Here is a 56,371-nt window from a genome sequence, read left to right on the forward strand (position 1 = left end):
CCTGCTCGAAGTTCCGCACGAAGCTCCGGTAGATCCCGTCGTTGTCCAGGACCCGGATGACGTTCTCGTCGTTCTCGTGCAGGGACGGGTTGTTGAAGTTCTGGCTGCCGGTGAAGACGACCTTGGTGCCCGGCTTCAGGTAGTCACCCTCGATCATCATGTTCTTCTCGTGGATGCCCGCCTCGTTGCCCTTCTTGAAACCACGAAGCCGCACACGGTCCGGCTGCCCCTTCATCAGCGCTTCGCAGGAGCCTTTGGCCATCCGCAAGGCCACGATGTCCACGGAGCAGCCCCGGGCGGCCAGGACCCGCAGCCGTTCGATGATCTTCATCCGGGTGAGTGACCACACCCCGATGCGGATCTTGGACTTCTCCGCCGAACACCCGACCTCCTTCAGGGTGTTTTCGACGGTGTCGTTCCCCGCCTCCTTGAGCCTCGGGTAGAAGTAGCTCTTGGTGTTCCCGGTGATCACGGGCGGGTTGGCTTCGTAGTAGCCGGGGTTGGCCGTGCCCCCGTCCGCGACCCGGCGGAGGTCGCCGAAGTAGTCGTTGTACCTGGCGAACAGGGCGGCGTTCCCGACGTCGGTGTAGTAGCTGTTCCAGCCACCCGTGCCGCCCGTGGTGTTCCCGCTGAAGTTCGCCGATCCGGTCGCGACCACCGTCGACGCGTCGAGCGTCCGGTCGAAAAGGAAGAACTTGTTGTGCATCGCGTTCCCGCCGTTGCACCCTCGGCCGTTCTCGCAGTTCTTCGCCCACGAGTTCTTGTCGCCGGTCTTCTCGAGCCGGTTCTTCAGGTCCTTGTAGTTCGGATGGTCCGTCGTCCGCCCGTCGACCAGCACCTGGACGTGCACCCCGCGCTCCGCGGCGTCCGCGAGCGCATCGGTGATCGGCTTGTCCCGCATCAGGAACTGTGCGGTCTCGATGGTCGAGTTCTCCGGTGCGCCACGGATCAGCTTTTCGAGGTATTCGACGATCTGGCCGCCGCCCGGTGTGTTGAAGTCCGCGCGCGTGGTCAGCCGCGGCGTCGCGGCGGCGGCCGGGACGCTGGTCGCCGCCACCAGCAGCGCGGTTGCCAGTGCTCCTCGAAGCAAGTTCTTCCTGTGCGGTTTCATTCCGATTCCCTCCCCATGGCCGGATCTGCCGGCGGGTCCACGCTCCCCAGCGCTGGACGGCGTGGCAAGCGCAACCACGCGGAATGGGACGCTGGGACGAAAACTCGCCTCTGACCTGCGGCGACGCCGGTCCGGGAGACGTGATCTCGCGAATTCGCGCGGCGAAAGGCCCGCGATGGGACACTGATAGCCGTCCGGGACATGGCGCGGAGGGGGCGCAGCGGGATGGCGAGTGAGGCGGCTGCCACGCTGGCGGCACTTCTCACCGAGTACAAGGAGCGGAGCGGCCTGAGCTACGAACAGCTCGGGCGCAAGGTGCATTCGAGCCGGTCGACCGTGCACCGCTATTGCACCGGAAGGAACGTTCCCGCCACGTTCGCGCCGATCGAGGCGATCGCGACGGTATGCGGCGCGAGCCGCGAGGATCTCGCGAAACTGTACCGGGTGTGGGAGCGCGCGGACCTGGGCGAAACCCCCGTGCCCGAACCGCTGGTCATCCGTGACGCCGACGCGGTGGAGCCCGCTCGCAGGCGGCCGCTGACGCATGTCGCGCTCGTCGTCGTCCTCGCGGCGGTCCTGCTCGCCGGAGGTGCCGTGGCGACCCCGCCGGACCGGCAGGCGCAGGTCACGGCACCCGCGGTCCAGGCGGCGATGTGGACGAACGCGCCACGCACGCTCGATCCGGAGTTCGTCGGGGTGACGACGAACTCCAACACCGGGTTGATGCCGACGTTCCGCGTGGGCTCCGTCCGGTTGTGGAACACGCGCACCCGGTGGCAGAACCTGGAGCCCGCCCGCGGCCAGTACGACTGGAAAACCCTCGAACGGCTGGTGGCCGGTGCCCGTGGTGCCGGTTTCCCGGTGGTCCTGACCTTCGGCGGCACCCCGTCATGGGCGAGCCCGAACAGCCCGAAGTCCGTCTACACCGACGATTCCCGCACCGGCCCGCCCGACGACCTCGTCGACTGGGAACGGTTCGTGCGGGCAGTCGTCGAGCAGTATCGAGGCCGGATCGACGCCTACGAACTGTGGGACATCGCCAATCACCAGGACTTCTTCTCCGGTTCGATGGCCGGCCTGGTGGAGATGACGCGCCGGGCGAGCCAGGTGATCAAGTCCGCCGACTCCGCCGCCACCGTGGTCTGCCCGTCCATGGGCGAGCTCTGGGATCCCGTGGCGTTCGACGGGTTCCGGCGGTTCGCGACGCTCGGCGGCTACGACCATTGCGACGCCGCCGCGATGAAACTGGCTCCCCGCAACGATTCCGACCCACCGGAGACGATGCTGCCGCTAGCACAGGAAATCGAAAAGGTCCTGCATGAAGCCGGCGCCGGTATCAGGCTGTGGAGCACCGGCTCGGCCTACGATGTGAACAGGCAGCGGCCCGTCGACGAGGATCGGGGTGCGCAGCACGCTGTCCGGTTCTTCCTTTCCGGTCTCTACGCGCAATACCGCCGCATGTACTTCTACAACTGGGGCAGCGCCAAGATCCCCATCGTGCTGCAGCCCGCGGGCGGTCCGCACACGAAGGCGGCGCGACACGTGGAACGCCTGCACACCTGGCTGGCCGGCAGCCGGATCCATTCCTGCGGGCAAGGGCGCGCGGCCGGATTGCCCGATCACCTGTGGCAATGCCGCTTCGATCAGGGCGGGAAGGACTTCCTGATCTGGTGGGCCATCGACCGGTCCGAGCGGATCCCGGCTGCTCAGGGCGCCACGTCGGCCGAAGACCTCGACGGGAGGAGCACGCCGGTGGGACCCGGTGCGGATGTCACCGTCACCGGCAGCCCGATCATGCTGAAACTGGGCTGAGACTTCAGCCGCCGTTCAAAGTGGACACGACCGCCGCCACGGTCACCGTGTTGAACACGAACGCGATGACCGCGTGCGTGGTCACGGTCCTGCGCATCTCCCGCGAGACGACGTCCACGTCGGTCGTCCCGAAGGTCGTCATCACGGACACCGCGAAGTAGATGTAGTCGGACCACTCGGCGGGTCCGTCGCCGGGGAACCGCAGGGCGTCGCCCTGTTCGACCACGTCGTCCGCGTGGTAGGCGATCGCGAACGAGACCAGGACGCAGATCCACGCGACGACGACCAGCGCCACCGCGACGCCGACGCGCGCGCCCGCCGGCAGGCTCTCGCCGCCGAGCCCCGGCATCCACACCACCGCCACCGCCAGCGCGGCCGCCGCGATGACGATCGACACCCCCGGCCCCGGCGCGGTCCCGAAGATGTACCGCTGCGCGAACGTGCCGCGGCTTTCCCGGCTCGCCCAGTCGTGGATCTGCTCCGAGGTCGCTACGCCGAACGCGGCCACCGTCACGACGAGGTAGCCGACGAGATACGCGAGAAGGACCAGAACACCCGCGTCGACCAACGAGATCGACAGCACGTCCTCGCGGAACACGATCGTCAACGCGGCGACGACCAGCGCGAACGCGGCGCTCAAGCCGCTCCTGCGGCGCTCGGACAGCCAGGCCCGAGCCGTTTGGTGAGACAGCGTGATCTCCTTTCGCCGATGATCGGGCCAGTTTCGCACGCGGTACTCCATTCCAGTGATGTGACATTTCGCGGCAACCTGTCAGACTTCGGGAGCGTCGAAGAGACGCTTCCGGAGTACGAGGGGGACGAATGGGGCAGGGGTTCTCGGTCGAGCCGGCCGCGGTGCGCCCGCTCGGCGACCTGGTCCTGCGGGCGAGCGCGGGCGCGGACTCCTATCGGCTTTGGTTCGAACGGCTGGTCGGGGCCGGGTTCGACACCGAACGCGGCGAAGGTTTCCTGGCGGCCGCCTGGTCGAAGCTGGACGAGTGGCAGCGGACGGCGCTGAGCCAGTCGCGGTTCGCGGCCGATCTCGCGGCGGGCGGCGGGCACGAACTGCGGTGCGTCGCGCACTGGTACGGCGTGGTGGACGCACGCGCGGCCGAGTTGCTGGACCGGCTCAACCCGGAGCCGGACGCCGCGCGGATCCCGGCGGACGAAGTGCGCGACCCGGCAGGGGCCGCGGCGTTCCGCGACGCGGTCCTGGTCGGGTACGGCGGACCCGACCCGGCGGCCATCACCGATCCGTCCTGGTGGCCGGTGAAGGCCGAGCAGGAACGCGAGAAACTGCTCGATCTCGGCGGGTCGCTGGGCGACGTCGCCGAGGTGATCAAGATGCTCACCGGGTCCGACAAGGACTTCATCACCATGCTCGCCGACCTGCTCGTCGGCGACTGGACCGTGCTGCAGGAGCAGGCGGTGCTCTACCACGACGCCGCGATCGGGCTGGAGAACATCGCGGCCAACATCAACCAGGGCCGGTTCGGGATCCAGGGGGTGTGGGCGGGGGAGGCCGCCGACCGCGCGAAGAACTGGCTGGCCGACTACCGCGCCTGCGTGCTGCAGCTGGCTCAGTACTTCCACGGCGCGTGCCGGGCGATCCAGGCGCTGGCGAAGCTCGCGTACCACATGATGCAGGAGATCAGGCACGGGTACAGTTCGGCGATCGACATCGCGCTGCTGATCCTCACCAAGGGCAAGAAACTCGGGCTGGAGCGCGGGGTCCGGGTGGCGGAGATCATCAGCGAAGCACTGTCCGAGCTCGGACGCCGCGGCAAGCTCGTCAACATCTTCCAGGATCCCGAGCTGCGCGACATCATCCACCTGGTGCTGTCGTTCAACGAGATCGTCGGGATCATCCAGAGCTGGATCAGCGCCGCACTCGGGCTGGCACACGCTTTCGCGGGGGAGAAGACGCTCGACGAACTGCTGGAAGCCACCATCGCGATGGGCGAACCGCCGCAGTGGCCGCAGGACTACGAACACCGGGACGCCGAGTGCCCGGCCAAGGGCAGGCGGGTGAAGCTGTGACGGGGCACGAGCTCTTCGGCTCCGAGCAGGGCGAGCGGGCACGGCAGACGGCCATGCGGCTGCTGGCGGCGACCGGCGGGGCCGCCGGGGACTTCGCGGGGGAGGTGCTCGCCGGGCGACGGCGGCCGCACGAACTGTTGGCCCACGGCCCGGTCCTGGACGAATTCGTCCAGGAGGCGCGAGGCTGGTGGCGGATCATCGACGCGCTGCCCGCCGAGGAACGTCAGCGGCTCGCCGGCGAAGCCTGGTCGTCCTTGGAACGGCAGGTCGGCGAACTGGCCACTTTGGACGTCGACGACGCCGTCGCGGAGCTGGAAAAGCTGTCCGCGCCGGAACCGCCCGCGCGGAAACCCCGTCCCCGGGACGACGAGGACGACGACTGGTCCGAGCGGTCCTATCTGGAGCCGCTCTGAGCCGGGGTGTCGTCCGCCATCGCGTTGGCCTCGTCGATCCGGGCCATATGCTCTTCGGCCCAGTTCCGGAGCGCCGCCAGCGGCACGTCGAGCGACCGGCCGAGGTCGGTCAGCCGGTAGTGCACGCGGGGCGGCACGGTGGGCTCCACCCGGCGGTCGACGAGCCCGTCGCGGACCAGGCTGTGCAAGGTCACCGAGAGCATTTTCTGGGACACGCCGGGGATCCTGCGCCGTAACTCGGCGAACCGAACCTCGTCCGGAGCCGCCTCCGCGAGAACCTTGACCGCCATCGACGTCCATTTCGTGCCGATGCGGTCCAGCAGACGGCGAGTGGGGCATTCGGGGTCGAACAGATCGCCGCGCCGTGTCCGCTCGGAGGTCACCTGGAGCTCACCACCTGTGGGGAAAGTGCCGCCTTGGCGGCACGCCGGAAGTTACCTACGGTTTTCTGGTAACCAATGGTAACCACAGTGGAGGCGACGTGCCCGAGGTACGACGGATCGGCATCAACGGCATCGAGGCCGGCGTGGCCGTCGCGGGAAGTGGGCCCGCGGTCCTGCTGCTGCACGGCTTCCCGCACACCTGGCGGCTCTGGAGCGAGGTCATCGGCCCGCTGGCAGGGAACCACCGGGTCATCGCCCCGGATCTGCGCGGGCTCGGCGGCAGCACCCGCGCCGCGGACGGTTACGACGCGGGCACGCTGGTCGCCGACGCCGAAGGCATTCTCGACGCCCTCGGCGAATCCAAGGCGGACGTCGTCGCCATCGACGCCGGCACGCCGGTCGCCCTCCTGCTCGCCCTGCGGCGGCCGGATCTGGTGCGGCGGCTCGTCGTGATGGAGTCGCTGGCAGGTGCGCTGCCCGGCGCCGAGGACTTCCTGGCGGGCGGCCCGCCGTGGTGGTTCGGCTTCCACGCCGTCCCCGGCCTCGCCGAAAGGGTCCTGATCGGGCACGAGGCGGAGTACATCGACTGGTTCCTCGCGGCGGGCACGCTCGGCCGCGGCGTGCCGCCCGAGATCCGCGACGCCTTCGTCGACGCCTACACCGGGCAGGACGCCCTGCGCTGCGCCTTCTCCTACTATCGCGCCATGCCGGACACCGCGCGCCAGATCGGCGAAGCGGTGGCGGGCGGTCGCCTCACCATGCCCACGATGACGATCGGCGCCCACCCGGTCGGCCGTGCGCTGGAACGGCAATTGCGTCCCGTCGCCGACGACCTCACCGGTCACCTCATCGAGGACTGCGGCCACATCATCCCGCTGGACCGGCCCGCGGAACTGCTCCGCCTGCTGACCCCGTTCCTCGCCGTTCCTTGAGCCCCAGGCACGATCAAGCGCATGACGCGTGAGACAGAGGACGGTTCGCTGTACGGCACGATCTTCCGGCGACGGGACACCAGGGCCGAGTTCACCGGCGAGCCGATTCCGGAAGAGGTGCTGCGCCGAGTGCTGAGCGCGGCCCACGCCGCGCCGAGTGTGGGCCTGTCACAGCCTTGGGATTTCGTCCTGGTGTCCGATGTGGACCTTCGAAAGCGGTTTCGCGAGCACGTGCTGGCCGAACGGGAAGTGTTCGAAGACCGGTTGGACGCCGAACGGGCCGGTGTCTTCGCGAACATCAAGATCGAGGGGATCGTCGAATCCTCGATGGGGATCGTGGTCGGTTACGACCCGGCACGCGGCGCGCCCGACGTGCTGGGAAGGCACGCGATCGCCGACGCCGGCCTGTACTCGGTGTGCCTGGCCATTCAGAACCTTTGGCTGGCGGCGACCGCCGAAGGGCTCGGCGTCGGCTGGGTCAGCTTCTATCGCGAGGAGTTCCTGCGCGAATTGGTCGGTTTCCCCGGAAACGTCCGTCCGGTGGCGTGGTTGTGCGTCGGCCAGGTGCGGGACCTGCCCACCGCCCCCGATCTGGAGCGGCACGGCTGGCGGGAACGGCTTCCGCTCGACGCCGTGCTGCATCACGAACGGTACGAGCCGCGTGGATGAGCAAGCGCCCGATTCAGGCGATTGGCGCGGGGTAAGGCAAAGGTGGCGTGTTGCGAAAGTGGCTTTCGCGACGTCGTTTCGCCGCTCGGGTGTTCCCAATGTCGCATTTGGGACGCTGAGTGTCTCTAATGCGACATTGGGAACACCCGAACCCCAGCGTGCCGCCGCAAGCGCCGCGTGAGCCGAGTTTGTCCCGAAAGCCGGCGGGGCCACGAGCGGACCCCATGAAGTGTCCCTTGTGGACGAACAAGGCCGCTTATCCCTCACCAGGCCGGTCCCGGCCGGCCAGGGCGGACGCGATCAGTGCGACAGCCGGATCGGCGTCCCCGGCGAGCCGCCCCAGCAGGTCGCCCGCCTTGGCCCCCGGAATCTCCGCCAGGGCTTGGACCACGCGGATCCGGACCGCGGAATCCTCGGTGAGCGCGTCGGCCAAGGCGTCCACGATCCGTTCCTCCGACCGAGGGTTCTCCACCAGCGCGCCCAGGACCTCCGCGGCTTCGACGTCGTTCGTGCCGTCGGCGATCATGCGGACCAGGACGGGGATGGCCGCGGTCGTACCTCTCCCGCCCAGGGCGAGCGCGGCGGGCCCGCGCACCCTCGCGTCGGAGTCCCCGAGCGCCTCCGTGAGCGCCTTGTCCGCTTCCTCGCCGGTGATCTCGGTCAGCGCCAGCACCGCGCGCTGCCGGACGTCGGCGTCGTCCTCACGCAGTCCCGCCGCCACCTCGGCCACTCCGTCGCCGCCCGCTCGTGCGAGAGCCCAGCGCAGGGCTCCGGCGACGTTCGGGTCGGCCTCGGTCAGGATCGCGCCGGCGATCCGGTCGGCGGGAACCGGCAGGTCTTCGGCCGGATTCAGGACGGCCTGCTGGCGGCGTGCCGCGTGAGGCGAAGTGAGCCCTCGCAGGAGTTCCACGATGCGGAGGGCGTCCTGCCAGTCCGAGGGCGCGGACGCGTCGACCGTGCGCAGCCGCGCGAGCAGCTCCTGTTCCCGGTTCAGCCGGTCTTCCGCCTGGCGGATGAGGTCGCCGACCAGCGTCGACGGCGTGAAGGTCGGGTCCTCCAGCGCGCGCGAGATCTGGCGCAGCGACAACCCCAGCGAGCGCAGGCTCTCCACGTGGAAGATCCGGCGGATGTCCTCGTCCTGGTACTCCCGGTAGCCGCCGACGGTGCGTCCCGTCGGCCGCACCAGCCCGAGGGAGTCGTAGTGGCGCAGCATCCGGGAGCTCACTCCCGAACGCCGCGCCACCTCGCCGATCAGCACGCCGATCCTCCGGCCTGCGGACCGAGCGCCACGATCCGTTTCGCTTCGTCCGCGGTCACGTCGAAACCCGCTTCCGGGTCGCGGCGGAGCCGCTCCGTGGCGAAGGCGTGTGCGCGCACCGCGTCGTCGCGGCTCTCCAAGGCCTTCCGCAGGGCAGGCTCGCAGGCGTCCCCGAGCGCGACGAGCGCCCGGCTGAGGCTCAGCCGCCTGTTCCGGTCACCTCGGCCGAGCTCGATGGCCAGTTCCGCGGCCAGCCCGGCCCGTGCGTCCTCCGGCACGAGGATGACGGCCGCACGCCAGGCGCTCCGCGCGACCTCGTCGTCGGTGTCGTGCAACAGGGACTCGGTGATCGCGGGCCAGGCGGTGCGGTCCCCGATCTTCGACAGGGTGTGCAACGCCTGGCTCCGGGCCTGCGCCCGCTCGGACCGGAGCTCCGTCAAGAGCCTGGGCACCGTGCTCGCCGGCGGGAGCCGGGTCAACGCCCAGGTGAGCATGTCGCGGACGAAGAAGTCCGGCTCGACAGCGCAGCGCGCGACGAGGGCGTCGGTGAAGCGCGCGTCGGGCCGGGTGCCCGCGGCCATGGCGGCCTTGAGCCGCGTCGACGAGTCCTCGGCGCCGAGCGCGTCGAGCAGCGGTGTGTCCGTGGTCGGGTTCATGGGGAACCACCTCCTGCGCTTCAGTGAAGACCTTGTCACGATGTCAAGGTCAACCCCGGAGCGCCGGAACCCGGCGTGTCGGCCTCAGCGCAGCTTGTCGACCTCGGCGATCCGCTCCCAGCGGGCACCGAGCGCGTTGAGCAACGCCGCCATGTCGACGTCGTCGTCGCCGTCGAGGAGCGCCTTGTCCAGGCGGCGGGCGCGGCGGTTCACCTGGCTCAGGACCGACTTGCCCTCGTCGGTGAGCGAAAGCAGTTTGCGGCGCGCGTCGTGCGGGGATTCGACGCGCTGGATGAGACCCCGCCGTTCGAGCCTGCGGCACAGGTCGGCCATCGTCGAGGTGTCGAGCGCGACGGCTCCCGCGAGGGAACTCTGGTCGCTGCCGGGATAGGCGCGGACCGCCGACAGGACCGCGAACTGGGGACCGGTCAGCACCGGATCCACGTGGCGGTTCCACGCGGCGAGGTACGCCTGGTACAGCCTGCGCGCGCCGTAGCCGGGAGCCGCCAGCAGGTCCGACGGCGTCGCGGGTGTGACGGCCGGCGTGTCGTCCCTGCGCCGGCCCGTGCGCGCCGATTCACCCATCGTTGCTCCTTGTCGGCTCCAACCCGCTGTCCGGGCCCCCGCGGTGATCCTACGTGTCCGGACGGTCGCTCACGGGCAGGCCGCCGAGATCTGTCCGCGGTCACCTCTTGCGTATCCGGATAGTACGTGTTCGTATGAAGGCCGGTCTTCCGTACCCGGATAGTACGTGCTCGGATCAATATGGAGGTGGTCGGCGATGGACCGGAACCTGTTCAACGACATCTGTTTGCGCCAGTTGACGTTCTCGGGGGTGCACGAGGGCGAGACCGTGGTGGTGCTGACCCGCGGCGGGGAGCGCGCGGAGTACGCCGACGCCTTCCTGTGGGCCGCCCAGCAACTGGGCGCCTCGGCGTACCACATGCGGCTGCCGTCGCCGGTCAGCGCAGCGGGCGCGTGGGCGGTCGGCGACTCGGGGCTCGGGAACATCCCGCTGGCGGTCGAGGCGCTCAAGAGCGTGGACATGGTCGTCGACTGCACGTTCCTGTTGTTCAGCAAGGAACAGTTCGCCATCCAGGACGCGGGCACCCGGATCCTCACCGCCGTCGAACCGCCCGAGCTGCTGGCCAGGCTCATGCCGACGAAGGAACTGCGCGAGCGGGTGGAGATCGGCGCGGAACTCCTCGCCAAGGCGGGCACGATGCGGATCACCAGCCCGGCGGGCACCGACGTCACCTATCAGCTCGGCGTGTACCCGACGCTGTCCGAATACGGCTACACCGACACCCCCGGCCGCTGGGACCACTGGCCGGCGGCGTTCGTGTTCACCGGCGGCGCCGACGACGGCGTCGACGGGAAGATCGTGCTTTCGCCGGGGGATGTCCTGCTGCCGTTCAACACCTACGTACAGACCCCGGTGGAGATCACCATCGAGCAGGGATTCATCCGGGACATCCGCGGCGGCGCCGGATCGTCCGGGCTGGACGCGGATCTGCTGCGCTCGTACATCGAGAGCTTCGAGGATCCTCGCGGCTACGGCATGAGCCACGTGGGCTGGGGGCTCGACGAGCGCGCCCACTGGCACGGCCTGACCCAGTTCCCCGGCGGGATGGGCATGGAACTGCGGAGTTTCTACGGCAACGTCATGTTCTCCATCGGCCCGAACAACGAGCTCGGCGGCCCGAACGACACGCCCTGCCACTTCGACATCCCGATGCGCGGCAATTCCCTTTACCTCGACGACGAACTGATCGTCGACAACGGAGAGCTGACCGTCGCCGAGATGCGTCCGGCGGCCCGCCGATGAGCGACCACCACATCGGGATGATCGTCCCCAGCTCGAACCTCACGATGGAGACCGAGCTGCCGCGGATGCTGCGCGCCAGGGAGGAGGCCGAGCCGGGGGACCGGTTCGTCTTCCACTCCGCGCGGGCCAGGATGCGCCACGTCGAACCCGAACAGCTGCGGGCGATGAACGCCCAGGCCGGACGCGCGGCGGCCGAACTCGCCGACGCCAAGCCCGACGTGGTCGCCACCGCGTGCCTGGTGGCGATCATGGCCCAGGGACCCGGTTACCACTGCACCGCCGAGGACGACATCACGCGCGTACTGCGCGAGGAGGGTTGCGAAGCGCCGGTCGTCTCCAGCGCCGGTGCGCTGCTGTCCGGGCTCGGCGCGCTCGGCGCCCGCAAGGTCGCGATCATCACGCCGTACATGAAGCCGTTGACCAAGGCGGTGGCGGACTACATCGAGGACGCCGGGTTCGAGGTCGCCGACGCGCTTTCCCTCGAAGTGCCGGACAACCTCGCCGTCGCCCGGCTCGACCCGGCGGGACTGCGGGAGCATCACCGCAAACTGAATCTGTCCGATGTGGACGCACTCGTGCTTTCCGCCTGTGTCCAGATGCCTTCACTGCCCGCGATCCAGCCGGTGGAGGACGAGATCGGGATCCCGGTGCTCTCGGCGGCGACGGCGACGGCGTACCGGATCCTGTCGGAACTCGGTGTGGAGCCCCTGGTGCCCGGTGCCGGCAGTTTGCTCGATGGCGCGAAAGCAATGACGAAGACGGGAGGCGGGCATGGCCGCGAGTCAGTCGTTTGAGGTCGTTGTCGTCGGCGGCGGGCTCGGTGGGCTCTGTGCCGCGTTGTCCCTACGGCAACGGGGTCTGCGCGTCACCGTGGTCGAGGCCGCCCCTGCGCTGGGCGAGATCGGCGCGGGGATCCAGACCGCGCCGAACGCGAGCCGGATCCTCATCGGGCTCGGCCTGCGCGCCCGGCTCGAGCGGGTGCGGACCGAGCCGCAGGACCAGGTGCGCCGTCGCTGGGCCGACGGGAGCATCATCGCCCAGCTGGAGCTCGGCAGGCGCGTGACCGACCAGTACGGCGCGCCCTATTGGCACTATCACCGCGCCGACCTGCACGGAGTCCTGCTGGACGCCTGCCTCGATCCGGACGTCCCCGGCCCGGTGGTGCGGGTGGCGACCGGCGCGCGGGTGGTCGACCTCGACCGGACGGTCCCGGAGCGGCCCACCGTCATCACCGCCGACGGACGGCGGTTCACCGGTGACATCGTGGTCGGCGCGGACGGCATCCGGTCTTCGGTGCGCGATCTCGCCGGCTTCGACGACACCCTCGCGTTCTCCGGCGAGATGGCCTACCGGGCCCTGATCTCAGGCGATCTGATCGCGCAGGACCCCGCGACGCGGTTCCTCGCCGACCGGTACCACTCCACGATCTGGTACGGCCCCAACAAACACCTGGTGCACTACATGATCCGCGGCGGGGAGTACCTCAACGTGGTCGCGATCGTGCCGTGCACCGAAGCCGTGGCCAAGGACTGGAGCGGCCCGGCCACCGCCGCCGAACTCGCCGCCGAGTACCACGACTGGGACGATCGGGTACCGACGATGCTGGCGAAGGCGAAGGACGAGGACGTCTCGGTGTGGGCGATGTACCGCCGCCGCCGTGACCCGGTCTGGGTCGACGGCCGGGTCGCCCTACTCGGCGACGCGTGCCACGCGATGCTGCCGTACCAGGCCCAAGGCGCGTCGCAGGCGATGGAAGACGCCGCGGTGCTCGCCGAGGAGCTGGGGCGGGTGACCCGCGACGGGATCGACGGTGCTTTGATCCGCTACGTGGACCGGCGCGCCAAGCACGCGGGGATGGTGCAGGACGCCTCGCTGCAGAACATGGACTTCTACCACCTGCCCGACGGTCCCGAGCAGCGCGAACGGGACGAGAAGCTGCGGCGCTTCGACGGGGAATCCGACGTGTCCTACGACTGGCTGTGGAACGGCAGCCCGCTCACCGACCCCGACACCGAGTCCATCCACTACCAGTTCGCCCGCTGAGGCGCGCTGGCCGGCAATCGCAATGGAGCGGTTCATGCGTACTGGTGATCAGATCGTCCAGGACCTGCCCTGGCGTTGGAGCGTGCAGGGAAAGATCTTCCTCATCGGCGGGCTGGGCTACATGTTCGACGCCTGGGACGTCGCGCTGAACGGATTCCTCACCCCGCTCGTCGGGACGGAATTCGGCCTGTCCGCCGGCGGGAAAGGCCTGGTGGCCACCGCGAACCTGATCGGCATGGCCGTCGGCGCGGTCGTCTGGGGCACGATCGCGGACCGGATCGGCCGGAAGAAGGCGTTCAGCGTCACGCTGCTGCTGTTCGCGCTGTTCTCAGTGCTCGGGGCGTTCGCCCCCAACGTCGAGACGTTCCTGGCCCTGCGTTTCCTGGCGGGGATCGGCCTCGGCGGCTGTATCCCGGTGGACTACGCGATCGTCAGCGAGTTCTCCCCGCGTAAGCATCGCGGCCGGGTCCTGTCCGCGATGGACGGCTGGTGGCCGATCGGGACCACGCTGGCCGCCGTCACCGCGACGCTGCTGCTCCCGGTCGAGGGGAACTGGCGCTGGATGCTGGTGCTGATGATCCTGCCGGCGCTGCTGCTGTTCTGGGTGCGGCGTGGGGTCCCGGAATCACCGCTGTACCTGGTGCGCAAGGGCCGCGAGGCGGAGGCGCGGGCCGTGATCGACGATCTCGTGCGCCGCACGGGCGCGACACCGGAGCCGTACTCGGTCCCGCCCGCGGTGGTCGAGGACACCCGTGGTGGCGCGGTCGCGGCCGCGTTCGACCAGCTGCGCCGGGTGTGGGCGTTCAACCCGCGGATCACGGCGGTGGCGTGGTCGCTGTTCATCAGCGTCATGCTGGTCTACTACGCCGCGCTCAGCTGGATGCCGTCGATCCTGCGGGCTCAGGGATTCGGCGAGATCGCCGCCTTCGCGTCGACCGCGCTCATGAACGCGACCGGCATCGTCGGTGTCGCGGTGGCCGTGCTCCTGGTCGACAAGGTCGGCCGCAAGCGGATCATCATGGTCGCCGGCCCGCTCACCGCGCTGTCGCTCGTGGTGTTCTCCCTGCTGCTCGACACGCCTGCCGCGGCGGTCGTGGCGATCGGCGCGTTCGGCCTGTTCGCGCTGGTGGTCATCCCGGTGATGTACGCCTACGTGTCCGAGCTGTACCCGACGGAACTCCGGGCTTCGGGATTCGGCTGGGCGTCGTCGTCGAGCCGGGCGATCACCGGTTTCGCGCCGCTGCTGTTCGGGAGCGTGCTGTGGCCGGTGCTCGGCTTGCCCCTCACCTTCGCCGTGCTGGGTGTCCTCGTGGTGGCCGCGGTCCTGTTCATGATGACGGGCGCGCCGGAGACCCGCGGCCGCGAACTCGACCGGATCGTCGACCCGGTCGAGCCATCCGCCGAGACCAGGCCGGCTCTGTGAAGCCCGCCGCGTTCCGGTACCACCGGGCCCACGACGTCACCGACGCCGTCGGCCTGCTCGGCGAGCTCGCCGCGGCGGGCGAGGACCCGAAGCTCATCGCGGGCGGGCAGAGCCTGATGCCGATGATGAACTTCCGGCTCGCCCGGCCGACGGCGCTGGTGGATCTGGGCCCCCTGCGGCGGGAACCGGCGCTGAACTCGTTCCGGCGTAACGGTTCCAGCCTCACGATCGGCGCGCTGGTCACCCACCGGACGGTCGAGGTGGCCGAGTTCGGGCCGGATTTCGACGTGCTGTCCCGCGCGATGCGGTGGGTGGGGCATCTGCCGATCCGGTCCCGCGGAACGGTGGCGGGCAGCGTCGTCCACGGTGACGCGACCGCGGAATGGTGCCTGCTCGTCCTGTTGCTCGACGCGGTGATCGTCGCCGAAGGCCCGCGCGGGCCCAGGGAGATCCCGGCCGAGGAGATGTTCCACGGCTTCTACACCACGGCCGTCGAACCCGACGAGGTCGTGACCGCAGTGCGCTTCACCCGCCCGTCGCCCCGGGCCGCGTTGACCGAGTTCGCCCGCCGTCACGGCGATTTCGCGATCGTCGACGCCGCTGTGAGCATCGACGCGGAGCACGGGGGCCGGATCGTGCTCGGCGGTGTGGCCCCGGCGCCCGTCCGGGTGCCCGAGGCCGAGGCGCTGCTCGACGGCGGTGTCCCCGGGCCGGACCTGTTCGCCGAATGCGGGGAGGCCGCGGCGGCGGCCATCGATCCGCCGGACGACGCGGCGGGAAGTGCCGCCTACCGACGGCGGCTGGCGCGCACCCTCGTCACCCGGGCGCTGCACGAGGCCTGGGAGAAAGGAGAAACGCGATGACCGCGCGGTTCGACGGGCGCGACGGCCGCTGGGTCGGCGCGTCCGTCCCCCGGCGCGAAGACCCCCGGTTCCTCACCGGCCGGGGCCGGTTCGTCGACGACATCCAGCTGCCCGGGATGCTGCACGCGGCCTTCGTCCGCTCGACGGTCGCGCACGGCACGATCACCGGGATCGATCTGTCGGCCACTTTGGCGGTCGATGGCGTCGTCGCCGCCTACACGGCGCGGGATCTCGATCTCGGTGACATCGTCGCCCTGCTCGACCGTCCTCCCGAGGAGTTCTCGCCGACCGCGATGCCCATCCTCGCCAGGGAGAAGGTGCGGTTCACCGGCGAACCGGTGGCGCTGGTCGTCGCGCGAGATCCGTACAGCGCCGAGGACGGCGTCGAAGCCGCGGTGGTGGATTACGAGCCGCTCGGCGCGATCGTGTCGGAGGAGTCGGCGTTCGCCGCGGACGCGCCGCTCGTCCACGACGAGGCGCCCGGCAACGTGCTGGTCGACGTGTCGATGTTCGACACACCCGGTGTCGACGCGGCGTTCGAGGCAGCCCGCGCGGGCGGCGGCCGCGTGGTCGAAGTCGTCACGAAGAGCGGACGGCAGAACGCGCTCCCGCTCGAGACGCGGGGAGTGGTCGCCTCCTGGGACGATCATGACGACCAGTTGCTCGTCCAGATGTGCACGCAGGTGCCGCATCAGGTGCGCACGGCGATGGCCCGTTCGCTGCGGGTCCCCGAACGCACCGTACGAGTCACCGTCCCGGACATGGGCGGGGGTTTCGGGCAGAAATGCGTCGTCGGCCGTGAGGAGATCGCGGTCGCGGCGGCGGCCCGGCGGCTGAACCGGCCGGTGAAGTGGATCGAAGACCGCCGTGAGGCGCTGACGGCCGGATTCCTTGCCAGGGAACAGCGTTACCGCACGCTGGCGGCGTTCGACGAGGACGGGCGGATCACCGCGCTGGACGTCGACGTCGTCTGCGACATGGGCGCGTACTCCTGTTACCCGTTCACGGCGGGGATCGAGCCGCTGATGGCGTCGGCCGAGATGCCGAGCGTGTACCAGGTGCCCGAGTACCGCGTCCGCGCCCGCGCCATCGCGAGCAACAAGGCACCGACGGCGCCCTACCGCGGGGTCAGCCGGCCGCAGTACGTGATGGCGATCGAACGGGTCATGGAACGCGCGGCCAGGGAACTCGGCCTCGATCCGGTCGAGATCCGGCGGCGCAACGTGATCACGCAGTTCCCGTACACCGGCGTCAACGCCATCACCTACGACCCCGGCACCTACCGCGAATCGCTCGAACTCGCCGAAGCGGCGATCCGGGACGAGGGCTGGTACGAGTTCCGGGACCGTGCCGCCGCCGAGGGCAGGCATATCGGCATCGGCTACTGCTGCTTCTCCGAGCGGACCGGATACGGCTCGGGTGCCTTCGCCAAGCGGAAGATGGCGGTGGTCCCCGGTTTCGACATCTCCGAGATCCGGATGGACACCACCGGCTCCGTCGTGGTCACCAGCGGCACCATGAACCACGGCCAGTCCCACGAGACGACGCTGGCGCAGATCGTGGCCGACCGGCTGGGGCTGCACCTCGACCAGGTCAAGCTCCGCCAGGGCGACACCGAGCGCATCGCCTACGGGTGGGGGACTTTCGCGTCCCGCTCGGTGACGATCGGCGGCTCGGCGGTGTCACTCGCGGCAGACAAGCTCGGCGAACTGTTGTGCAGGATCGCCGCGCACCTGCTCGAGACGAGTCCCGACAACGTCCGGCTCGACGGCGACGGAGGTGTCGTCCAGATCGACGATCCGGAGCGGCGCGCGTCGTTCGAGGAGATCGCCGACGTGGCCTATCTGCGCAGTCACCTGCTGCCCAAGGACGTCGAACCGACGTTGACGGCCACGGCGAGCTTCGACGTGCCCGGCGACGGCACGTTCTCCAACGCCACGCACGCAGTGGTGGTCGAGGCCGATCCGGGCACCGGCCAGATCAAGATCCTGCGCTACGCCTGTGTCGAGGACTGCGGCGTGGTGATCCATCCGCAGGTCGTCGACGGCCAGTGCCGTGGCGGGATCGCGCAGGGCATCGCCGGCGCGCTGTTCGAGGAGGTCACCTACGCGGGCAACGGGGAACCGTCGGCAGCGAGCTTCATCGACTACCTCGTCCCGACCGCGACGGAGATCCCCGACATCACCGTCACCCACCTCGAAACCCTTTGCGCCTTCACGGAAAACGGTGCGAAGGGCGCGGGGGAGGGCGGCACCATCGGCGCGCCGGCCGCGGTGCTGAACGCGATCAACGACGCGCTGCGCCGCACCGGGGTCGAACTCGACACGACCCCGGTCCATCCGCAGACCGTGCTCGCCGCGCTCGACGCGGAGATCCACCAGGAAGTGAGCGTCCCATCATGAGCGACCGGCACCTGATCGTCCTGAACGTCAACGGCGAGGCGCACGAGGCTCTCGTCGAGCCGCGCAAGACCCTGCTCGACGTCCTGCGTCACGACCTCGGTCTCACCGGCACCCACGTCGGCTGCGAGCACGGCGTGTGCGGTGCCTGCACCGTTCTCGTCGACGAGGAACCGGTGCGGGCGTGCCTGATGTTCGCCGTCCAGGCGGAGTCGGCCGAGATCCGCACGGTCGAATCGCTGGGGCGCGACGGGGAACTTTCCGATCTGCAGCGGTCTTTCAGCGAGCATCACGGCCTGCAGTGCGGCTTCTGCACGCCCGGGTTCCTCATGCTGGCCGAAGGATTCCTCGCCCAGCGGCCGGACGCGGGCCGCGAGGAGATCCGCGAGGCCGTCTCGGCGAACCTGTGCCGCTGCACCGGTTACCAGACCATCGTGGACGCGATCGAGGCGACCGCGACCCGCCGATGCCACGCCAAGGAGAAGGAGGCGACAGCGTGATCCTGGAAAACCAGCTGTCCGTACCGGCCGGACCCGACGAGGTCTTCGCGTTGATCAACGACGTCGAGCGGGTGGCCGGTTGCCTGCCGGGCGCGACCCTCGACGGACGGCAGGACGACGCCTATCTCGGCCGCGTCAAGGTCAAGGTCGGCCCGATCACCGCCGCCTACTCGGGCACCGTGCGGTTCACCGACGTCACCGCCGCCGACCGCAGCCTGCGGCTCGTGGCCAGGGGAGCGGACGCCCACGGCAACGGCGACGCCGAGGCCGACGTGACGCTGACCGTGCGCGAGGCACCCGGCGGCGCCACCATCGAGTTGCGCACCGATCTGTCGATCCGCGGCAAGCTCGCCCAGTTCGGCAAGGGCGCGATCGGCGCCGTCTCCACCCGGCTGCTCGACCAGTTCGCCCGCAATCTCGCGGACCAATTGGAAGGCCGTCCCGCGCCGGCGGTGAAACCCGCTCCGGCCGACGGCGGCGAGGCCCTCGACGGTCTGGCGATGCTGGTGCCCGACAACGTCAAACGCTATGGCGTGATCGCGGCCGCCGCGGCCCTCGGCTTGTTCCAGGGCTGGCTGCTGGGCCGGATCCGTACTCAGGACAAACTGATCAAGGAGTTGCAGCGTGCCCGTCGATGAAGGCCTCGACAGCGTGTACGACCGAGCCGGTTTCGGCGCGAGCGTGCCGCGCGGATCGCGCCCGGCCCTGGTCGTGGTCGACCTGACCCGTGGGTTCACCGAGCCCGGCTTCCCGTCCGGAGCCGACCTCACCGCCGAGGTGGCCGCGACCGCCGCCCTCGTCGCCGAGGCGCGCCGGCAGGACGTACCGGTGATCTACACCGCGATCAGCTACACACCCGCCGAAGCGGACGGCGACGCCGTCGCGTGGCTCCGGAAAGCCCCCGGGATGCGGGCGCTGCGCGAAGGAAGCGAGGCGATCGCCCTCGACCCTCGGCTCGAACAGCGTGAAAGCGACCATCTCATCCTGAAGAAGGGCGCGTCGGCGTTCCACGGGACCTCGCTGGCGGCGCTCCTGACGAGTCTGGGCACGGACACCGTCGTCGTCTGCGGCGCGACGACTTCGGGATGCGTCCGAGCGACCGCGGTCGATGCCGTCCAGTCGGGCTTCAACACCCTGGTCGTCCGGGAAGCCTGCGGTGACCGCGCGCGGGGACCGCACGACGCCGCTTTGTTCGACCTGCAAGCGAAATACGCGGACGTCGTCGGCCTCGACGATGCCGTGGCGTACCTCGCGGATCAGGATCACCGCACGGTCGGTCGACCCGCGTTGGCGGATCTCGGCGACGTTCCGGCGACCAGCCGTTGGGTGCGCTCGGGATCGGTCCGGCTGCACGTGCTCGACTATGGGCCGTCCGACGGGGTTCCGGTGCTCGTGCTGCCGGGGATCACCAGCCCGGCGGTCACGATGGACTTCGTCGCGCGGGAGCTCACGGACCTCGTGCGCCCGCTCGTACTCGACGTCCGCGGACGCGGGCTTTCCGATGACGCGCCGGATTACGACCTGGCGAGCTACGCCGCGGACGTCGAGGCGGTCGTGGACGGACTCGGGCTGCGCGATCCGATCCTGTTCGGACACTCCATGGGCGCGCGGATCGCCGCACGGGCCGCCACCGGCCGGCCGTACCGGGGCACGGTGCTGGCCGACCCGCCGCTGAGCGGCCCCGGAAGGGCGCCGTACCCCACCACCCTCGACGCCTTCCTCGGGCAACTCGCGCAGGCCCGCCGGGGCACCGACGCCGATGAGGTCGCCCGGTCCTGGCCGCGATGGCCGCGCCGGGAACAGGAACTGCGTGCTCGCTGGCTGTCTTCGTGTTCCCGTTCCGCGATCGCCGCGACCCACGCCGGGTTCGAATCGGAGGACTTCTTCGACGACTGGCCGAAGGTGCCCGCTCCGACGTACTTCCTGTACGGCGGCGCGAGTCCGGTCGTCACCGCCGCCGGGGCGGCCGAAGCGGCTGAGCGCAATCCGTCGGCGGAACTCGTCGAGATCCCGGGGGCCGGGCACATGATCTTCTGGGACGAGCCCGAAGCCGCCCTCGGCGCTTTGCGGGACGCTTTGCGAAAGCTGCTGTGAGCGGGTTGCGAAAGCCACTTTCGCAACGGGACCGGGCCGACGGTGTCCGTGAAGGCCTCCTTGCCTACCCTGAGGGTAGTGAAGGGGCCCTTCACGGATGTCAGCGATGGTCGTGAGTGGCTCCCCGGCCGAGACGTGTCGCGAAAGCCACTTTCGCGACGTCTGATGTCTCGAAAGTGGCTTTCGCGACATGGCCGCCACGCGGTCGCGAGCCGAGCGGCGTCTCACGCCGCATGGGCCAGCGTCAGCGCACCACCCGCCGCCGAAAGCACCAGAACGGACCACCGGACAGAGCGTTCGCCGACCCGGCGGCTCAGCGCCCGTCCCAGCAGATCACCGGCGAGAGCCGCGCCCGCCACCGCGACGAGGACGCTCACGGGCACCTCCACCCAGCCGAGGCTGGGCAGTGCCACCAGGCCGAGCAGGAAGAAGTAGATCGACAGCGTCCCGCGAGTCTCGTCCGCGCCCCAGCCCGCACTCGCCCCGTACACGGCCACGGCGGGACCGGAGAGTCCGGCGACGGAGTTCATCGCCGCGCTCAGCACGCCCGCGCCGACGGCGCCCGTCCTGCCCGCCAGCCGTCTGCTGGTGACACCGCTCGCCAGCACGCCGACCGCGAGGACACAGCAGCCACCCGCGGCGAGCAGCAGAGGCCGCGCGGGAACGCCGCGCACCACGAACGCGACGAGCGGGGTGAAGACCACCGCGGGCACCGTCAGCCACGCGACCTGCTTCCACCTGATCGCCCGCCAATGGGTGATCGCGACCGCCAGGTAGACCGGGAAGCCGAGCAGCAGGGTGAGCCGGACGGCGTCGAGCGGGCCCAGCGCCAGCGCGAGAAACGGCACGCACAGCAGGGAAAGCCCCATACCCGACAGACGTTGGGCGACGACCCCGGCCGCCGCCGCGAGCGAGGTCATGGCCAGGGTTCCCACCGGTCCATTGTGGAGCCGGCGTTCGAACCCCGGTAGCCGGTATCCGGCGAGGACGTCATAGCCCATCGCTATGACCGCTGACTGGACCCGTCGATCGCGCGGGTTCTGGCACTTCTGGCCGTTCCAGCCGTGCCGCACGCTCAGCGTCATTGCCTTTGGAACAGACGGGAGCGTGAGATGAAGATCGGTGTCCCTCGTGAAGTCAAGAACCACGAGTACCGGGTCGCGGTGACGCCCGCGGGCGTGCACGAATTCACTTCGGCCGGGCATGAGGTGTTCGTCGAACGCGGAGCAGGCGAAGGGTCCTCCGTGCGCGACGAGGACTACGCCGCGGCCGGGGCGAAGGTGCTCGACAGCGCCGACGACGTCTGGGCGACCGGAGACCTCGTGCTCAAGGTCAAGGAGCCGATCGCGGAGGAGTACCACCGGCTGCGCCACGACCAGCTGCTGTTCACGTACCTGCACCTCGCCGCGAGCGAGCCGTGCACGAGGGCGCTGCTGGACGCGGGCACGACGTCGGTGGCCTACGAGACGGTGCAGCTGCCGAACGGTTCGCTGCCCCTGCTGTTCCCGATGAGCGAGGTCGCCGGACGGCTGGCCCCGCAGGTCGGCGCGCAGACGCTGATGCGCGCCAACGGCGGGCGGGGTGTGCTCATCGGCGGCGTCTCCGGCGTGGCCCCGGCGCGGGTGGTCGTCCTCGGCGCCGGTGTCGCGGGCATGAACGCGGTCGCCGGCGCGGCCGGGACCTGGGCCGACGTCGTCCTGTTCGACAAGAACGTCGACAAGCTCCGTGCCGCCGACCGGATGTACCAGGGCCGGATCCGCACCGCCGCGACCAACGCGTACTCGATCGAGGAGGCCGTACTCGAAGCCGATCTCGTGATCGGCGCGGTGCTCGTGCCGGGAGCCAAGGCGCCGAGCCTGGTATCGAACGAACTCGTGTCCCGGATGAAGCCGGGCAGCGTGCTCGTCGACATCTCCGTCGACCAGGGCGGCTGCTTCGAGGACACGCGGCCGACCACGCACGCGGAACCGACGTTCACCGTGCACGACTCGGTGTTCTACTGCGTCGCCAACATGCCCGGCGCCGTGCCGCACACCTCGACGTACGCGCTGACGAACGTGACGCTGCCGTACGCGCTGGAGCTGGCGAACAACGGTCTCTCCGGCGCCCTCGCGCGATGCCCGGAGCTGCGCGGCGGGGTCAGCACGGTGGACGGGCGGCTGACGTCCGCGCCGGTCGGTGAGGCGCTCGGGATCGACTCGGCCGCGCTGGACGACGTGCTCGGTTAGGTGGTGCGGGCCGGGATCTGGAGCTAGGTTCAGATCCCGGTCCCGTCGCCGAGAGGGAGGTGCCGTTGCCGCGAACGTTGATCGAAATCGACCGGACGTCCGCCGAGCCGCTCTACCGGCAGGTGCGGCGCGCCATCGAGCACGGCATCGCGATCGGCACCTTCGACCCGGCGCACCGGCTGCCGAGCTCGCGTGAGCTGGCCGCCGAACTGAGCGTTTCCCGCAACACCATCAACCTCGCCTACCAGGAGCTGGTCGCCGAAGGGTTCGTGGAGAGCCGGGAACGCAGCGGGCTGTTCATCAACGCGGAGATGCGGCCGCATTGCGCCGTGCAGGAGCGCGGCACCACCCCGGCCATCGACTGGAGCGCGCGGGTCCGCCGGTACCCGGATGCCGGGGTGCCGCATATCGAGAAACGCCCGGACTGGCACACGTATCCGTACCCGTTCCTCGCCGGCCAGGTCGACGTCACCGCGTTCCCGGCGCGGTCGTGGACCCGCTGCCTGCGCGACGCGCTGTACCGGCCGCACGTGTTCCCGAGCCTGCAGGACAGCGTCGGCTCGGACGACCCGATGCTGGTCGACCTGATCTGCCGCCAGCTGCTCACCGCGCGGGGGATCGAGGCCGACCCGTCCGAGGTGCTGATCACCGTCGGTTCGCAGCAAGGGCTCGACCTGCTCGGCCGCGCGCTGCTCGGCCCGGACAGCGTCGTGGCGATGGAGAACCCGGGCTACCTCGACGCCCGGCACATCTTCCTGCGCACCGGCGCCGGGCTGCGCGGCGTCGACGTCGACCAGAGCGGCCTGCGCCCACCGGAGACACTCGACGGCGTCGACCTGCTCTACCTCACCCCGAGCCACCACCATCCGACGAACGCGACGTTGAGCATCGGCCGCCGCCGTCGCCTGCTCGGCCTCGCCGCGAGTGCGGGCACGGTGCTGGTCGAGGACGACTACGACAGCGAATTCCGGTACCACGGCAGCCCCACACCCGCGCTCAAGGCGCTCGACGGCACCGGCGACGCGATCTACCTCGGCACCTTCTCCAAGTTCCTCTCACCCGGCCTGCGGCTGGGGTACCTGGTCGGGCCGCGCGAGCTGGTGCGGGAACTGCGGGAGATCCGGCGGTACGTGCTGCGGCATCCGCCCGGTCACCTCCAGCGGGCGCTGGCGCTGCTCATCGACAGCGGCGAGTACCACCGGTCCCTGCGCCGCTACCGCACGAAATTGATGCGGAAATGGGAGGCGACCTGCGCCGCGGTCACCGAACACCTGCCGTGGACGCAGACGGCGTACCCGCCGGGCGGGGTCAGCCTCTGGATGACCGGGCCGTCCGAACTGGACTGCCGGGCACTGATCGAACGCGCCGAGCGCGACGGCGTCCTGATCGAGCCCGGGGACATCTTCTTCGTCGGGGAAGACCCGCCGCGCAACCACTTCCGGATCGGCTTCGCGGCCGTACCGTTGCGCGACATCGACCCTGGTATCCGCCTGCTCGGCGAGGCCTGCCGCGACCTGCTCGGCGGCTGAGCGGCCAACTGGTACCTCCGCGCCGGAGCGTTCTGGACCTGTTCAGGCGGCCAGACGTGCCGCACTGTCTGGGGATCCCTCGTGAGCCCGGGAGGCCTGTGTGGAATTCCTTCGAGAAGATCCCCAGCGTGCAGCCGATTTCGTCGCGCTCGGCGGCACCGTCCTCACCCTCGACGCGGCGGGGAGACGGGTCCGCGCGCTGGCCGCGACCGGCGGGCGGATCACCGCGCTCGGTTCCGAACGGGAGGTCTCGCGGCTGATCGGCCCGGAGACCACCGTGCTCGACCTGGCGGAGCGCACGGTGATCCCCGGTTTCGTCGAGTCCCACAACCATCCGGCGTTCTTCGGGATGACGCTGGCCGCGCCGGTCGACGCCGGCAGCCCGCCCAACGACACCATCGCCGACATCGCCGGCCGGGTCGCGCAGGCGGCCAAGGATCTCGGGCCCGGGGAGTGGATCCGCGGGTTCCGTTACGACGACACGCTGCTCGCGGACGGCCGTCATCCGACACGCGCGGACCTCGATCCCGTCTCCGGTCGCAATCCCGTGGTCCTGACCCATGTTTCCGGGCATTTCTGCACCGCGAACTCGCTCGCCCTGCGCGAAGTCGGGATCACCGCCGAGACCCCGGACCCGCCCGGCGGCCTCATCGTGCGCGATGCCCGGGGCGAGCCGACCGGGGTGCTCGTCGAGACGGCGGCCTTCCTCGTCACGTCCCGGCTGCCCGGCCAGAGCGCGGGAGAACTGGCCGAAGCCCTGCTGCTGGCGGACGAGGAATACCTCGCCAACGGCGTGACCTCCGTGCACGACACCGGGATCGGTCTCATCGGCGGAGCGGCAGAGCTGGAGGCGTACGCGCTGCTGAGGCGAGCCGGGAAGCTACGCGTCCGAGTGCGTGGCTACCTGTTCGACGGCCTTCTGCCCGGCCTCGCCGAGGGCGAACCGGAAGCCCCGCAAGACGGCGCGGACGACAAGTTCGCGATGACCGGCGTCAAGATCGTCGCGGACGGGTCGATCCAGGGCAAGACCGGTTGTCTCGCGGAGGGCTACACCTGCGACCCGGACGAGCACGGCATGATGCTGCTCGAACCGGCCGACCTCGGCCGCCGGATCGCCGCGCTCGACGCGGCGGGCTGGCAGGTCGCCGTGCACGGCAACGGGGACGCGGCGATCGACGCGATCATCGACGGCTATTCGCGGCTGGGCTCGCCGCGCGGCACCGGCAGGCGGCACCGGATCGAGCACTGCCAGACGGTGCGCGAAGACCAGCTGGACCGGATGGCGGCCCACGACGTCCTCGCGTCGTTCTTCGTCAAACACGTCTACTACTGGGGAGACCGGCATCGTGACGTCTTCCTCGGCCCCGAGCGGGCCCGCCGGATCAGCCCGCTGGTCTCGGCCCGCTCGCGCGGGATCCACTTCGGACTGCATTCGGACACCCCGGTGACCCCGGTGCCACCGCTGGAGGGGATCTGGTGCGCGGTACGCCGGATCACCAGACAGGGCAAGGTACTCGGCCCGGAACAGGCCGTGGACGTCGACGCCGCGCTGCGTGGCTACACGATCGACGCCGCGTACCTGGCGGGCGAGGAGGACGTCAAGGGCAGCCTGGAGGTCGGAAAGCTCGCCGATCTCGCGGTTCTCTCCGGTGACCCCACCACGGTCGACCCGGACCGGATCCGCGAGCTGACCGTGGACGCCACCGTCAGCGGCGGCGAGGTCGTCTGGCGGCGCGAGACGACGGGAGCACGACGATGATCCGCAGCTGGCCGAGTGTCCTCATAGGACTGTTCCTCCCCGCTATCGCCCTCCTGGCTGGGATTCTGGTGCTCTCCGGATCGACGGCATCGGTGCTGGGCATCCCGGTGCTGTTCTTCTGGGTGTTCTGCTGCTGCCCGCTGACCACCCTGTGCCTGTGGATCAGCTGGCGTTTCTTCGACCGCGCCCACTACCCGGAGGACGACTGATGCTGATCGCGATCGTGGCGGTGGTGATGGCGGGTTCGATCGGGCTCGCGGTATGGGCGGGACGGTCGACACGCGGCGGCGGGATCTCGGAATTCCTCGTCGGCGGCCGGTCGTTCCCGGCGTGGCTGGTGTACTTCCTCGCGGTCGGCGAGGTGTACAGCATCGGGACGATGATCGGGTTCCCGAGCGGTATCTACGCGCATGGCGCGAGCTACGGGATCTGGTTCCTCGGTTACATCCTGCTCGCGTACTCACTGGGCTATTTCCTGGCGCCGCTGGTGTGGCGGGCGGCGAAACGGTACGACGCGATGACCGTGCCCGACGTGTTCGGGCGGCATTTCGGCAGCAGGCGGCTGGAGCTGATCACCTGTGTCACGATGCTGATCGCGCTGGTCCCGTGGGGGCAGTACCAGTTCATCGGCCTCCAGGTGGTGCTGAGCAATCTGGGGTTGCGGCTGGATCCCGTGCAGTGCGTGGTGCTGGCGGGCATCGTGGCGTTCGTCTACATCGCCGTCTCCGGGGTGCGATCGCCCGCGTTCGTTTCGATCCTCAAGGATTTCTTCATGCTGCTCGGCGTCGTGCTCGTCGGGGTGGCCGTCGTGATCGCCGCCGGCGGTACCGCGAAGGTCAGCGGACCCGAGGTGCTGAGCGCGGCGCAGACCACCATGGGTGGCTCGGAACTCACCTTCGCGATGACGACGATCCTGTTCCAGAGCATCGTGTTCTACCTCGGTTTCGGCGGCGCCTACGTGTTCCCGGCCCGTTCCGAACGCGCGGTGAAGAGCTCGACGGTGTGGATGCCGATGTACATGCTGATCTACCCGTTCCTGGTGCTGGCCGCCTACTACGGCGTGCGCGCGCATCCGGACCTGGAGAACCCGAACACGGTGTTCATGGTGACGGCCAAGGGTTTGCTGCCGGACTGGCTGCTGGGCCTCGTCGCCGCCGGCGCCGCGCTGTCGGGCGTGCTGGTGCTCGCCGCGACCGCGCTCACCATCGGCGGCATGGTCTGCCGCAACCTCGCGCCGAACGTCCCGGCCGCGGCGCAACGGCGGTGGACCGTCGTCGCGGTGGCGAGTTTCCTGGTACTGGCGGCGGTATTGACCCTCGTCGCGTCGACGCTGATGCTCACCATCCTGAACCTGACCTACAACCTGCTCGCCCAGGTCGTCCCCGGCTGGCTCGCGATCCTGTTCGTGCGGCGGGTGCGGACGGCCGCGGTGGCCGCCGGGATGGTCACCGGGGTGCTCACGGCGATCGCCCTGTACGTCACCGGTGCGACGTTCGGCGGTTTCAACGCGGGGCTGGTGTCGCTCGGGGTGAACCTGGCCGTGGTGGTGATCTGGAGCCTGGCGGCGCCGGGCAAGGCGCGGATCCCGGTGGCACGGTCGGCCGACAGTGCCCCGGACCTGGAGGCGGTCCCTTCGCTCAGCCGGTGACACAGCGATCATGCGTGATCAGAGCCGTAACTCGCGTGATCAGAGGCGTAACTCGCGTGATGGAAGGCGTAACTCGCGCATCGCGTGTCATCCGCCCTGAATCACGCGAGTTACGGCTCCAATCACGCGAGTTACGGCTTCAGACACGCATCATCCGGCTAACTCGACCGGGTCCGCCACGACCGCAGGGCGAGACGCCGCGCGGGCGGAGGTGCCGTGACTTCCTCGGGCACCTGCTCTCCGTACACCGCCTTCGCGACCGAGAGCTTCAACTCGCGGCACCGCCGGACGACATGAGGCGGGAAGCCGGTACCGGCCGGCCGGTCCGGCGTCCCGCCCGTCTCGGCGTCGAACGACGTCCAGCCCGAGCCGAGGTCGATCAGGCTGCGGTGTTTGGTCGTGTAGTACCCGCGCGTCACGCTCATCGCGAGGCCGGTCGCGCCCGCCGCCGCGGCGACGAGGTGCAGGTGGTACCGGCTGGAGATCCAGGTCTGCCCGGGCGCCATCGGCGGGCCGTGGCGCCAGATGTCACGGAACGGATGGAATTCCGCGCCTGCGAGTTCGTGCTCCAGCAGCGCCGGAACGGCGCGGTCGACTCGGGGGATCCCTTCGACGACGGCGAGTTGCTCGGGGTGGATTTCCCACGCCCGCACCAGACCCAGCACCTGGGCGGCCAGTTCGGACGGCTCGAAGGCGCCGATGTCGGACTGTACGCAGAGGACGAATTCGCGCGCCTGCGCGGCGGCTCTGGGCTCGGGCGGTTCCAGGAAGACGTCGTCGCAAGTCCGGGCGACCCCGGGAAGCAGTTCCGCCGATGGATCGTCGCGGACGTCGACGACGTCGAACCGGTCGGTGAGCGACCGGAGCAGGTCGGTGGCGCCGGGCGGGAACGGTGTCAGGCCCTGCCCGGTCATGGCCGTGCGGGCGCCCGATCGCCGCGCGGCGGCCGCGGCGCCCGCGATCAGCCCGATATGCCGTGGCCACAACGCGTTGAGGTAGCCACCGCCGATCAGGTGCACCACGTCGGTCCGGCCGAGGAGGTCGATACCGGCGTCCCACCGCGGCGCGAGCCCGGGGTCGTCCACCGCCGACTGCACCCAGCGCGCCACTTCCCACGGATCGTCCGATGGCGCCTCGCCGCACAGCCGCCACAGGGTGTCCGTGCAGCGGAGGCGCGGATGCAGCCCGTCCAAGAGCACTCGCGCGGGTCCCGGCGAGTGGGTGTCGAGCCAGACGTCGGCCTCCGGATCGATCCGCGCCAGATGGCGCAGCCACGTCGCCGCGATCAGTTCGTCGCCGTAGTTGGGAAATCCACTCGGGCCGATCAGATAGTGACAAGCGCGGGCGGGCGGATCGCTCCGCCCACCCGCGCTTCCGTCGAAGGTCACTGCGCGACGGTGATCTGCGTGTCCAACGCCTGATCGCCCTGCGCCTTCTCGTTGCCGGTCGCTTCGGTCTTGACGCGGTCCTTGGCCACACCCGCGCCTTCCAGGGCGGTGGTGATCGCTTCGGCGCGCTTTTCCGACAGCGCCTTGGACTTTTCCGCGTCGGGGTAACCCGCATGGGTGGCGACGGTGATCTTGACGTCGTTGCCCTGCATGGCCTTGGCGATCTCGCCGAGAGCCGTCTTGCTCTTTTCGGTCAGTTCGGCGCTTTCCGTGGTGAAGGTGATCGGCGACTGCTGGAGTGCCTGCTGGATCGCCGCGGTCACCTTCTGTGCCGCCTCACCGCCGGCCTGACCCGCGTCTCCGGTACCCGCTCCCGAGGAAGCCGGGGCGCCGGAGGACGACGCGGCGGCCGCGCTTGAAGCGGTTCCATTCGCGCCGGAGGTCCCAGCCGCACCGTTTTCGCCCTCGGATCCGCACGCGGCGACCAGGCCGGCCACGATCGCGACGCCCGTTACCGTCCGGGCAATTTTCCTGCGCATGAAGTTCGAACTCCCTTTGGCCGTGTCCGCTTTGGCTGACCTCAGGGATACGAACACGAACGGGCTAAAAGCGCCAATCGTGTTCCGGTGGACCGGTGGTGAATACACCCGAGTGAGCTACCTTCGGCGATGCTCGTTCCCGGTGGTCGAGTCCGATTTCCTTGTCCGCAAAGGGCAAATGAGGTGAAGCTGACGCGACTCACCCAACCGTCCGGCTCAAGTTGCGATTGAGCGCGAAGGGACTTTGATGGGTGTCATGCGCCGGTAGCCGGCGTATTCACAATACGTGAGGAGTTCTCATGGGTATCGACTTCGAAGGTATGAAGGACAAGGTGAGCGGGGAGCACGTCGACAAGGCCGCCGATTTCGCGAAATCCCGCTTCGGTGACCATTCGGACAAGATCGACTCGGCCGCCGACAAGGCGAAGGACTACCTCGGCGAGTCCGGCGGCGAGCAGCAGCCGGGCGAAGGGCAGCAGGACTCACCGCAGGGTCAGTAGTTCGAGGACGTCCCGGAACGGCGCGTACCCGGACGTGACCGAGGTGTCGAGAACCCGGGAGCGGCGGTAGAAGGGACTGAGGTCGAGCCCCACGCCGATCCCGCGGATCTCGACGCTGTTCTCCTCTCTCAGCACCGTTTCCCGCAGATGCTCGTCCAGGTAGTGCGGATCGTTCGCGAGGCTCGTCGCGCCGTCCATGGGGCTGCCGTCGGAGAGGACGAGCAGGATCCGGCGTGCCTCGGTTCGAGCGCGCATCCGGCCGCAGGCCCAGGCCACCGCCTCGCCGTCGATCCCTTCCCGGAACAGGTCGGCCTTCAGCAGCGCCGCCAGGTCCGGGCGCGACCGGCGCCACGGGGTTTCCGCGTCCTTGAACACGAGGTGCAGGCGTTCGTTGAGCCTGCCGGGATGGCGCGGCCGTCCCGCTCGTCTCCACTCCCGCCCGGGTCCCCCGCCGTTCCAGGCGCCGGTCGTGAAGCCGAGTACCTCGCAGGTGGCGCCTGCGAGTTCGAGCGACCGCGCGAAGAGGTCGGCCAGCGCGGCGACGGGTTCCGCGTGCGCGGTCATCGAACCCGAACAGTCGATCAGGAACGTCACGAGGGTGTCCGCCACCGGCTCGATCCGTTCGGTGCGGAAGATCCGGCGTTCGGTGGGGGAGCTGATCAGCTGCGCCAGCGTGCGGCCGTCGAGCTGACCTTCCTCCTGGCCGCCGTCCCAGCCGTCGCGCGCGGGCTCGGCCAGCACCGCCTTGAGGTCGCGTGCCAGCCGTCCCGCCCCGACCCCCTGCCTGCCGACACGCCGGTCGAGCCGTTCGCGGAGTTCGGCCAAGAGCCCAGGGCGCACCAGGTCCGACGCCCTGCGTTCACGGTCGTACGCGGTGGTGAAAACCCGGTACGCCGCACCGGATTCGCCCAAGGTCCGGCTGGTGCCTGCGGTCGCGGTGGGAATCTGTTCGCCGTGGCTGGCGTCGAAGTCGATCACGAGGCTGAACCGCGGATCGGTGGGATCACTCTCGTCCTCGGCGGCCTGCTCGGTCCCGGCGAGCAGGCCGCCGACCGTCCGGGCGATCGCCAGCGCGTGTTCGGCGAACGCCTTCTGGTCCGTCCGGTGCCGCCGAAGCCCGGCGAGGTCGTGGCCGAGGGAAGGCGCCAGCGCGAATCTGGTCGCCTCGATGAGGTCCTCGGTCTCCTCGGCCACCGGTTCGCCGGTGATCCGCGACCGGCAGATCTGCGCGACCGTGTACAGCAGCAATCCGCGTGCGGTCTCGGTCAGGCCGGAGCGATGGAACTCCAGTGACCAGCGCAGATGACGCAGGCGCAGGTTGCGCCGCATACCCGGCAGGTCCGCGGGCGGGAGCGATTCGACGCGGAACTGTTCCAGCAGCTCGAAAATGCCGCGTTCGGCCGGGTCTCGCGGGCACAGGCTCCGGTGCAGGGCGGCGTCGGAGGACGTCAGGCGCAGCGCCATCCCGTCCGCGATCCCGCGGGACGACAGCAGATCGTCGTCGGCGGAGTGGCGGAGATGCGGTGCGTGCATGGGCAGCGGGTCGCGGCCGCGGTGCAGGCGCCGTGCGCGGAAGTGGAGCGCCGGATCGCCGGTGAGCGCCCGGACCGCGGCCGCGCACAGCTCCTCGACCTGGTTGCGGCGCCGGGTTTCGGCCTGCCCCGCGGTCATGCCGAGAGCAGGTGTAGCTCGTCGTCGAAGCAGCGCTGGAAGTATTCCGCCACCAGGTCCCGCTCGGCTTCGTCACATTTGTTCACGAAGGACAGCCGGAACGCTGTCGCCGGATCACCGAAGATCTCGATGTTCTCCGCCCAGGTGATCACCGTGCGCGGGGACATCAGGGTGGACAGGTCACCGGCCTGGAAACCCTTGCGGGTCAAGGCGGCCACCGCCACCAGGGACGCCGCCAGCGACTCGGAGACGCCGGGGACCCGCGCCCGCACGATCGCGATCTCCTCGGCGGCGGGCAGGTAGTTCAGCGACGCCACGATGTTCCAGCGGTCGATCTGCGCGTGGTTCAGCCGCTGCGCGCCGTGGTAGAGCCCGTTGAGGTTGCCGAGCCCGACCGTGTTGGCGGTGGCGAACAACCGGAAGGACGGATGCGGCCGCAGGACGCGGTTCTGATCGGTGAGGGTGAACTTGCCGTCCCGTTCGAGCACGCGCTGGAGCACGAACATGACGTCCGGGCGGCCGGCGTCGTACTCGTCGAGCACCAGCGCGACCGGCCGCTGCAGCGCCCACGGGAGGATGCCCTCCTGGAACTCGGTGACCTGCTTGCCCTCGCGTAGGACGACGGCGTCACGCCCGACGAGGTCGAGTCGATTGAGGTGACCGTCCAGGTTGACGCGCACGCACGGCCAGTTGAGCCGTGCGGCGACCTGCTCGATATGGGTCGACTTCCCGGTGCCGTGCAGTCCCTGCACCAGTACCCGGCGATCGCGGGTGAATCCGGCGAGCAGGGCCAGGGTCACGTCCGGGTTGAAGCGGTACGCCTCGTCGATCTCGGGGACGTGCTCGCCGCGCTCGCGGAACGCGCCGACGACGAGGTCCGAATCGACGCCGAAGACTTCGCGTACCGGGAGCCGTAGCTCGGGGACCATGAGAACTCCTTACGACGGAACACTTTCCGGTTCGGACGCGCCCTCGGCGTCGACGCGGCTGATCGCTTCGGCCGCGCGCTGCAACGCGGGTAGCGTCTGTAGTGCCTTGTCCGGCGTCAGCCGCATGACGGGCGCCTGCACGGCGACGCAGAGGTTGGCACGCCCCGGCACGAGGACCGCGACGCACACCAAACCGGGCAGGAACTCCTCGTCGTCGAGCGCGAACCCGTCGCGGCGGATGCGGGTGAACTCGGCTTCGAGCGCGTCGAGGCCGGTGAGGGTCTTGTTCGTGTACTGCTTGAGCGGCGCGTGCGCGAGCAGCTTCCGCCGCTGCGACGGGCTCATCTGCGCGAGGATCATCTTGCCGCTGGCCGAACAGTGGATCGGCACGCGCGAGCCGGGCCTGAGGTAGAACCGCAGCGGTTCCGGCGTCTCCACGCGGTCGAGGTACACGATCTCGTTGCCCGACAACGTGGTGACGTTGCAGCTCTCACCGAGTTCGTCGACGAGGTGGCGCAGGACGGCGTGCCGGGCGCCGTGGTGGGTCGCGTTGAGGAGCAGGTTCTCCGCGAGCCGTCGCAGCCGGTGGCCGGTGCCGTAGTGGCGGCCGTCGGCCTGGCGGACCAGCAGGCCGGCCCCTTCGAGCTGCTGCAGCATGCGGTGCAGCGTCGGTTTCGGCAGACCGGTCTCCTCGACGAGGCCCTGCAGGGAGACCAGCTGGTCCTTGGCGGCGATCAGCTCCAGCAGGGAGAACAGCCGCATGGTCGGCGTGTCCCCGTTGATCGGATCGGGTTCGCGAAGCAGCTCCATGTTCCGAAAAGTAGCACATGGTGTCTCGGTTTCCAGAATCCGACGTTGACGCTCGGCGATCCGCGTCCTATCGTCGGTCGCATCCTGATTTCAGGAACGCCACGTATCGTTTTTTGTAAATCTGCCTGTCGAAGGAGCGGAACATGACGGAACGGAAGACGGGTGACGGCCGCGTGGTCGTCAGCGGCCGGAAGAAGATGACCCCGTCCGAGGCCTTCGTCGAGACGCTCGTGGCGAACGGCGTCACCGACATCTTCGGCATCATGGGGTCGGCGTTCATGGACGCGATGGACATCTTCGCGCCGGCCGGCATCCGGCTGGTACCGGTCGTGCACGAACAGGGCGCCGGGCACATGGCCGACGGCTACGCCCGGGTGAGCGGCAGGCACGGCGTCGTCATCGGGCAGAACGGTCCCGGCATCAGCAACTGCGTCACCGCGATCGCCGCCGCCTACTGGGCGCACAGCCCGGTCGTCATCGTGACGCCGGAAGCGGGCACGATGGGCACCGGCCTCGGCGGTTTCCAGGAGGCCAACCAGCTGCCGATGTTCCAGGAGTTCACCAAGTACCAGGGGCACGTCAACAACCCGAAGCGGATGGCCGAGTACACCGGCCGGTGCTTCGACCGGGCCCACTCCGAGCTCGGCCCGACGCAGCTCAACATCCCGCGCGACTTCTTCTACGGCGAGATCGAGGCCGAGATCCCGGAGCCCGCCAGGCTCGACCGCGGTCCCGGCGGCGAGCGGAGCCTCGACGAGGCCGCCGCGCTGCTGGCAACGGCGGAGTTCCCGGTGATCATCTCCGGTGGCGGCGTCGTGATGGCCGACGGCGTCGAGGAGTGCAAGGCGCTCGCGGAACGTCTCGGCGCGCCGGTGGTGAACAGCTACCTGCACAACGACTCGTTCCCGGCGAGCCACCCGCAGTGGTGCGGACCGCTGGGGTACCAGGGTTCCAAGGCCGCGATGAAACTGATCTCACAGGCGGACGTCGTGATCGCGCTCGGCTCGCGGCTCGGCCCGTTCGGCACCCTGCCGCAGCACGGCATGGACTACTGGCCCAAGGACGCGAAGATCATCCAGATCGACGCGGACCACAAGATGCTCGGCCTGGTCAAGAAGATCACCGTCGGCATCTGCGGCGACGCCAAGGACGCGGCCGTCGCGCTGACCAAGCGCCTCGCGGACAAGACGCTGGCCTGTGACTCCACAAAGGACGCGCGCGCGGCGAAGATCAAGGCGGAGAAAGACGCGTGGGAGGCCGAACTCGACGCCTGGACCCACGAGACCGACCCGTTCAGCCTCGACATGATCGCGGAGCAGGAGAGCGAGGAGGGCAACTGGCTGCACCCGCGGGAAGTGCTGCGGGAGCTGGAGAAGGCGATGCCGCCGCGCGTGATGGTGTCGACCGACATCGGCAACATCAACTCGGTCGCGAACAGCTATCTGCGCTTCGAGGAGCCGCGCAGCTTCTTCGCCCCGATGAGCTTCGGCAACTGCGGGTACGCTTTGCCAACCATCATCGGTGCCAAGGCCGCGGCGCCCGACCGGCCCGCCATCTCCTATGCCGGCGACGGCGCGTGGGGGATGAGCATGGGCGAGATCATGACCGCGGTCCGCCACGACATCCCGGTCACGGCGGTGGTCTTCCACAACCGGCAGTGGGGCGCGGAGAAGAAGAACCAGGTCGACTTCTACAACCGGCGGTTCGTCGCGGGTGAACTGGAAAGCGAGAGTTTCGCGGGGATCGCCAAGGCGATGGGCGCGGAAGGCATCGTCGTGGAGAAGCTCGACGAGGTCGGCCCCGCGTTGCAGCGCGCCGTCGACGCGCAGATGAACGAGGGCAAGACGACCGTCATCGAGATCATGTGCACCCGCGAGCTGGGTGACCCGTTCCGCCGGGACGCGCTGTCCAAGCCGGTGCGGTTCCTGGAGAAGTACAAGGACTACGTGTAGGCCTCGGGTTTTACGTGTGAAGGCCCCTTACCCTCGGCTCAGCCGAGGGTAGGGGGCCTTTACGCGCTTGGGGCCTTCATCAACGCCCCACCGTCGTGCTCGGTCTGGTTTGGGGCGGGCCATGTCGCGAAAGCCACTTTCGGGACATCAGGCGTCGCGAAAGTGGCTTTCGCGACACCTGGGGCGCGCAAGGTGACGGGTGATCATGAGGCGTGGCCCCGCTGCCACCAAGGTGCCGGCCCCGGCCAACTGGACCCATCGAACGCCGCCGCTCTGGTGCTGGGCCGGTGCCAGCCGGGTTGCGAAAGTCAAAGCACAGACTCGTGTCTCGAAGGAGGTCTCCGGTGGACGTCACCCAGCTGCGAGCGCAGGCCCGCAGGCATCTCGGCCCGCACTTCACCCGCAAGGACACCTGGGCCTCGGATTTCCCGGTGTTCGTACGCGGCGAGGGAAGCTACCTGATCGACACCGAAGGACGCCGCCATCTCGACGGTCTCGCCGGGCTCTTCTGCGTCAACATGGGCCACGGACGCGCCGACATCGCCAAAGCCGCCGCCGACCAGGTCGGCACCCTGGCCTACGCGAGCAACTGGGGTTCGGCGCACACCCCGGCGATCGAGGCGGCCACGTTGCTGGCCGAGCTCGCGCCCGGCGACCTCGGGACGACGTTCTTCGTCAACTCGGGTTCGGAGGCGGTGGAAACCGCGCTGAAGTTCGCCCGGCAGTATCACCGCAGCCAGGGGCAGCCCGAGCGGACGAAGATCATCAGCCGCGACATGGCGTACCACGGCACGACCATCGGCGCCCTCTCGGTGACCGGGCTGGCGAAGATCAAGGAGCCCTTCGGCCCGCTCATGCCGGGCGTCCGGCACGTGCCGAACACGTTGGGACTGCTGGGAGACTGCGGCCCGGCGTCCGAATTGGACTGTGTCACGGCGATCGAGCGGGTCATCCTGGAGGAGGGGCCGGAGACGATCGCGGCGCTGTTCGCCGAACCGGTGCAGAACGGCCGCGGCGCGCTGGTGCCGCCGAAGGGATACTGGCCCGCTTTGCGCGCCCTGTGCGACAAGTACGGCATCCTGCTCGTGTCCGACGAGGTCATCTGCTCGTTCGGCAGGCTGGGCCACTGGTTCGGGCACGGCGTCACCGGGGTGCTGCCGGACCTGATCACCTTCGCCAAGGGATCGACGTCGGGGTACGCGCCGCTCGGCGGGGTGATCGTGCGCGAGAAGCTGGTCACCGAGCTGTACGACTCACCCAAGGGCGGTGTCTTCACTCACGGAGCGACGTGGGGCGGGCATCCGGTCGCCACCGCCGTCGCCGTCGCGAACCTCACCGCGATGCGGGACGAGCGGGTGCTCGACAACGTGCGCATCGAGGGGCCGGAGCTGTTCGCCGCGCTGAACTCGCTCAAGTCCGCGCACCGCTGCGTCAAGGACGTCCGCGGCACCGGGTTCTTCTACGCCATCGAGCTGATGGCCGACCGCGACAGCGGCCGTGAGCTGACCGAGGCCGAGTCGTTGAAGGTGCTTCGCGAGGTGCTCCCGGAGGCGTTCCGGCGCACGGGCGTCATCCTCCGCGGCGACGATCGCGGCGCGACGATGCTGATGATCTCGCCGCCGCTCGTCGCCGATCGCGAGGTGCTCACCGAGCTTCTGCACGGCGTCGACGCGATGCTCAACGACGTCGAGAAGGCCGTCCAGCCCTGATCCTCTTTTCACCACGTGGGGGCCGCCATCTTCCGGCGGCCCCCGCTTCGTCCGTGGAGGTACTTCGATGAGCCTGACCACCGAGGTCACGCCGGACGCCACGCTCGACGGCTGGCGGGAGGCGTTGCGCGGCGGGGATCTCCGCGTCGCCTTGCCGGACGGCGACGACGAGCGCGCCGTCCGCGCCGCGATGACGCTCCGGGACGAGGGAGTCGTGCGCCCGCTGCTTTTCGGTGACGGGGCGCGCCTTCGCGCGGCAGGTGCCACGGAAGACCTGATCGTGGACATCGCGGACGCCCTTGCCGACGACCGGATCGAGGCCGCCCTGGCAGCGGGATTCGAGCGTCGTCCGGAAAAACTCGACGCGGCCCGGCGCGATCCGGTGTTCGTGGCGGCCGCGACCCTGCGGGCGGGTGTCGTGGACGCTTGTGTCGCCGGCGCGACCCGGCCGACCGCCGACGTCCTGCGCGCGGGGCTCCGGGTCGTGGGCCTGGCCCCGGGAGTGTCCACTTTGAGCAGTTGCTTCCTGCTGCTGCTCCCGGACGGGCGGCGGCTGACCTTTTCGGACTGCGCCGTGGTCCCCGAGCCGGGTGTGGAGCAGCTGGCGGACATCGCCCTCGCCGCCGCGGCGACCCATCGCGGCCTGACGGGCGAAGACCCCGTGGTCGCGATGCTGTCGTTCAGCACGCAGGGGAGTGCGGCCCATCAGCGCGTCGACGTCGTCCGCGAGGCGACTTCGCTGGTGCGGCAGCGGGAACCGGGTCTCCCCGTGGACGGCGAGTTGCAGTTCGACGCCGCGCTGGTGGCGTCGATCGCGGCGGCCAAGGCACCCGGATCCGCGGTCGCCGGTCGCGCGAACGTCCTCGTCTTCCCGAATCTGGACGCCGGCAACATCGGCTACAAGATCGCCGAACGGCTCGGCGGAGCCGTCGCGCTCGGCCCGATCCTCCAGGGCCTCGCCGCGCCGCTCAACGATCTCTCCCGCGGTTGCTCGTCCTCCGACATCGAAACGCTCGCGCTGCTGAGCGCGGTCCAAGCTAGCCGAGCAGGGCGAGGGTGACGTAGGCGATGGTGCCGACGAGCAGCGTGGAGAACAGGCCGAGCAGCAGCGCCCGGCCACCGGTGCGGACGAGGGTGCCGATCCGGACCGCGCAGCCCAGCCCGAAGAGCGCTCCCGCCAGCAGCAGCGTGCAGACCACCTTGGCGACGTCGAGCGCGGCACCCGGCAGGATCCCGGTGCTGCGCACCACCACCATCGCCAGGAAACCGAGGACGAACAGCGGGACCAGCGGCGCGCGCTTCCCGCCCGCGGACGGGCGCCGACGGCGTTCGTGCACGCTGACCGCCGCGACCATCGGCGCCAGCAGGACGACCCGGCTCAGCTTCACCACCACGGCGACCGCGACGGCGGCGGTCCCCGCCGGGGTGGCGGCCGCGACGACCTGCGCGACCTCGTGCACGCCCAACCCGGCCCAGCCGCCGATCCGCAGCGCGTCCATGCCCAGCCAGCCGCCGAGCAGCGGGACCGCCGCGATCGCCAGGCCTCCGTAGAAGGTGACCAGGGCGACCGCGGTCGCGACGTCGGAGTCTTCACGCTCGACGACGCCTTCCATCGCCGCGATCGCCGACGCGCCACAGATGGAGAACCCGGTCGCGACCAGCATCGCGAGACCGCGCGGGACGCCGATCAGCCTGCCGAGCCCGATCGTGCCGAGGAACGTGAGGCCGACCGTCAGCACGACCGCGAGCAACGTGCCAGGGCCGAGGGAAAGCACCGAAGGGAGCGCGAGTTGCAAGCCGAGAAGGACGACACCGGCGCGCAGGAGCTTCTTCGTCACCTTCGCGATGGCTTGCCGGGTGCCGTCCGAGAGCACCGGCAGCGAGCCGGCGAGCACCCCGAGCACGACCGCGAGCGTGAGGGCGCTGAGCACCGGAACGGCGGTGCTCAGCAGGTACGCGACGGCCACACCGAGCGCGGTGACGGCGAGACCGGTCAGATGCGGCTTCGTCCGCCGCGCATACGTGGTGCTCATGGTGACGAGCGTCGTCCGGAGAGGACAGTGCCGGTAGCCGCGAATGCGGCGGGTAGGTCATGCAGTTTGGCTATGACAGCGCCGGAGCTGGACTCCCTGCGCCTGCTCGTCCTCGTCGGCGAACTGGGCAGCATCGGGCAGGCCGCGGCCATCCTCGGGATCGCGCAGGCGTCGGCGAGCGAGCGGCTGTCCTTTGTGGAACGACGACTCGGCCTGGTGCTGCTGGACCGGACCCGCCGCGGTTCCGTGCTCACCCCGGACGGCCGCGTGATCGCCGGCTGGGCGCGCCGCGTGCTCACCGAGCTCGACGGGCTGCTCGACGGCGCCGAGGCACTGCGGACCCGGCACGAGGCGGGACTCCGCGTCGCGGCGAGCATGACGCTGGCCGAGCATCTGGTCCCTGGCTGGATCGGCGAGCTCAAACGCGCGAACCCCGGCCTCTACCTCGGCCTCGAGGTCACGAATTCGGATCAGGTCGCCGTACTGGCCCGCGAGGGCAAGGTCGACCTCGGTTTCGTCGAGTCGCCCGGCGCGCTGCCCGGTCTCACGTCGCGGAGGGTCGCGGGGGATCATCTCGTGGTGGTCGTCTCCGGCGCCCATCCCTGGGCGCGCGAACGTCGTCCGCTGACCCCGGCGGAGCTGGCGAGCACGCCGCTCGTGGTGCGGGAACAGGGCTCCGGAACCCGGGAGACCGTCGACACGGCCTTGCGCCGGGCCGGGGTGGGGCCGGTGAAACCGTTGCTGGAGCTGGGTTCCGCCTCCGCCGTCCGCAACGCCGTGATCGCGGGCGCCGGCCCTGCGGTGATCAGCGCACTGGACGTCACCGGCCACGATCTCGTGTCCGTCGCGGTGGAAGGTGTCGACTTCGGACGCGTCCTGCGCGCGGTGTGGCCCGCCGGACGGCGCCTGGGCGGCCCGGCGGCGGAACTGCTGGCCTTGGCGACGCGCAAGCCGTCCTGAGTGGAACTGGACCCCTTTCCCACATCGTAACTGGCCCTCGCTCAGCGCCCGACTTGTTCCTACGGTGACCGGAACCACAATGGAGCTCCCAGCGCCACCGCCCCGGCGGTGCGTGCGAGAAGGAGGAGACGTGACTTCAGCGTCCGACCCGGCACAGAGCAGCGGCCTGAAACCAGGGCTCAAGCAGCGACATATGAACCTGATCGCCCTCGGCGGCGTCATCGGGGCCGGGCTGTTCGTCGGCAGCGGCGTGGTCATCCAGTCGGCCGGTCCGGCCGCGGTGGTCTCGTTCCTCATCGCGGGCCTGATCACCGTGCTCATCATGCGGATGCTCGCGGAGATGACGATCGCCAAACCCGCGCTCGGCTCGTTCTACGTCTACGCGAGGGAGGCGCTCGGCAATCGCGCGGGCTTCGCCGTCGGCTGGATGTACTGGTACTTCTTCGTCATCGTCGTGGCGGTCGAAGCCGTCGCGGGCGGCCGGATCCTGCAGCTGTGGGTACCGGACGTGCCACTGTGGGTGCTCAGTCTCGGCCTGCTCCTGATCCTCACCGGCACCAACATGGTCTCGGCCCGGTCCTACGGCGAGTTCGAGTACTGGTTCTCCTCGATCAAGGTCGTCGCGATCGTCGTCTTCCTGGTCGTGGGTGCGTTGTACCTGTTCGGTTTCTGGCCGGGCGCCCGAGGTGGACTGACGAATCTGGTCTCCCACGGCGGATTCGCGCCACTCGGGATCGGTGCGGTACTCGCGGCGGTGGTCCCGTGCATCGGCTTCTACACCGGCGCGGAGATCGTCACCATCGCCGCCGCCGAGTCCGCGGAACCGAAGAAGGCGATCGCGAAGGCCATGCGGTCGATCATCTTCCGGGTGGTGCTGTTCTACGTCGGTTCGGTGTTCCTCGTCGTCGCGATCAAGTCCTGGGACGATCCGGCGACCGCGGTGAGCCCGTACGCGGCGGTGCTGGAGGTGCTCGGCATCCCGGCCGTGGCCACGATCATGAACGCGATCGTCCTGACCGCGGTGCTCTCCTGCCTGAACTCGGCGCTGTACACCTCGTCTCGGATGCTGTTCGCGCTCACCAGCAACGGCGACGCGCCGAAGGCCTTCACCAGGCTTTCCCGCAGCGGTGTGCCGCGGCGCGCGATCCTGGCCGGGACCGCGATCGGGTATGTGTCCGTCATCGCCGCCTACACCTCGCCGGACCTGATCTTCCAGTTCTTGGTCAACTCCTACGGCGCCGTGGCGCTGTTCGTGTACCTCTCGATCGCGCTGGCGCAGGTGCGGCTCCGCCGCAGGCTGGAACGAGAGGATCCGGACAAGCTCACACTCAAGATGTGGCTGTTCCCGTGGCTGAGCTACGCGACCATCGCGCTGATGGCCGCGGTGATCCTGGCGATGGCGCTGCTGCCGTCGACTCGCTCGCAGTTCTGGCTCAGCGCGGTGACGCTCGCGTTGATCCTCCTCGGATTCGAGATCCGGCGGCGGCGGGGGAAGCCGGTGGCGAAGGCGCCGTCCGGGCCCGCCGATCCCGTCCCGGACGAACCCGAGCGTGCCCCGGCGACCGTCCGGGAGTGACCTGGACGGGCTGAAAGCGTCCTTCACCGCATCCGACCCGGTGAAGGACGCTTTCAGCCCGGCGGATCACCTGCTCACCGTGAACTCCCTGGTCACGCTGGCGAGTTTCTCGGGATTGCGGACGTGATAGGCACCGGTGACGAAGCCGTTTTCNACGGGCTGAAAGCGTCCTTCACCGCATCCGACCCGGTGAAGGACGCTTTCAGCCCGGCGGATCACCTGCTCACCGTGAACTCCCTGGTCACGCTGGCGAGTTTCTCGGGATTGCGGACGTGATAGGCACCGGTGACGAAGCCGTTTTCGACCCGGACCGCGAGCACGCCGTCGATCTCCCCGCCGACCCGGATCAGCAGACCGGGGCCGCCGTTGACCTGTACCGGTTCGACGGACCTTTCCGCCTCGCGTTTCCACCAGCCGACGGCCAGCAGCCGGGCCACCTTGTCCGCGCCCACGATCGGCCGCAGCAGGGCGTGTTTCACCCCGCCGCCGTCGCTGAGCGCGACGACGTCCGGCGCGAGGATGTCGAGCAGGCCCTGCAGATCGCCTGTTTCCACCGCCGACTGGAACGCCTGGAGAGCAGCCCGGTGTTCGGCCGGCGACCCGGTGCCGCGCGGTCTGCGCGCGGCGACGTGGGCCCGCGCCCGGTGGGCGATCTGACGTACGGCGGCGGGAGTCTTGTCGACGGCCTGGGCGATTTCGTCGTAGCCGACGGCGAAAACCTCCCGCAGCACGAAGACCGCCCGCTCGGTCGGCGCGAGTGTTTCCAGCACCAGCAGCATCGCCATCGACACGCTGGCGGCCAGTTCGACGTCCTCGGCGACGTCGGGGGTGGTCAGCAGCGGTTCGGGTAGCCACGGGCCGACGTAGGACTCCTTGCGCCTGCCGAGCGTCCGCAGCCGTTTGAGCGCCTGCCGGGTGGTGATCCGGACCAGGAACGCGCGCGGATCCAGCACCGTGTCGAGTGCGACGCCCGCCCAGCGCAACCAGGTTTCCTGCAGGACGTCCTCGGCGTCGGTGGCCGAACCGAGCATCTCGTAGGCCACGGTGAAAAGCAGGTTGCGGTGGGTCACGAACGCTTCGGTCGCCGGGTCCATGGCGCCCTGCGCCTCGGGTCGTTCACTCATCGCCGGTCCTCGCTGGGGTCGTATCGGTCGTGCTTTGCCCATACGACCCCGGCCGGCACCGTTTTGTGACAGTCAGCCCGTTCCCAGCCAGTCGCGGATCGCGGCGACGAATTCCTCGGGTGCGTCGGACTCGACGTAGGTGCCGGCGCCCTCGACGATCACGGTCCGGTGGTCGGGGAAGGTCGCTTCGAGGCGTTCGCGCTCCTGGGGGCGGAAGGCGATGTCGGCGTCGCCCCACACGATCAGCGCCGGCAGGTGGGCGACGTCTGCGAGGCCCGCCTCGACCTCGGTGAAGAAGGCTCGGCTGGCGAGGGTCCGGCCGGGGAACACGGCGGAAGACTGCCGCCGCGCGGGGGTGTCCAGCGCCCGGCGGTAATGGGTCATCTCGGCCGCGGTCGGTTTCCGCCGCCGGTGGCCGGTGGGGATGAACGTGTTGACGAGAAGGTTGAACCGCCGGACCAGGAAACGGCCTGCGGGCCCGCCGATGATGCGGGAGAAGGCCTCGAAATGGAGGATCCCGTTGACCGGCCAGGCCCAGGTGTTCGCGAGCACGAGCCGATCGAACGCGCCTGGCCGTCGCTGAGCGGCGGCCAGGCCGATCAAGCCGCCCCAGTCCTGCCCGACGAGGGTCGCTTTCTCGATGCCGAGCGCGTCGATGAACCCGGTGACCACGTCCGCGTGCTCCTCGGGCCAGTATCGGTAGCCGGGCTTCGGCGTCGACAGCCCGAAGCCGGGGTAGTCGAGGGCGACGCACCGGAAGTCTCCGCGCAGCGCACTGATCACGTCGCGCCAGAGGAACGACCAGGTCGGATTGCCGTGCAGGAACACCAGGGTGGGCCCCGAGCCCTCGTCGATGTAGTGCACGTTGTTCCCGTCGATGTCGACGAAGCGGCTCTCGAACGGGAACAGGTCGTCGTCGACCCAGGAGGGCCGGACGCTCTCGGTGATGTCGGCCATCGCGGCCTCCTCCGGCCTCGGGATACTTGAGTTTTTCACGCACACTTGAGAAGGGCAAGCAATGCGGAGTTATGGCCAGTACTGTGGGCTCGCCCGGGCGCTCGACGTCGTCGGCGATCGGTGGAATCTGCTCATCGTCCGCCAGCTCCTGATCGCCCCCGCCCGCTATCGGGAGCTGCTCGACGGGCTTCCCGGCGTGGCCACCAATCTGCTCGCCGATCGCCTCCGCGACCTCGAGGCCGCCGGCGTGGTCGAACGGAACCTGGCCGAGGGGTCCAACGCCGTCCTCTACGCCCTCACGGAATGGGGCGCCGGGCTGCGCGAGCCGATCGAGGGCCTTGTCCGCTGGTCGACACCGCTCATGATGCGCGGGCCGGATGGTGATCGATTCGACGCCACATGGCTCGTCGTCGCCCTCCGAGCGTTGCTGCCCGGCGGATCCGCCGGGCGGGCGCCGACGATCGGTATCGAGGTGGACGGCAGCCTGTTCCGGTTGCGAGCGGCGCCCGGTGGAACAGAGGTCGAGAAGCACGACGGTGGCGAACTCGACGCCGTCCTCCGGGCCGACGCGGCGATCGTTCTCGGGCTGGCGGCGGGTGCGCTCAAGCTCGACGACGTCGCCGGGCTCGTCGACATCGAGGGGGACGAAGCGGCGGTGCGGGACCTCCTCCAGACCCGCCATGCGGTCCCTCGGGCATGATCGGTTCATGCGTGTCTTGTCGGAGAGTCAGCTCGGTTCCATCCTGGCGGGCGTTCCCGCGTCATGCCCCCGGGTGGTGGTGAGCGGGAACTTCGCCACCCCGATGCGGGCGCTGAAAGTGCTGGACACGGCGCTGGCGGAGTACCGGCTGTTCGCGTTGAACGCGCAGGCCGGAATGCCGGACCGCGAAGGTGTGCTGCTGGAGACGCCGTTCGTGGGTGCCGGGATGCGCGGCCGCGCCGGGCTGCGGTACTTCCCGTCGCGGTTGTCGCTGGTGCCGCAACTGCTCAAGACGGCGCTGCCGCCGGACGTGGTCCTGCTGCACACCTCGGTACCGGTGGACGGCATGGTGTCGCTGGGTACCGAGGTGAACATCCTGCCCGCGGCCGTCGAGGCGGTGCGGGCGCGCGGTGGCCTGGTCGTCGCGCAACTCAACCCGGGGATGCCGTTCGTCCACGGCGACGGAGTCCTGCCGGTCAGCGAGATCGACTACGCCCTCGACGTGGCCGAGCCGCTCCTGTCACCCGTCCCGCGGCCGGTGGGGGACACGGCGCGGACCATCGGTGAACGGGTGGCGGGCCTGGTCGAGGACGGCGCGACCCTGCAACTGGGCATCGGCGGGATCCCGGACGCGACACTGGCCGCGGTGACCGGGCGGCGCGGGCTCGCGATCTGGTCGGAGATGTTCAGCGACGGCGTGCTCGCGCTCGACCGCGCCGGCGCCCTCGATCCGGCCGTGCCGGTGACGGCGTCGTTCGTGTTCGGCACCGCGGAGTTGTACCGCTGGCTCGACCGCAATCCGCGGGTTCGCTTGCTGCGCACGGAAAAGACGAACGATCCCGCCGTGATCGCCCGGCAGCGCGGCCTGGTGTCGGTGAACAGCGCTCTCGAAGTGGACCTGTTCGCGCAGGCCAACGCGAGCCGGGTACGAGGCGCGATCTATTCGGGATTCGGCGGGCAGACCGACTTCGTGGTCGGGGCGTTGCACTCACCCGGCGGGCGGGCGATCATCGCGCTGCCGTCGTGGCATCCGAAGGCCGACGTCTCGACGGTCGTGCCGCGGCTGGCCGGGCCGGTGACCTCGTTCCAGCACAGTTTCCTGGTGAGCGAACACGGCGTCGCGACCATCTGGGGCAACGATTCGAGCGAACAGGCGCAGCAGATCGTCGACCACGTCGCGCATCCGTCGGCCCGGGAAGAACTCGTGACGCGGGGGAGGGAACTGGGATTCGCGCTCTCGTAGTGCCGGTTTTCCCTTGAGGGGCGGGCACGTCGCGAAAGCCGCTTTCGCAACGTCGGGCAGGTCGCGAAAGCCACTTTCGCGACGTCTGGTGTCCCGAAAGTGGCTTTCGCGACGCGGGCACGGACATCGGCACCCACCGGTGGGAACACGCGCGAGCGGGAAGCGGCCAGCCCGCCCAGTCGTCAGTTCTGGGCACCTTCCTCATCCGGGTCGAGGTCGATCCGGTCCCGCCTCGCGCCTTCCGGCTAGCTCGTTGGTGCCGCCGAAAGGTGGCCTCGACCTCACGGGAACGGCGGTGCAGGCGTCACGCGTTCGAGTTTCGTCCAGCCGGTCCAGCCTCGCGTTCTCAGCAGCTCGATCAGCCGGCGGGCCGGCGGCGCGGTGTCGAAGGCGAGTGCGTCCATCAGTTCGGCGAACGGCGGTGCGACGTCGGTGTCGCCGACATAGGCCTCGTTCCGCTCGTCCGCCATCCGCGTGATGTGGACGGCCAGTTTGTCGGCCAGCTCGATCAGCTCGGCGTCGTCGTCGCTCCGGTCGAGCGCCTGCCCCAGGATGAGATAGAAATCGATGAGCGGCGGATCGGCGAGCTGCGCCCTCTTGCGCGCCGCCCATTCCGGGATCCGTTCGGGTGAGTGCGCGGCCAGCAGGATCCAGCCGTCCCGCTCGACCTGGACGATCCGCTCGTCGACGCCGTGCGCCCGCAGCCGGTCGAGAATCTCGACCACCTCCGGCGGCAGCACCAGAGCGTCCCCGCAGGCCAGCCGGGCGATCCGCTCGCGATGCCGCTGCCGTTGGCGGATTTCGGCGCGCAGCCGCTCGTCGATCTCGGTGACCGCCGCGGCGAACTCGCGTTCGTCGGCCTGGAGCAGTTCCCGCACTCGCGACAGCGGGACACCGGCTTCGGCGAGAGTCCTGATCCTGACCAGCTCGATCATCGCCCCGGCGTTGTAGCGCCGGTAACCGGAATGGTCGCGCTCGGGCTCCGGCAGCAGGCCCTTGGCGTGATAGTGCCGCACCGCGCGCACCGTCACCCCCGCGTACGACGCCAGCTCACCGATGGTCAACATGCGCTCAGTGTGCGGCAACGCGGATCAGCCGGGCGATCTCCCGGGCGTGGGTGACGGCGAGCCGGTGGCCGGCGTCGAGCCACGACGTGGAGACGTGCGGCCGCTCGCGGGTGAGCCGTTCGACCCCGGCGCGCCAGTTCTCATTGCGCCACCGCGCACGCTCGTCATCGCTGTCCCCGGCCATCGAGGACGCCATGATCAGGTGGATCGGGCAGTCGATCCTCCGATACCGGTCGAGGATGCCGGAGCGCACCGCTTCGATCTCGACGTTGAGGTCGAGGAAGTCTTGCGGGGAAAGCAGAACCTGACGCGCGGTGCCCTCGACCCGCTCGAACTCGTGCCGCAGTCCCTCCGCCATCGCACGGAACTCCGGCAGGTCGGCCTCGGTGAGGAACGGTTCGGGCACCGGGTTCGCGCCGTCGATGAGGACGAGCCCGGACACGGCGTCCGGATGGCCGGCGGCGTAGTGCACGGCCAGGTCCGCGCCCAGCGAATGCCCCACGAGGACGGGCGCGGCCCGCGGGCCGACGTAGCCCGACTCCGCCATGACAGCGCCGAAATCGCCGAGGAACGCCTCGAAGGTGTACCGGCCGGCGGGCGAGGAGAGGCCGTGGCCTCTCAAGTCGAACGTCACCACGTCCTGGTCGCGGCGCAGCAACCCGATCAGCTCGTGCAGATCCGCCTGTGGCGTGAGCAGCCCGGGACACAGCACCAACGGCCGCCCCCGGCCGCCGCGCGAAACCCGGATCGCGACGCCGTCGTGGTGGACCGTGAAATGGCTGTCTCGCGTGTTCATGGCAGCGATGTTGAGGGGTTGACCCTGCGTCAGGGTCAACTTCACTGCGGATACAGGCGGATGATCCCCGACGGGAAAAGCGTCACCAGGTGATCGGGACGTCGACGGGGCCGCGAAGGGTGAGGAACATCTGCCGCCAGCCGAGTTCTTCGAACGGCACGGCCAGTCTCAGCCGTGGTGCGGCGGCGAGTAAGGCGGTGAGTCCGGCCTGGAGTTCCGTGCGGGCCAGGGCCGCCCCGAGGCAATGATGTGGCCCGTGCCCGAAAGTGAGGTGGCCGGGCGTACGAGCGGGATCGACCAGCTCCGGTTCCGGAAAGCGCCTGCGATCGTGGTTTCCCGCCCGCAAGGGGGCGAGGACGAATTCGCCCGCACGGATCGGGACTCCGCCTATCTCGGCGTCCTCGACGGCGACCCGTCCTTGGTCCGTGGCCGAACTCTGGTCCTGTCGCAGGAGTTCCTCGACCAGTGCGGGGATCCCGGCGGGTTCGCGGGGGAGTGCCGGTTCGACGGCCAGCCGGAGTACGGCCTGAGCCAGCGCGTTCGCCGGCGGGACGTATCCGGCGATCACGATCGCGAAGGCGAGCTGCGTGATCTCGTCCGGGCGCAACGAGTCGCCGGAGTCGTCGCGGGCCTCGATCAGGCCGGTCAGCAGGTCGTCGCCGGGAGCGTTCCGCTTGGTCTCCACCAATTCCGCGAGATAGCCGCCCAGCTTTTGGGCCGCTTGGGCCATTTCTTCATAGCTCGGCGCGGTGAACACCGCGACGATGCTGTCGGTCCAGGACCGTAGTTCGTCGCGAACCGCGTGCGGGACACCGAGAAGCTCGCTGAGCGCGGCGAGGGAGAAGGGAATCGCGAACCCGTTCAGCGCGTCGGCGGGCCTGCCCTGCGAGATCAGCTTCGCGGCCGACTCCGCCGCGAGGGTTTCCAGGCGCGGGCGCAACAGTTCGATCCGGCGCGGGGTGAGCGCCTTGGCCGCGATGCGCCGCAGCCGCGCGTGCGCGGGACCCGACATGGTGAAGAGCAGTCCTCCGCCGTCGGCCGAGCCGGTCCCCGGTACCCAGGGGCGGAACCGCGGATCGCCGAGCAAGCCCCGGATGTCCGCGTAACGCGTGACGAGCCAGGCGTCCTCGCCCGAGGCCAGGCGCACCCGGCCGACGGGTTCCTCGTCCTGACGGCGGATGAATTCCGCGGGACACCGCAACGGTTCCGTGTCCGTGAACGGGTATTCGGCTGCCCCAGTCATGTTCCCTCTCCGTTCCTCGGTCTTCCGGTCGTCTTCTCGGCCAGTGAGTGCAACGGTGTCAGGGCGGAGTCCTCGTCCACCCCCAGCGCGCGAGCGGTCAGCAGCCGGTACAGCTCGCCCGCCGCGCGGGTGAGGCGCGCGGCCCGGTCCGCGACCGAGTCCCCGTCCGGATCGAGCTCGGCGAGCGCCGCGGCGAGGATCTCTTCGGCGGCACGCTGCTGGCGCCGGGCGACGGCTTCGACCAACGCGTCGACCGGGGCGACCAGGGTGCGGCGACGATCCGCCGGATCAGGTCGCGTCACGAGCGCGCCCTCCGCCCGCATCCTGGCGACGGCACCGGAGACGTGGCTCTGCGCGAAACCGGTACGGGCGCTCAATTCGCCGATCGACAAGCCCGGCTCCTCGACGAGCACCGAGATCAGCACGTCGTGGATCTCCGGGGTCTCCGGATCCGAATCGTCACGCATGCCCCGGGCGGCGAGCTCCATCAGATGCTTGCCGAGAAGATACAACTCACTGGCCTTCACATCGATAACGATACATCTAAAACGATGCGAATGTGGGTTTCGAGAGAGGTATCGCGGTCGGTACCGTACCGGCGACAGGGTGTGCCGAGAACCGATGCGTTGCGAGGTGTGGGGTGTCCGTGGCGGGCGAACGGGTTCCAGAGGGTGTCGACATCCGAATGCCCAGTGCGGCACGGGTCTACGACTGGTTGCTCGGCGGTAGCCACAATTTCGACGCCGACCGCGCTGTCGGGGAGAAGGTCATGGCGGTCCTGCCGACGGGCCGCCAGGTCGCCGCGTCCAACCGGGCGTTCCTTCGCCGTGCCGTGCAGTACATGGTCGGGCAGGGCATCACCCGGTTCCTCGATCTGGGCTCAGGGATCCCGGCCGTCGGCAACGTGCACGAAATCGCCCAGGACATGGACCCCGGATGCCGGGTGGTCTACGTCGACTACGACAAGGTCGCCGTCGCACACAGCCGGCTCATCTTGGACGGCAACCCGAACGCCAGTGTCGTCGAGGAAGATCTCTGCAGTCCGGAAGCGGTCCTGAACTCGGAGGCGGCGCGGGCGTTGCTGGCCGATGGCGAGCCGATCGGCCTGCTCATGGTGGCCGTGTTCCACTTCATCCCGGACAGCCTGCACCCCGCCGAGATCGTCACCCGCTACCGCGATGCACTGCCTGCCGGCAGCCTGGTCGCGCTGTCGCATCTGACCGCGGACCACGCGCCCCTGGAAATGGCCGCGGTCACCGAGGCGATGAAGAACAGCAGGGATCCCATGTATTTCCGCCCCTACGCCGAAGTGGCCGCTCTCTTCGAAGGGCTGGAGCTGGTCGACCCAGGTGTGGTGAGCGCGCCACTGTGGCGGCCGGAGCCCGGTCTCCGCGATATCGAACCGGACGACGTCTACGCCGGCGTCGGACGCAAGGTCTGAGTCCGGTCACGTCGCGAAAGCCACTTTCGAGACATCAGGTGTCCCCAAAGTGGCTTTCGCGACGTCGCGAAAGCCACTTTCGAGACATCAGGTGTCCCCAAAGTGGCTTTCGCGACGTGGCCCGGATCTGTGGACGGTCACCACCACCGGACGCCGCGGTCGATGCAGGTGTCCCACAGCGAGTCGGACTGGCAGATCGTGACGATGTCCTTCTTCTTCGAGATCGTCTTGTCGTAATGGGTGCACTTCGGACCTGAATTCGTGTCCCGGTAGTAAGGGCTTCGCCGGAGGCGAGCTCACCGTTTCCTGGAACGAAGCGTAGGCCCAGTAGCCGTTCGCCTTCTTGTCGCACACGGTGAAATCGCGGTCCTTCAGGTCGACGACGACCCTGGCGAGGAGCGGCCCGCCGAGCTCCTGGAGGTCGAAGTTCCGGTAGCGTTCGCTGTCCTGGACCAAGGAGTCCTCGTTCTGGCCATCCAGCCCGCCGTCCGCGGCCGAGGCCGACCCGGCGCCCAGCGCCAGCAATGCGGCGGTCGTGACGCCGACAAATCGCAATTCACGCACAATTACCCCTCTCTGAGCTTTGTGAAATTCGCCCGGCTGTTCCATTGGGCGTGGGAATCACCTCACCGATAGGTTCGGGCGCCGTACACACCTTTTCGCCAGAACGAAAACCGGTAAGTCGGTGGCGTGTTCTGGATCCGGCGTCGACCGGGTCGGAGACCGTTTGTCATGCTGCCGTTGTGGCAACCACGGAAACAGAGCCCGATCAAGCGTCCACCGGCCGGGGGAGAGCACTGGTCCTGGTGTGTCTGGCCGGCGTGCTCTGGGGCACGATCGGCCCGGTGATCCCGGTCGTCCACGACGCTTCGGGCCTCTCGCCACTGGCCATCGGCGGGTACCGCGCCCTCGTCGCGGTCGTCGTCCTGGTGATCGCCGCCGCCGTGCTGCGGCGGTCGCGTGACTGCGTGCGGCTCGGGCGGCGGCATTGGCGGCGAGTGACCGTGGTCGGGATTTCGACGGCGATCTTCCAGCTGCTCTTCTTCGTGGCCGTCCTATGGGCCGGGGTGAGCATCACCACCGTGGTGTGTCTCGGATTCGCGCCGGTGCTGTTGCTGATCGCCGGCAGCGTCCGGCGTCGCCGCAGGGCTTCCGCCGGCCAGTTCCTCACGGTCACAGTCGCACTCACGGGGCTTCTTCTGGTCAGCGTTGCTGGCAGCCCTGACGGCGAAGCGCCGTACCCGGTTCTAGGTGTGCTCGCCGCACTCGCGTCCGGCGCCGCCTACGCCCTCTCCGCCGACGCAGCCGGGCCATTGTCCCTAAGGCTCGACACGCTGACGATGACCACGACGACGACCTGTGTCGCCGCGATGGTCCTCGTTCCCGCCGGGCTGATCGTGCCGCTGGCGACCGGTGGCGGGATGTGGACCGGCGACATCGGGTCGTGGGCGCTGATCGGCTACCTCGGGGCCGTGACGATGGCGCTCGCCTACGCGCTGCTGTTCACCGGCCTCCGGTCCACACCCAGCGGCGCGGCGGTGGTGGCGACCCTGCTCGAACCGGTCACCGCCGTCGTGATCGCCGTCGTCTGGCTGGATGAACGGCTGACGGTCGCGGGTGTCGTGGGGGTCGTGCTGATCATGGCCGCGATCGGCAGCCTGGGACGGTATTCGAAGGAACCCGCGCCGCAGTGACCCGCGACCGGCTCAGCTCGTTTCCCGGACGACCAGCCGGTGCGGGGCGACGATCGAGCGCGGTGATCGCGGGCTCGACATCTGCTCGGCCAGCCGGTCGAGGGCGAGTTCGGCGATGCGATCCTTGTCCGGGGAGACGGTGGTGAGCGCCGGGACACTGAACCTGCCGTCTTCGATGTCGTCGAAACCGATCAGTGCCAAGGAATCCGGCACCGCGACGCCGCGGTCGGCGGCGGCTCGCAACGCGCCCAGCGCGAGTTCGTCGGTGAAGCAGAACACCGCGTCGGGCGGCCGGGGAGAGCCCAGCAGCCGCAGCATCGCCTGATGGCCGTCGGCGCGATGCAGCCGTGGCACGGTCACTTCGAGCTCGGGTTCGGCCGGTAGCCCGGCGTCGGCGAGCGCCTCCCGGTAACCGGCCAGCCGCTGGCGGGCGGTCGCGTTGAGCGAACGCGGCTGGCTCCCGACCGCGGCGATCCGGCGCCGGCCGCGTGCCAGCAGGTGCGCGGTGGCCTCGCGTGCGGCCGCGACATTGTCGATCGCGACGTGGTCGACCCCGGCGGTACCGTCGTGCTCCCCGAGGAGTACGAGGGGAGCGGTGTCGGTCCGGGAGGCCAGTTCCGCGGGGGTCACCGCCCAGGGACTGAACAGCACGCCGTCGACCAATTGGCTGCGCCGCCCGTGCAGCAGTTGCGTCTCCCGTTCGGCGTCGCCGTCGGTCTGATCGATGAGGACCGTCAGTCCCCGGGCTTCGGCGATACGCACCGTCCGCGCGGCGAGCTCGGCGAAGTAGGGCGAGTCGATTTCCGGGATCACCAGCGCGACCAGCCCCGTCCGGCCTTGCCGGAGTGTCCGGGCGGCCATGTTGGGTCGGTAGCCGAGGGCGTCGATGCTCGCCTGCACCCGCTCCCTGGTCGCCGGGGCGACGTAGCGGAAGCCGTTGACCACGTTCGACACCGTCCGCACGGACACCCCGGCGTGCTCGGCCACATCCCGCAGCTTCGGGTTCATCCTCGTCCTCTCGCTCGCGGCGAGGATACCTCTTGCAACGTGGCATGCCACGTTGCAAACTGGAGTGACAGTGCCGTGTCGCCCGGAGGTCGAGATGCCCGTCAATCACACCGCCCCCGCCCCCACCCCGCTGCCCGCCGACGAACTCGAATCCCTGACCGCCCGCCTGCACCGGGAGGGCATCATCGGTCTGCCGCAGGCGTTCACTCGTGAGTGGGTCGGACGGCTGGGCGAAGACATCGAGGCGGCGTTCGCCGAAGCGCGCGGCCGCGAGAACGGTGCGGTCGGTCGCGGACCCAACCGGTTCTACGTCGAAATCCATCCCGAACAGTTGCGCGGGTTCGCCGAATTGGCGTCCCATCCGTGGATCACCGCCGTCGCCGAGGCCGTGCTGGGTCCGGAGTACCGGATCGTCGAGGTCGGCTTCGACGTCCCGCTGGCGGGCGCGATGGATCAGCCGTGGCACCGCGACTTCCCGATGCCCGAGGAGACCGCCCGCCACGGCAGGTTGAACTCGTTGGCCGTCAACGTGACCGCCGTCGACACCGAGCCGGACATGGGGCCCTTCGAGATCGCGCCCGGCACGCACTGGGAGGACGGCGGCACCTTCGAGCACGGCATGTTCCCTCCCCGGGAGGCGTACCCGCGCTACCGGGAGCTGGCCGTACGCAAATTCCCGCGTATGGGCGACATTTCGATCCGATCGGCGCTGACCGTCCACAGAGGAACCGCGAACCACTCGGCCAAGAGCCGTCCCGTTCTCGTCCTCGGCCTCGACGGGCCGGGAGCGGGTAACGACGCCCGCCACGACACCGCCGTGACGCGCGAATACTGGGCGACCCTGCCGGACTCGGTGCGTGCCCACCTCGATTGCCCGATCGTCGACACCCTGCGACCCATCACGCAGAAGCACACCATCGAAGGTCTCGTGATGGGCGAATCCGGCGAAGACTGAACGGTGATTATCCGCCGTCGCCGAATTCCTTTATCGCTGAAATGCATTTTGACTTCATTCGGTCGTCGGAGGTGGCCTCGCCCGGGAAGCCGCCCGGGCGGCTTCCCGGGCGACCGTATTTCTGAATCGATTGCGGAAATCGGCAGGCCTGCGGTCGGTGAACGTATCTCCGACAAGGTGTCGGTTAATACCTGACGTGTCACCGAATGTGATCGATCGAGTGTCGTTTGTGTCCGAAGGACCGTCGTGAAGAGCTGGCCAGGGCGCCGATTCGGGCGCAAGCCGCGGAAAACTGCGACGTATGGTCCAATATGGATGGAGCGTTCGGACTAAATCCGCGAAATTCGTATTCCACGGCGCGGCCGGTCGTCTTAACCTTGCGTGATTCTTCACCTGAATCTGCACTGGGGAGCAAGATGAAGTCCACGCCGTTGTTGTTGTCGCGCGCCCGAAAAACCTCGGAGCGACTGCTCGACGCCCGATGACACGACCCGGCTGCGTCAGCCGATTCGACGTACACGCCCGGCAAACACCCGACCGGATCGCGGTCTTCGAGCACGGCACCGGGATCACCTACGCCCGGCTCGCCGGCCTCGCGGGCGGCCGCGCGCTGCGGTTGCACGACGCCGGTGTGCGGCCGGGGGAGCGGGTCGGGCTCGTCACCGGGCACGGCAGCGCCGCGATCGCGGCGATCCTCGGCACCCTCGCCGTGGGCTGCACCTACGTCCCGCTGGACCCGACCTTCCCCCGGGAGCGGCTCGAGTACCAGCTCGCGGCCGCGCGGGTGACCGCCGTGCTCGCGGACCCGGAGTACGTCGAGCTCGCGGAGTTCTTGTGCCGTACCGGATCCGCGCGACTGGTGCGTTCGGGTGCGGAGACCGCGCCGCTCCCGGTGCCCGAAACCGACCCGGACGGCTTGGCGTACGTGCTGTTCACGTCCGGGTCCACCGGCAGGCCGAAGGCCGTGGCGCAGACCCACCGCAACCTCCTGCACGTCGTCGGCAACCAGATCGACGCGCTCGGCATCACCCCGGCCGACCGGCTCAGCCTGCTCGCGTCGTTCGGCTTCGACGCGGCGATCCCGGACCTCTATCCGGCACTGCTCACCGGCGCCGCGCTCGTGCCGGTCGACCTGCGTGCGCACGGCGTCGCCCACGCCGCGCGCGAGCTGGCCCGGCACGAGGTGACCGTCTACCACTCGACGCCCACGGTCTACCGGCACCTGCTCGACGTCCTGGGCGAGACCGGCCTCCCGACCGTGCGGACCGTGCTGCTCGGCGGCGAACAGGCGACCCACGCCGACGTCCGCCGCGGCCGGTTCGCGCCGGAATGCGTGTTCGTCAACGGTTACGGCGCCACCGAGGTGACTTTCGCCGCGCACTACCGGACGACCGCCGCCGAGCTGGACCTGGACGCCGACGGACCACTGCCGATCGGGCGCGCGCTGCCCGGGTTCACGCTCACCGTGCTGGACAGCGGCGAACTCGAGGTGCGCGGCCGGCACCTCGTCGACGGCTACCTCGACCAGCCGAGCCCGGCGTTCGGGGTGACCGCCGACGGCGGCCGCCGCTACCGGACCGGCGACCTCGGCAGGCTCCTGCCGGACGGGAACCTCGTCTGCCTCGGCAGGCTCGACCGGCAGGTCAAGGTCCGCGGCTTCCGGGTGGAGCTGACCGAGATCGAAGCCAAGCTCACCGAACAGCCCGACGTCGCCGAAGCCCGCGCGATCGTGCGAGACGGCGACTTGCTCGCCTACGTGACCGCGGCAGGCCCGCGTCCGGACGGCCGGGTGCTCCGGGCCGCGCTGGTGGACGCCCTGCCCGGCTACTCGGTACCCGCGGCCGTCGCGGTGCTGGACAGCTTTCCGCTGACCGTCACCGGAAAGCTCGACGAACGGGCGCTGCCGGATCCGCGCTCGGCCGCGACCGTCCCGGCCGAGCGGCTGACCCCGGCCGAGGAACGCGTGCACCGGATCTGGTGCGAAATCCTGGGCCGTGACCGGATCGGCAGCACCGAGGCGTTCTTCGACGCAGGTGGCGACTCGCTGCGGCTCGGGCGGGTGCAGGTGCGGCTGGCCGACGAGTTCGGGGTGGACGTCCCGCTGCTCGCCCTGTTCGAGCGCACGACGATCGCCGGGCAGGCCGCCTGGCTCACGAAGTCCACTTCGGACACTCGGACGCCCGCCACCGCGGAGGAACAGGCCGGGGATCTCATCGCCGTCGTCGGGCTGGCCTGCCGGTTCCCCGGCGCGCCGGACACCGCTTCCTTCTGGTGGAACCTCTGCGCGGGCGTCGACTCGATCCACGACTACACCGACGACGAGCTGACGGCGCTGGGCATCGGCCCGGGCCTGCGGGCCGACCCGGCGTACGTGCGGGCGGGCGGCCGGATCGAGGGGATCGAGGAGTTCGACGCCGGGTTCTTCGGTTTCACCGCCGACGAGGCCGCGCGGACCGACCCGCAGCACCGGCTCTTCCTCGAAACGGCG

53 protein-coding genes (2 of these 53 running past the window's edge) are annotated in these 56,371 nt (G+C 69.6%); 32 read left to right on the plus strand and 21 right to left on the minus strand.

Annotated elements, in window-relative coordinates:
• Positions 1-1,111, minus strand: partial view of a phospholipase D-like domain-containing protein gene (locus ACXIZN_RS08935; protein WP_457953561.1) — the 5' portion only. The gene continues 68 nt to the left of window position 1, outside the view; only the first 1,111 of its 1,179 coding nucleotides appear in the window; it begins with the start codon at positions 1,109-1,111; its stop codon lies beyond the left edge, outside the window.
• Between the two features lie 225 nt (positions 1,112-1,336).
• Here ACXIZN_RS08935 and ACXIZN_RS08940 point away from each other — a divergent pair, with 225 nt between their 5' ends.
• On the plus strand, positions 1,337-2,923 hold the full coding sequence (locus tag ACXIZN_RS08940) for a helix-turn-helix domain-containing protein (RefSeq protein ID WP_457953563.1): 1,587 nt from the start codon (positions 1,337-1,339) through the stop codon (positions 2,921-2,923).
• A 4-nt stretch (positions 2,924-2,927) separates the two neighbouring features.
• Here ACXIZN_RS08940 and ACXIZN_RS08945 read toward each other — a convergent pair whose 3' ends face one another.
• Positions 2,928-3,563, minus strand: coding sequence for a DUF1345 domain-containing protein (locus ACXIZN_RS08945; protein WP_457953565.1), 636 nt, complete (start codon positions 3,561-3,563; stop codon positions 2,928-2,930).
• 182 nt (positions 3,564-3,745) lie between these two features.
• Here ACXIZN_RS08945 and ACXIZN_RS08950 point away from each other — a divergent pair, with 182 nt between their 5' ends.
• Both ACXIZN_RS08950 and ACXIZN_RS08955 read left to right on the plus strand, forming a co-directional pair.
• Positions 3,746-4,963 (plus strand): hypothetical protein, encoded by a 1,218-nt coding sequence (locus tag ACXIZN_RS08950; RefSeq protein ID WP_457953567.1) that lies wholly within the window; start codon positions 3,746-3,748, stop codon positions 4,961-4,963.
• Entirely contained in the window at positions 4,960-5,376 is a 417-nt protein-coding gene (locus ACXIZN_RS08955) for a hypothetical protein (RefSeq protein ID WP_457953569.1), read from the plus strand. Before ACXIZN_RS08950 ends, ACXIZN_RS08955 begins: the two co-directional genes overlap by 4 nt.
• On the opposite strand, the gene ACXIZN_RS08960 is transcribed toward ACXIZN_RS08955, so the two are convergent.
• A complete protein-coding gene (locus ACXIZN_RS08960) occupies positions 5,358-5,759 on the minus strand; it encodes a winged helix-turn-helix transcriptional regulator (RefSeq protein WP_457953570.1) in 402 nt (133 codons plus the stop codon). The two genes, ACXIZN_RS08955 and ACXIZN_RS08960, sit on opposite strands and share 19 nt — an antisense overlap.
• A gap of 98 nt (positions 5,760-5,857) precedes the next feature.
• Here ACXIZN_RS08960 and ACXIZN_RS08965 point away from each other — a divergent pair, with 98 nt between their 5' ends.
• Together ACXIZN_RS08965 and bluB are read left to right on the plus strand one after the other, a co-directional pair.
• Entirely contained in the window at positions 5,858-6,691 is an 834-nt protein-coding gene (locus ACXIZN_RS08965) for an alpha/beta fold hydrolase (protein WP_457953572.1), read from the plus strand.
• A 21-nt stretch (positions 6,692-6,712) separates the two neighbouring features.
• A complete protein-coding gene (gene bluB / locus ACXIZN_RS08970) occupies positions 6,713-7,360 on the plus strand; it encodes a 5,6-dimethylbenzimidazole synthase (protein WP_457953574.1) in 648 nt (215 codons plus the stop codon).
• Between the two features lie 256 nt (positions 7,361-7,616).
• Here the strand turns inward: bluB and ACXIZN_RS08975 are convergent, their stop codons facing one another.
• The 3 genes from ACXIZN_RS08975 to ACXIZN_RS08985 form a co-directional block, all read right to left on the minus strand.
• Positions 7,617-8,618: a HEAT repeat domain-containing protein gene (locus ACXIZN_RS08975; RefSeq protein WP_457953576.1), complete on the minus strand. Its 1,002-nt coding sequence runs from the start codon at positions 8,616-8,618 to the stop codon at positions 7,617-7,619.
• On the minus strand, positions 8,612-9,274 hold the full coding sequence (locus ACXIZN_RS08980; RefSeq protein ID WP_457953577.1) for a HEAT repeat domain-containing protein: 663 nt from the start codon (positions 9,272-9,274) through the stop codon (positions 8,612-8,614). The genes ACXIZN_RS08975 and ACXIZN_RS08980 overlap by 7 nt, the downstream gene beginning before the upstream one ends.
• A gap of 84 nt (positions 9,275-9,358) precedes the next feature.
• Positions 9,359-9,859 (minus strand): MarR family winged helix-turn-helix transcriptional regulator, encoded by a 501-nt coding sequence (locus ACXIZN_RS08985; RefSeq protein ID WP_034315001.1) that lies wholly within the window; start codon positions 9,857-9,859, stop codon positions 9,359-9,361.
• A gap of 196 nt (positions 9,860-10,055) precedes the next feature.
• Between ACXIZN_RS08985 and ACXIZN_RS08990 the strand changes: the two genes are divergently transcribed.
• The 9 genes from ACXIZN_RS08990 to ACXIZN_RS09030 are packed head-to-tail and all read left to right on the plus strand — an operon-like array spanning position 10,056 to position 20,424.
• Entirely contained in the window at positions 10,056-11,102 is a 1,047-nt protein-coding gene (locus ACXIZN_RS08990; protein ID WP_034314998.1) for a M29 family metallopeptidase, read from the plus strand.
• Complete coding sequence (locus ACXIZN_RS08995; protein WP_457953579.1) at positions 11,099-11,896, plus strand: maleate cis-trans isomerase family protein; 798 nt, start codon at positions 11,099-11,101, stop codon at positions 11,894-11,896. Before ACXIZN_RS08990 ends, ACXIZN_RS08995 begins: the two co-directional genes overlap by 4 nt.
• The gene (locus tag ACXIZN_RS09000; RefSeq protein WP_457953580.1) at positions 11,874-13,145 is read left to right on the plus strand and encodes an FAD-dependent monooxygenase; all 1,272 of its coding nucleotides are present in this window, start codon (positions 11,874-11,876) and stop codon (positions 13,143-13,145) included. Before ACXIZN_RS08995 ends, ACXIZN_RS09000 begins: the two co-directional genes overlap by 23 nt.
• A gap of 34 nt (positions 13,146-13,179) precedes the next feature.
• Positions 13,180-14,568, plus strand: a complete 1,389-nt coding sequence (locus ACXIZN_RS09005) for an MFS transporter (protein ID WP_457953581.1) — start codon at positions 13,180-13,182, stop codon at positions 14,566-14,568.
• On the plus strand, positions 14,565-15,431 hold the full coding sequence (locus tag ACXIZN_RS09010; RefSeq protein WP_457953583.1) for an FAD binding domain-containing protein: 867 nt from the start codon (positions 14,565-14,567) through the stop codon (positions 15,429-15,431). The genes ACXIZN_RS09005 and ACXIZN_RS09010 overlap by 4 nt, the downstream gene beginning before the upstream one ends.
• Entirely contained in the window at positions 15,428-17,833 is a 2,406-nt protein-coding gene (locus ACXIZN_RS09015; RefSeq protein ID WP_457953584.1) for a xanthine dehydrogenase family protein molybdopterin-binding subunit, read from the plus strand. Before ACXIZN_RS09010 ends, ACXIZN_RS09015 begins: the two co-directional genes overlap by 4 nt.
• Positions 17,830-18,330 (plus strand): (2Fe-2S)-binding protein, encoded by a 501-nt coding sequence (locus ACXIZN_RS09020; RefSeq protein WP_378444750.1) that lies wholly within the window; start codon positions 17,830-17,832, stop codon positions 18,328-18,330. The genes ACXIZN_RS09015 and ACXIZN_RS09020 overlap by 4 nt, the downstream gene beginning before the upstream one ends.
• On the plus strand, positions 18,327-18,968 hold the full coding sequence (locus ACXIZN_RS09025) for an SRPBCC family protein (RefSeq protein ID WP_457953586.1): 642 nt from the start codon (positions 18,327-18,329) through the stop codon (positions 18,966-18,968). The genes ACXIZN_RS09020 and ACXIZN_RS09025 overlap by 4 nt, the downstream gene beginning before the upstream one ends.
• A complete protein-coding gene (locus ACXIZN_RS09030) occupies positions 18,955-20,424 on the plus strand; it encodes an isochorismatase family protein (protein ID WP_457953588.1) in 1,470 nt (489 codons plus the stop codon). Before ACXIZN_RS09025 ends, ACXIZN_RS09030 begins: the two co-directional genes overlap by 14 nt.
• Before the next feature lie 224 nt (positions 20,425-20,648).
• Here ACXIZN_RS09030 and ACXIZN_RS09035 read toward each other — a convergent pair whose 3' ends face one another.
• Positions 20,649-21,359: a TSUP family transporter gene (locus ACXIZN_RS09035; protein ID WP_457953589.1), complete on the minus strand. Its 711-nt coding sequence runs from the start codon at positions 21,357-21,359 to the stop codon at positions 20,649-20,651.
• Between the two features lie 177 nt (positions 21,360-21,536).
• On the opposite strand from ACXIZN_RS09035, the gene ald reads away from it, so the two are divergent.
• The 5 genes from ald to ACXIZN_RS09060 all read left to right on the plus strand — a co-directional run bounded on the left by ald (position 21,537) and on the right by ACXIZN_RS09060 (position 27,588).
• Positions 21,537-22,652: an alanine dehydrogenase gene (gene ald / locus ACXIZN_RS09040; RefSeq protein WP_457953591.1), complete on the plus strand. Its 1,116-nt coding sequence runs from the start codon at positions 21,537-21,539 to the stop codon at positions 22,650-22,652.
• Positions 22,653-22,717: 65 nt separating this feature from the next.
• Positions 22,718-24,181 carry a MocR-like pyridoxine biosynthesis transcription factor PdxR gene (gene pdxR / locus ACXIZN_RS09045; RefSeq protein ID WP_457953593.1) on the plus strand — a complete coding sequence of 488 codons (1,464 nt, stop codon included), beginning with the start codon at positions 22,718-22,720 and terminating at the stop codon, positions 24,179-24,181.
• 100 nt (positions 24,182-24,281) lie between these two features.
• A complete protein-coding gene (locus ACXIZN_RS09050) occupies positions 24,282-25,940 on the plus strand; it encodes an amidohydrolase (RefSeq protein WP_457953594.1) in 1,659 nt (552 codons plus the stop codon).
• Positions 25,937-26,149 (plus strand): DUF3311 domain-containing protein, encoded by a 213-nt coding sequence (locus tag ACXIZN_RS09055; protein ID WP_457953595.1) that lies wholly within the window; start codon positions 25,937-25,939, stop codon positions 26,147-26,149. The genes ACXIZN_RS09050 and ACXIZN_RS09055 overlap by 4 nt, the downstream gene beginning before the upstream one ends.
• Positions 26,149-27,588, plus strand: a complete 1,440-nt coding sequence (locus ACXIZN_RS09060; protein ID WP_457953597.1) for a sodium:solute symporter family protein — start codon at positions 26,149-26,151, stop codon at positions 27,586-27,588. The genes ACXIZN_RS09055 and ACXIZN_RS09060 overlap by 1 nt, the downstream gene beginning before the upstream one ends.
• Positions 27,589-27,746: 158 nt before the next feature.
• Here ACXIZN_RS09060 and ACXIZN_RS09065 read toward each other — a convergent pair whose 3' ends face one another.
• Together ACXIZN_RS09065 and ACXIZN_RS09070 are read right to left on the minus strand one after the other, a co-directional pair.
• Entirely contained in the window at positions 27,747-28,976 is a 1,230-nt protein-coding gene (locus tag ACXIZN_RS09065; RefSeq protein ID WP_457953598.1) for a polysaccharide pyruvyl transferase family protein, read from the minus strand.
• Entirely contained in the window at positions 28,973-29,623 is a 651-nt protein-coding gene (locus tag ACXIZN_RS09070) for an OmpA family protein (protein ID WP_457953600.1), read from the minus strand. Before ACXIZN_RS09070 ends, ACXIZN_RS09065 begins: the two co-directional genes overlap by 4 nt.
• A gap of 191 nt (positions 29,624-29,814) precedes the next feature.
• On the opposite strand from ACXIZN_RS09070, the gene ACXIZN_RS09075 reads away from it, so the two are divergent.
• On the plus strand, positions 29,815-30,015 hold the full coding sequence (locus ACXIZN_RS09075; protein ID WP_125682836.1) for an antitoxin: 201 nt from the start codon (positions 29,815-29,817) through the stop codon (positions 30,013-30,015).
• Here the strand turns inward: ACXIZN_RS09075 and ACXIZN_RS09080 are convergent.
• From ACXIZN_RS09080 to ACXIZN_RS09090, 3 genes are read right to left on the minus strand one after another with little or no spacing between them, the layout of a single operon-like run.
• Positions 29,998-31,686, minus strand: a complete 1,689-nt coding sequence (locus ACXIZN_RS09080; RefSeq protein WP_457953602.1) for a cobaltochelatase CobT-related protein — start codon at positions 31,684-31,686, stop codon at positions 29,998-30,000. The two genes, ACXIZN_RS09075 and ACXIZN_RS09080, sit on opposite strands and share 18 nt — an antisense overlap.
• The gene (locus tag ACXIZN_RS09085; RefSeq protein ID WP_457953604.1) at positions 31,683-32,615 is read right to left on the minus strand and encodes an AAA family ATPase; all 933 of its coding nucleotides are present in this window, start codon (positions 32,613-32,615) and stop codon (positions 31,683-31,685) included. Before ACXIZN_RS09085 ends, ACXIZN_RS09080 begins: the two co-directional genes overlap by 4 nt.
• 9 nt (positions 32,616-32,624) lie before the next feature.
• The gene (locus ACXIZN_RS09090; protein WP_457953606.1) at positions 32,625-33,425 is read right to left on the minus strand and encodes an IclR family transcriptional regulator; all 801 of its coding nucleotides are present in this window, start codon (positions 33,423-33,425) and stop codon (positions 32,625-32,627) included.
• A gap of 143 nt (positions 33,426-33,568) precedes the next feature.
• Here ACXIZN_RS09090 and xsc point away from each other — a divergent pair, with 143 nt between their 5' ends.
• From xsc to ACXIZN_RS09105, 3 genes are all read left to right on the plus strand, one after another.
• Positions 33,569-35,377, plus strand: coding sequence for a sulfoacetaldehyde acetyltransferase (gene xsc, locus ACXIZN_RS09095; protein WP_457953607.1), 1,809 nt, complete (start codon positions 33,569-33,571; stop codon positions 35,375-35,377).
• Between the two features lie 344 nt (positions 35,378-35,721).
• Positions 35,722-37,086: an aspartate aminotransferase family protein gene (locus tag ACXIZN_RS09100; protein WP_457953609.1), complete on the plus strand. Its 1,365-nt coding sequence runs from the start codon at positions 35,722-35,724 to the stop codon at positions 37,084-37,086.
• A gap of 67 nt (positions 37,087-37,153) precedes the next feature.
• Positions 37,154-38,146 (plus strand): phosphotransacetylase, encoded by a 993-nt coding sequence (locus ACXIZN_RS09105; RefSeq protein ID WP_457953610.1) that lies wholly within the window; start codon positions 37,154-37,156, stop codon positions 38,144-38,146.
• Here ACXIZN_RS09105 and ACXIZN_RS09110 read toward each other — a convergent pair.
• Positions 38,124-39,119, minus strand: coding sequence for a YeiH family protein (locus tag ACXIZN_RS09110; protein WP_457953612.1), 996 nt, complete (start codon positions 39,117-39,119; stop codon positions 38,124-38,126). The genes ACXIZN_RS09105 and ACXIZN_RS09110 overlap by 23 nt on opposite strands.
• A gap of 72 nt (positions 39,120-39,191) precedes the next feature.
• Here ACXIZN_RS09110 and ACXIZN_RS09115 point away from each other — a divergent pair, with 72 nt between their 5' ends.
• From ACXIZN_RS09115 to ACXIZN_RS09125, 3 genes are all read left to right on the plus strand, one after another.
• Positions 39,192-40,079, plus strand: a complete 888-nt coding sequence (locus ACXIZN_RS09115) for a LysR family transcriptional regulator (RefSeq protein ID WP_457953614.1) — start codon at positions 39,192-39,194, stop codon at positions 40,077-40,079.
• Positions 40,080-40,272: 193 nt separating this feature from the next.
• Positions 40,273-41,655, plus strand: coding sequence for an amino acid permease (locus tag ACXIZN_RS09120; RefSeq protein ID WP_457960488.1), 1,383 nt, complete (start codon positions 40,273-40,275; stop codon positions 41,653-41,655).
• Positions 41,630-41,782: a hypothetical protein gene (locus ACXIZN_RS09125; protein ID WP_457953616.1), complete on the plus strand. Its 153-nt coding sequence runs from the start codon at positions 41,630-41,632 to the stop codon at positions 41,780-41,782. The genes ACXIZN_RS09120 and ACXIZN_RS09125 overlap by 26 nt, the downstream gene beginning before the upstream one ends.
• Before the next feature lie 88 nt (positions 41,783-41,870).
• Here the strand turns inward: ACXIZN_RS09125 and ACXIZN_RS09130 are convergent, their stop codons facing one another.
• Together ACXIZN_RS09130 and ACXIZN_RS09135 are read right to left on the minus strand one after the other, a co-directional pair.
• Positions 41,871-42,779 (minus strand): RNA polymerase sigma-70 factor, encoded by a 909-nt coding sequence (locus ACXIZN_RS09130; protein ID WP_457953618.1) that lies wholly within the window; start codon positions 42,777-42,779, stop codon positions 41,871-41,873.
• Positions 42,780-42,851: 72 nt separating this feature from the next.
• Complete coding sequence (locus tag ACXIZN_RS09135) at positions 42,852-43,736, minus strand: alpha/beta fold hydrolase (RefSeq protein WP_457953620.1); 885 nt, start codon at positions 43,734-43,736, stop codon at positions 42,852-42,854.
• 61 nt (positions 43,737-43,797) lie between these two features.
• On the opposite strand from ACXIZN_RS09135, the gene ACXIZN_RS09140 reads away from it, so the two are divergent.
• Both ACXIZN_RS09140 and ACXIZN_RS09145 read left to right on the plus strand, forming a co-directional pair.
• Complete coding sequence (locus tag ACXIZN_RS09140) at positions 43,798-44,436, plus strand: winged helix-turn-helix transcriptional regulator (RefSeq protein WP_457953621.1); 639 nt, start codon at positions 43,798-43,800, stop codon at positions 44,434-44,436.
• Between the two features lie 7 nt (positions 44,437-44,443).
• On the plus strand, positions 44,444-45,679 hold the full coding sequence (locus ACXIZN_RS09145) for an acetyl-CoA hydrolase/transferase family protein (protein ID WP_457953623.1): 1,236 nt from the start codon (positions 44,444-44,446) through the stop codon (positions 45,677-45,679).
• A gap of 281 nt (positions 45,680-45,960) precedes the next feature.
• On the opposite strand, the gene ACXIZN_RS09150 is transcribed toward ACXIZN_RS09145, so the two are convergent.
• The 4 genes from ACXIZN_RS09150 to ACXIZN_RS09165 form a co-directional block, all read right to left on the minus strand.
• Complete coding sequence (locus ACXIZN_RS09150) at positions 45,961-46,746, minus strand: MerR family transcriptional regulator (RefSeq protein WP_457953624.1); 786 nt, start codon at positions 46,744-46,746, stop codon at positions 45,961-45,963.
• Between the two features lie 4 nt (positions 46,747-46,750).
• Positions 46,751-47,542 carry an alpha/beta fold hydrolase gene (locus tag ACXIZN_RS09155; RefSeq protein WP_457953626.1) on the minus strand — a complete coding sequence of 264 codons (792 nt, stop codon included), beginning with the start codon at positions 47,540-47,542 and terminating at the stop codon, positions 46,751-46,753.
• An 82-nt stretch (positions 47,543-47,624) separates the two neighbouring features.
• The gene (locus tag ACXIZN_RS09160; protein ID WP_457953628.1) at positions 47,625-48,785 is read right to left on the minus strand and encodes a cytochrome P450; all 1,161 of its coding nucleotides are present in this window, start codon (positions 48,783-48,785) and stop codon (positions 47,625-47,627) included.
• Positions 48,782-49,312, minus strand: coding sequence for a MarR family transcriptional regulator (locus ACXIZN_RS09165; RefSeq protein ID WP_457953630.1), 531 nt, complete (start codon positions 49,310-49,312; stop codon positions 48,782-48,784). Before ACXIZN_RS09165 ends, ACXIZN_RS09160 begins: the two co-directional genes overlap by 4 nt.
• A gap of 119 nt (positions 49,313-49,431) precedes the next feature.
• On the opposite strand from ACXIZN_RS09165, the gene ACXIZN_RS09170 reads away from it, so the two are divergent.
• Positions 49,432-50,226 carry an SAM-dependent methyltransferase gene (locus tag ACXIZN_RS09170; RefSeq protein WP_457960489.1) on the plus strand — a complete coding sequence of 265 codons (795 nt, stop codon included), beginning with the start codon at positions 49,432-49,434 and terminating at the stop codon, positions 50,224-50,226.
• A gap of 87 nt (positions 50,227-50,313) precedes the next feature.
• Here the strand turns inward: ACXIZN_RS09170 and ACXIZN_RS09175 are convergent, their stop codons facing one another.
• Positions 50,314-50,835 (minus strand): hypothetical protein, encoded by a 522-nt coding sequence (locus ACXIZN_RS09175; RefSeq protein ID WP_457953631.1) that lies wholly within the window; start codon positions 50,833-50,835, stop codon positions 50,314-50,316.
• A gap of 134 nt (positions 50,836-50,969) precedes the next feature.
• Between ACXIZN_RS09175 and ACXIZN_RS09180 the strand changes: the two genes are divergently transcribed.
• Complete coding sequence (locus ACXIZN_RS09180; RefSeq protein WP_457953632.1) at positions 50,970-51,920, plus strand: DMT family transporter; 951 nt, start codon at positions 50,970-50,972, stop codon at positions 51,918-51,920.
• A 12-nt stretch (positions 51,921-51,932) separates the two neighbouring features.
• Here the strand turns inward: ACXIZN_RS09180 and ACXIZN_RS09185 are convergent, their stop codons facing one another.
• Positions 51,933-52,928 (minus strand): LacI family DNA-binding transcriptional regulator, encoded by a 996-nt coding sequence (locus ACXIZN_RS09185; protein WP_457953634.1) that lies wholly within the window; start codon positions 52,926-52,928, stop codon positions 51,933-51,935.
• Positions 52,929-53,022: 94 nt separating this feature from the next.
• On the opposite strand from ACXIZN_RS09185, the gene ACXIZN_RS09190 reads away from it, so the two are divergent.
• Together ACXIZN_RS09190 and ACXIZN_RS09195 are read left to right on the plus strand one after the other, a co-directional pair.
• Complete coding sequence (locus tag ACXIZN_RS09190) at positions 53,023-53,883, plus strand: phytanoyl-CoA dioxygenase family protein (RefSeq protein ID WP_457953635.1); 861 nt, start codon at positions 53,023-53,025, stop codon at positions 53,881-53,883.
• Between the two features lie 481 nt (positions 53,884-54,364).
• Positions 54,365-56,371, plus strand: partial view of a beta-ketoacyl synthase N-terminal-like domain-containing protein gene (locus ACXIZN_RS09195; RefSeq protein ID WP_457953637.1) — the 5' portion only. It continues 1,419 nt past the right edge of the window; only the first 2,007 of its 3,426 coding nucleotides appear in the window; its start codon is at positions 54,365-54,367; its stop codon lies off the right edge, out of view.

This window comes from Amycolatopsis sp. TRM77291 (assembly GCF_054166285.1).

Bases quoted from the DNA above. Each gene is read 5' to 3' on its own strand.
- ACXIZN_RS08940 (WP_457953563.1), top strand. From the start codon at position 1,337: ATGGCGAGTGAGGCGGCTGCCACGCTGGCGGCACTTCTCACCGAGTAC.
- ACXIZN_RS08950 (WP_457953567.1), top strand. From the start codon at position 3,746: ATGGGGCAGGGGTTCTCGGTCGAGCCGGCCGCGGTGCGCCCGCTCGGC.
- bluB (WP_457953574.1), top strand. From the start codon at position 6,713: ATGACGCGTGAGACAGAGGACGGTTCGCTGTACGGCACGATCTTCCGG.
- ACXIZN_RS08980 (WP_457953577.1), bottom strand. From the start codon at position 9,274: ATGAACCCGACCACGGACACACCGCTGCTCGACGCGCTCGGCGCCGAG.
- ACXIZN_RS08985 (WP_034315001.1), bottom strand. From the start codon at position 9,859: ATGGGTGAATCGGCGCGCACGGGCCGGCGCAGGGACGACACGCCGGCC.
- ACXIZN_RS08990 (WP_034314998.1), top strand. From the start codon at position 10,056: ATGGACCGGAACCTGTTCAACGACATCTGTTTGCGCCAGTTGACGTTC.
- ACXIZN_RS08995 (WP_457953579.1), top strand. From the start codon at position 11,099: ATGAGCGACCACCACATCGGGATGATCGTCCCCAGCTCGAACCTCACG.
- ACXIZN_RS09000 (WP_457953580.1), top strand. From the start codon at position 11,874: ATGGCCGCGAGTCAGTCGTTTGAGGTCGTTGTCGTCGGCGGCGGGCTC.
- ACXIZN_RS09005 (WP_457953581.1), top strand. From the start codon at position 13,180: ATGCGTACTGGTGATCAGATCGTCCAGGACCTGCCCTGGCGTTGGAGC.
- ACXIZN_RS09015 (WP_457953584.1), top strand. From the start codon at position 15,428: ATGACCGCGCGGTTCGACGGGCGCGACGGCCGCTGGGTCGGCGCGTCC.
- ACXIZN_RS09020 (WP_378444750.1), top strand. From the start codon at position 17,830: ATGAGCGACCGGCACCTGATCGTCCTGAACGTCAACGGCGAGGCGCAC.
- ald (WP_457953591.1), top strand. From the start codon at position 21,537: ATGAAGATCGGTGTCCCTCGTGAAGTCAAGAACCACGAGTACCGGGTC.
- ACXIZN_RS09055 (WP_457953595.1), top strand. From the start codon at position 25,937: ATGATCCGCAGCTGGCCGAGTGTCCTCATAGGACTGTTCCTCCCCGCT.
- ACXIZN_RS09060 (WP_457953597.1), top strand. From the start codon at position 26,149: ATGCTGATCGCGATCGTGGCGGTGGTGATGGCGGGTTCGATCGGGCTC.
- ACXIZN_RS09075 (WP_125682836.1), top strand. From the start codon at position 29,815: ATGGGTATCGACTTCGAAGGTATGAAGGACAAGGTGAGCGGGGAGCAC.
- ACXIZN_RS09080 (WP_457953602.1), bottom strand. From the start codon at position 31,686: ATGACCGCGGGGCAGGCCGAAACCCGGCGCCGCAACCAGGTCGAGGAG.
- ACXIZN_RS09085 (WP_457953604.1), bottom strand. From the start codon at position 32,615: ATGGTCCCCGAGCTACGGCTCCCGGTACGCGAAGTCTTCGGCGTCGAT.
- ACXIZN_RS09090 (WP_457953606.1), bottom strand. From the start codon at position 33,425: ATGGAGCTGCTTCGCGAACCCGATCCGATCAACGGGGACACGCCGACC.
- xsc (WP_457953607.1), top strand. From the start codon at position 33,569: ATGACGGAACGGAAGACGGGTGACGGCCGCGTGGTCGTCAGCGGCCGG.
- ACXIZN_RS09105 (WP_457953610.1), top strand. From the start codon at position 37,154: ATGAGCCTGACCACCGAGGTCACGCCGGACGCCACGCTCGACGGCTGG.
- ACXIZN_RS09110 (WP_457953612.1), bottom strand. From the start codon at position 39,119: ATGAGCACCACGTATGCGCGGCGGACGAAGCCGCATCTGACCGGTCTC.
- ACXIZN_RS09115 (WP_457953614.1), top strand. From the start codon at position 39,192: ATGACAGCGCCGGAGCTGGACTCCCTGCGCCTGCTCGTCCTCGTCGGC.
- ACXIZN_RS09120 (WP_457960488.1), top strand. From the start codon at position 40,273: ATGAACCTGATCGCCCTCGGCGGCGTCATCGGGGCCGGGCTGTTCGTC.
- ACXIZN_RS09130 (WP_457953618.1), bottom strand. From the start codon at position 42,779: ATGAGTGAACGACCCGAGGCGCAGGGCGCCATGGACCCGGCGACCGAA.
- ACXIZN_RS09135 (WP_457953620.1), bottom strand. From the start codon at position 43,736: ATGGCCGACATCACCGAGAGCGTCCGGCCCTCCTGGGTCGACGACGAC.
- ACXIZN_RS09140 (WP_457953621.1), top strand. From the start codon at position 43,798: ATGCGGAGTTATGGCCAGTACTGTGGGCTCGCCCGGGCGCTCGACGTC.
- ACXIZN_RS09145 (WP_457953623.1), top strand. From the start codon at position 44,444: ATGCGTGTCTTGTCGGAGAGTCAGCTCGGTTCCATCCTGGCGGGCGTT.
- ACXIZN_RS09150 (WP_457953624.1), bottom strand. From the start codon at position 46,746: ATGTTGACCATCGGTGAGCTGGCGTCGTACGCGGGGGTGACGGTGCGC.
- ACXIZN_RS09155 (WP_457953626.1), bottom strand. From the start codon at position 47,542: ATGAACACGCGAGACAGCCATTTCACGGTCCACCACGACGGCGTCGCG.
- ACXIZN_RS09160 (WP_457953628.1), bottom strand. From the start codon at position 48,785: ATGACTGGGGCAGCCGAATACCCGTTCACGGACACGGAACCGTTGCGG.
- ACXIZN_RS09175 (WP_457953631.1), bottom strand. From the start codon at position 50,835: ATGGAACAGCCGGGCGAATTTCACAAAGCTCAGAGAGGGGTAATTGTG.
- ACXIZN_RS09185 (WP_457953634.1), bottom strand. From the start codon at position 52,928: ATGAACCCGAAGCTGCGGGATGTGGCCGAGCACGCCGGGGTGTCCGTG.
- ACXIZN_RS09190 (WP_457953635.1), top strand. From the start codon at position 53,023: ATGCCCGTCAATCACACCGCCCCCGCCCCCACCCCGCTGCCCGCCGAC.